This window comes from Deltaproteobacteria bacterium (assembly GCA_023382265.1).
Classification (GTDB): Bacteria; JAMCPX01; JAMCPX01; order JAMCPX01; family JAMCPX01; genus JAMCPX01.
Map to the genome: position 1 here is coordinate 115,344 of JAMCPX010000008.1, position 43,431 is coordinate 158,774.

The window sequence follows — 43,431 nt, forward strand, 5'->3', positions numbered from 1 at the left end:
CTCCTTGTTCTACGAGTAATTTTTTCTTTGTATCTGCACCCTCTCCATCAAAAGGCACGGAACCGGTGCCGTGCTGTAATGCAGGATCATCTACCATGTTCAAATGCTCCGGGAATACCTGCTGATTTAATTTACTTATAAGGCTGCTTGTCTTTTTGTAAACAGCGTCTCCAAGAAATGATCTTGAAAGCACGCTAATAAACTGGGACGTTACATAAGGGCTAAGGATCGTATCATAAAATCCCGTTAATAGCTGTATACCCCCAAGTGTGTATACGGCATTTGTTGAGCAGCGGCCTCCGATCAATGCAGGGTTTAGTTCTGAGAATGTATTTGCACTCTGAAAATCCCAGTTCATCTGTGATTCGTCTCCATCCTTTGCGTATACGGAAAGGCTTATCCCGAACCTTGTGATTTTTGCCCGCCTGCTTATACCGGCAGAATTGATAATACTTATAGTTTCGACAGCCTCTTCATAAGAGGGTTTTTCTACCTTTACTATGCGTTTATCGATATGGGCTGAGTCGATCATGTTTCTAATAAGTCCAAGCCTTGCGTCCGGAGAAATGTTATTTACAGCTTTATCGTAAAATGTACAATTCTCTTCCAATATGGTTTTGTCCTGTAAAAAAGAAAATTTTTGTTTTTCAAGTATGCTTCCTGTATAAACAGCCCTTTTTAATGCCTCTTCTATTGCGGCCTGGGAGAAATCAAAACTGAATGCAAACCCAAGCCTCTGATCCCTTAATGTTCTTAATGCAATACCATTCTCGTCAACGGTGTGCAGCCTTTCTATGGATTTATCATCCTCAAGTGAGATGGTCAGTTTTTTTGTATCCTGGATGTATGCCTCGTATCCATCAAGAGCCTGTTCTTTTGCAAGCCTTGATAATAAGGCTGACATGCTTTCAATATTATTTTTTTTCATTGGTTAACTCTAATATAAGTGCGATTTCATTGCAATCGGGAAACTGCGGACACTTGAGGCAATCACTCCATATCTTTTGAGGTAACAATGATTTATCAACAATTCTGAATCCAAGTTTTTCAAAGAATTCAGGTTTATAGGTGAGCGCAAATACCTGGTTTATATCGTAATCCTTTGCTTCTTCTATGGATGATATGGAGAGCTCAGAGCCTATGCCTTTTCTTGCATACTCGGGCCTTACCGCAAGGGATCGTATCTCTGCGAGTCCGTCCCAGAAAATATGAAGTGCGCATACTGCGATGATCTCATCCGTTTCAATCGTATATACATTATAATCGCGGATGTTTTCATATATCTCCAGCAGAGACCTCTGAAGCATTTCACCCTTTTTTGCATAAACTTCTATTATTCTCTGTATCTCTTTGGCATCACGAAGCCTTGCCTTCCTTATCAAGTTTGCTCCTTTATATGTTTTAAAAACTCTTTTGCCTGATTCCTTGACAGATCCGTTATCTTTGTTCCTGACAGCATTCTTGCAATCTCTTCTATCCTTTCGTTTTCTGCAAGAACTTTTGCAGCAACTTCCGTGCTCCCGCAAGCGGCATGCTTCTGAATATTTATATGGAAATCACCGAAACCTGCTATTTGGTAGAGGTGCGTGATACAGATCACCTGATGATATTTTGAAAGCTCTTTTAATTTTTTACCGACCACCTCTGCAATGCTTCCTCCTATGCCCGTATCAATCTCATCGAATACAAGCACCGGAACTTTTGAAGCGTTTGCAAGCACCCTTTTTATAGCAAGCATAGCCCTTGAAAGTTCTCCCCCTGATATGATCTCCGTTAAAAGTTTTAGTGCAAATCCGGGGTTTGCGGAGAAATAAAACCTCACAAGATCTGTACCGGTTGCCGTTATACGCCTGTCATTTATACTTATGGCATCTTTTACATCCGTGTTCTGTATGTTAATTTCAAATTTAGCATTCTTAATACCAAGAGTTATCAACTCTTTTTCAATCTTCTTGCTCAACTCTTTTGAAACCGATTTTCTTCCATCCGAGAGTTCCATAGACTTTTTGTAAATCTGCTCTTTCATATTTATTATATCCTGCTTTAAGCTGCTGATATACTCATCATTATGTTCGAGTTTATTAAGCTTCGTGTACATATTACCCGCATAATCCAATATGCCCTGAATAGTGTTTCCGTATTTCTTTTTAAGATTATCTATTAAAGATAGTCTCTGTTCAACATCGGCATGTCTTTGCTCATTAATCTCGACCTTTGACATATAGCTGTTTATGTCCTGCGCTATATCTTTTAATTCTGCTGCTACCGGTTCAAGCCTGATAAAAAATTCATTTAATACGGGATCAATAGATTTAATAGCTCCGATAGCTTTTATTGCCCTTACAATAATACCATGTGCCCCTGTCTCATCGTCATATATGAAATTATAAACAATGTTTAGCTCTGTTAGTATTTGTTGTGCATTTGTAAGCAGCTTATATTCATGCTCAAGCTCTTTATCTTCTCCTAATTTAAGCTTTGCCGAGTTGATCTCGGAAAACTGAAATCTCATTAATTCTTCCTGCCTTTTTACGTTATCGATATCCTGAATTAGCCTGTCATAATCATGCATTGCCGTTATCAAAGATGTGTAAAGATTTTTTACCTCGAAGGCTTTTTGTTCAAGACCCGCGTAAGCATCAAGAAGTGATACATGGTTCGCTTCATCAAGCAGGCTTTGATGCTCGTGCTGGCTATGAATATCAACAAGTAGTTTTGACAATTCCGCAAGTGTGGATAAAGTTGAGGCCGTGCCGTTTACATAAGCCCTGCTTCTGCCATGCGATGTTATTACCCTTTTTATCACAAGCTCAGAGCTTGATTCAAAACCATGTAATTCGAGAAACGACCGGATTTCTTTATTATCTTCAATATTAAATAGTCCTTCTACGATTGCTTCCGGCACGCCATCTCTTACAATAGTTTCATCCGTTCTCCCGCCAAGAAGAGCGAGCATTCCGTCAACCATGATGGATTTGCCTGCACCCGTTTCCCCGCTGATTATGCAGAATTGTCCATCAAAAGGTATCGTAACATCACTGAAAACAGCAAGGTTCTTAAGTCTTAGAGACTTAAGCATTCTACCGTTCTCCCCATTTAAGTTTTTCTCTCAATATGTCGAAATAGCTTCTGTATTGAGACTTTATCAGAGTGACATAATGGGCTGATTTTTTTATTACCAATTTATGCGACTTTTTGAATGCACCCGACACCTGGCCGTCAAGTGTTACAACTACATCCGTGTCATCCGTATCGAGTTCTATCTCTACTATTGAATCTGCAGAAAGAATAATGGGTCTGTTTGTAAGCGTATGCGGGGCTATCGGCGTTATAATAATGCTGTCCATTGTTGGATAAACGATCGGTCCTCCCGCTGCCATTGAGTAAGCAGTTGAACCTGTTGGCGTAGATATGATAAGTCCGTCCGCACGATATTTTGTTACATACCTGTTATCCACATTAATTTTGAGAGATACGATCCTTGCTATTGTGCTTTTTGTTATAACAGCATCATTGAGGACATAGTAGCTCATGACTTCTTTATCCTGCTCAACCACCCTTGCTGAGAGCCTCATACGTTTTTCGTACTCAGCCCTGCCCGACATAACGAGCTCTGTCGCACGATAAAGCTCATTCATTGTAATCTCTGTTAAAAATCCAAGACTTCCTATATTTACCCCTATAATCGGGATGTCCTGTGCTCCCATAAGTCTTATTGCAAGCAAAAATGTTCCGTCTCCGCCAAAGACCACAATGTTATCTGTGCCGGGAGGAATTCTGTTCTTGAAAGTCGGTATCCGGGTATTTATAGCCTGAGCCATGCTTTCCTCTATCACTATATCTATGCCAGTGTTGATCAGATAGTTTATATATTTCTCTATCTCATTATAAATGGCTACCGGTTTTTTACTTTTTATAATAATAGCAAACTTCATATTTACCTTTTTACTTAATGCATTTTCTGATAACATAAATCAAGCTTAATTTTAACTAAATATGATAACACAACCTCTTGCCAATAGGTTAAGGCCCAAAACTCTTGATGAACTGGTTGGTCAGGAACAAGTTCTTGGCCCAGGTAAACCCCTGCGTCAGACCCTTGATGCAGGGATATTACCTTCAATGATTGTCTGGGGGCCGCCCGGCTCAGGGAAAACATCTTTTATAAAGATCATAACATCCAGAAATGTCTATGAAACGATCTACATGACTGCCGTATCTATCGGCACAAAAGAAATAAATAGTGTCCTTAAAGAAACAAAGGCTTTGAATTTATCAAACAAAAGGCTTGTGCTTGTGATTGATGAGCTTCAGCATCTCAACAGATCCCAGCAGGAGCTCTTACTTCCTTACGTTGAAGACGGCAGTATTATATTCATTGGAATATCAACAGAAAACCCCTCTTTTGCACTGAACCGGGCTTTATTATCGAGAACGACGATCGTTATTTTTGCCCCTCTGCATGAGCAGGCACTTGGAAGTATTATTACACGTGCAATAAAAGATTTTGAAGGTATTGAGATCAGGATAGAGAATGATGCAATGGATTACATTGTTATAAGAAGCAATGGAGATGGAAGAAAAGCACTAAATGCAATTGAACTGCTTTCCGGCATTGCAATAAAGAAACCAGATAGAACAATAACCGTGGATGATGCAAAAAAACTTTCAGATGTATATTCATTGCCTTACGATCGAAAAGAGGACGAACATTATCATACAATATCTGCGTTTATAAAAAGCATGCGTGGCTCTGATCCGGATGCTGCTGTTTACTATCTTGCGAGAATGATAGAATCCGGAGAGGATCCGAGATTTATCTTAAGAAGGATGATCATTTTTGCATCAGAGGATATTGGCAATGCAGATCCACTAGCTCTAACAATTGCGGTATCTGCATTCCAGGCATTTGAGATTGTAGGTATGCCCGAAGGATTTATACCAACAGCCCACGCAGTAATATACCTTGCCGGCTCCCCGAAAAGCAATTCAACTTATAAGGCTTACATCAATGCAAAGGCCTCTATTAAAGAGCAAGGGTATGTTAAAATCCCAAAACATCTTATCAACCCCGTAAACGCGTTTGGTAGAGAACAGGGCTATGGAGATGGATACAAATATCCGCATGACTATGAAGGTGGATACGTGGAAGAACAGTATTTGCCGGATAAGCTTGTTGGTAATCATTTCTACATTCCAAAAGATATTGGTTTTGAAAAGATTATTAAGGCTCATCTTGAAAGGATAAAAAAGAGCAATAATAAACCGAAATAAAGCAGCGGCTGAGGCTGATTTTAGACCGGCGGCCGATTCTCGACCCGTACCCATTATTTGGGTAGATAGTTATGAAAGTTGGAGAAAAAACCCAAAAATAAATCTTTATATTCTCTGAATATCCATACTAATACAGGAGTGATAATTATCGTGCTTATAAGACTATAAAACACCATACGTCTTTTATTAGCACCAAGTGCCTGGAAAGCAAGTACGGTGGCAAACGTCCCTATTAGAAACGGGCCTATCACAACGGCGTAAAAAAGCCCTTTACCAGTTACAAATTTCGTAAGGGTCTTCCCCCTTTTCTTGTCAATGTATGTCTTTATTCGCGGGACACTCTCAAGCCTGTTGATCAGAAAAACCATTATAACCGCCACTAAAAAATTAGCCAGACCGACTACGACCGTTAACCAAACCGCAGGCAACCCAAACCCAATACCAAGCGGTATTGAGACCCCTCTGCCTGTAAGGGGATTAATCGTGGTAAAAACAACTGTCATCCATTTATCAAATATACTCATACTATGAGAAAATAAGTATAAATATGAAATTTGCAATCGTACCAATATCCTATGTCTGTTTTATGCGTACAAATTTGATTGCAAAAGCTGCAAGTAAATTTTATACTGCCGCCGATGGATAGAAAGCTCTTAAATGAATACGATAAGCCTGCGAAAGAGCATTATTACATACTTTTCTTGAGCTGGGCAGGCTGGGTGTTTGACTTTTATGATCTTACACTCTACACTTTTCTCCTTATACCAATAGGTAAAGAACTTCACCTGACCAACATGCATCTTTCTTATATACTCGGCATTTCATTAGCTGCTACGGCCATCGGCGGTATACTATTTGGAGTACTTGCCGATTATTTCGGCAGGCGCAGCGTTTTGCAATGGACTATCATTACTTACAGTATCGGTACATTCTTGAGCGGTCTTGCACCGGATTTTAATTTCTTGATATTATTTAGAATAATTACCGGTATCGGTGTTGGCGGAGAATGGGCAACGGGTCAAACTTATGTGGGGGAGACGTTCCCGCCTAATGTAAGGGGCAGATTTGGGGCATTCATGCAGACAGGTGCACCGGTAGGTGTAGCTCTTGCAGCACTTGTTGGAGGGTTCTTATCTCCATTGATAGGCTGGCGTGCCTCATTTATGATTTCTGTACTCCCCGCCGTGCTTGTTATCATAATAAGAAGAAAGCTGCCCGAATCTGACTTATGGGAAGAACGCAAACGTTTGATAAGTTTAAATCAAGTATCATCGCAGGTTATAAAAGAGGAGACCGGCAATAACTTTTTAGAGCTGTTTTCCAAAAAATATGTTGGCATGTTTATAAAGGCGCTCCTGCTCGGCATATTCCTTATGTCTGCTTACTGGTTTACGTACTCATGGTTACCCGGTTACCTTTATGAACAAAGACATTTTTCAATTACGAAATCGGGTTTGTGGATGATCATTACACAAACAGGCGGTTTTATAGGTTATGGCACTTTTGGCTTTGTAGCCGACAGGCTGGGTAGAAGACCCGCGTTTACAATATACGCATTTTTGATGGCAGCAGGACTTGTTATGATAACATTGATGTGGAGTTTTATTGCCAGTTATCCTTACATAATTCTTGTATTCATGTTTATGGTAGGTTTTGGTACTGGATTTTTTAGCGGCTATGGCCCGCTTATGTCGGAATTATTCCCTACAAAAATCCGGAACACAGCCATGGGAACTGCATTTAATCTTGCGCGGGGAATCCAGTTCTTCACACCAGTTATAATTGTTATTGTGTCAAGGTATTATGGGCTTGGCGGCGGGATATCTATTGCTGCACTTTTCGCCATACTCGTAGGATTATGGGTATGGGTATTCCCGGAGACGAAAGGTAAAAAACTTACAGCGTTAACCCAAAAAATGGAATAGGACACAATGTTTACCTTTCTACAAGCCTCTCCCAATGACGGGTCGTCTGCGGAACAGCACACAATACCTCCACAGGCCATTCATAAGTTCGCGGTCGTAATACCGGTCTATAATCATGAATCCAGGCTCAGGGCTGTCGTTGAAAGCGCCATGAGCCTCCGCCTGCCGGTCTATGTCATAGATGACGGCTCAACGGACGCAACTCCAGGCATCCTGAAATCCATCCCTGGTATAACGGTCATCAGTCATTCTACAAATCTCGGGAAAGGCGCAGCCCTCATGACCGGTTTCACGGAAGCTGCAAGGACGGCGGATTTCGCTATCACGATAGACGCAGATGGCCAGCATGACCCGGCAGACGCCGTTCATCTTATGGCCCCTTTGCAATCCGGTATCCATGCGATTGTTATCGGCAGGCGGGAAAACATGCTGAACGATACGAGAATAAAATGGACCAGCCGCTTTGGAAGAAAATTTTCGAACTTCTGGGTGCGTATGTCCGGAGGGCCCGTGCTGTCGGACACACAGAGCGGGTTCCGCATATATCCAATCCATGAAATACTGGGCATTAAGTCGGTGTCCAGACGGTTCCAATTTGAGGTGGAAATAGTTGTGCTTGCGCATTGGAAGAGCATACCGATCGTTGAGGTCCCGGTCAAAGTGCTGTATCCATCAAAACAAGACCGTATATCCCATTTCCGTCCCTTCGTTGATTTCTGGAGGAATGCAGGGACGTTTACCATGCTGATTGCCATGAGGATCCTTTTGCCGTTGAAGTTGAGGCGGAGGCTGATACAAAAATGAACGGGCAATCATCCTTGATCAGATGGAAGGCCGTTGTCGTGGTCATACTTGCGTTTACAGTTTTATATATAGCCGGGGTGCACGGCCTCACGATAGAAACCGATATAACAGCAAGCCTGCCCAAAAATGATCCGGTCATTGCGGATGCCCGGTACGTTATCACCCATTATCCTGTATTTGACCGTGTTTTCATCGACATTGGTGTGACCAAGCAACATACGGATGACGGGCTTCTTATGACCGCTGCAACATATATGCAGCAGGGGCTGCGTGCAAGCGGACTATTTAAAGAGGTGGGATTAGGCACATCGGTCGATGCCATGCCGCTCCTCTTGTCACATATAGTCTCCAACCTCCCGTCGATGTTTTCCCTGAAGGAACTGGAGACCTCGGTCCTCCCGTTATTGGGCAGCGCTTCGCTCCGATCTCTCATGGATCGAAACATGGATATCCTGCAGGGGCTTGAGGGTATGGGCCAGTCCGGTTTGATCGCCCGAGATCCCCTGGGACTCAGGAACATTGTACTGGCACGTATGGCATCACTCCTGCCTGTTCACGGTGCCACCATTAACAATAACTTTATTATGAGCAGGGACAGAAGGCACATCCTTATCATCGCAGAGCCAAAACAATCCTCGACAGATACTAACTTTGCATTGAAAATAAATGCACTTATAAACAAGCTGATCGCCGAAATAGATCAAAAAGCCGGAGGAGCACAACAACAAATCTCAATCACACCGATCGGCTCATACCGTGCGGCTATCGACAATGAAACCATTGCCAGAAGGGATACGATGCGTGCACTGCTCCTCTCTACGATTGGGATCGCACTGCTTCTTTTGATCAGTTTCCCCAGATGGTATATAGGACTTATGGCACTTGTCCCGGCCCTGGCCGGGACAAGTGCGGCACTCTTTGTTATGTCGCTCCTCAGGCATAATTTATCCATTCTTGCCATCGGCTTCGGCGGGGCCATTATCTCTATCAATGTTGATTACGGTATTGCATATCTTCTGTTTCTCGATCAGGCGCAAACAACCTCCGGAACCTACGCATCAAGGCAGTCGTTCTGGGTTGGGCTTGGAGCGTCTCTAACCACAGTGGGCTCGTTTCTTGCATTGAGTTTCAGCGGGTTTCCAATCCTTGCCGAGATAGGCTGGTTTACCGCCATGGGCACACTCTTTTCTTTTGCATTTGTCCATACGATATTCCCGCTGGTTTTCCGCAGGGTATCCCCTGCCAGGCACCGCGGCATTATGCCCATGGAAAAGATCACGAGCCGCCTGGTACTATCGAGTGGATGGACCGCGTTTATTGTGGCAGGTATCTTCGGACTGGTTATGGCATTTTTTGCCAGGCCCGCGGTAAAAGCCGATGTGGAGGCCATGAACACGGAGAGTGCGGCTACGCATATTGCGGAAAGTAATGTAAAGAAAACATGGGGAGACATACTATCGGACACCACGTACATCCTTATCCAGGGAAGTTCTGTTAAATCGCTGCAGGACCGTGCAGACAGGCTTGATACCTTTATCAGGGCTCGTATGGCATCCGGTGTTGTCCGCTCCGGGTTTTCGCCATTGTCTATTTTTCCCGGTGAGGCCCTGGCTCGGAAGAACGAGGCCGCGTGGAAAGCCTTCTGGACAACACAGCGGGTTCAATCCCTGCGCGGTAAAATCGCACATGTTTCAAAGCTTGTCGGTTTTTCCCATAATGCCTTTGAGCCGTTTTTTGAGAAACTCATGGTCCGCAGAGCTTATGATACAGCTATTCCCCGGCAACTTTACGGGATGCTCGGCATATCAAGGGGCTGGGACAACAATACATGGATGATGATAAGTGCCGTGCGGCCTGGACCGTACTATAATCCGGAGATATTCTATAAGAATCTTTCCGGAGCAGGCATAGGTAAAATGCTTGATGCCCATTGGTTCACCGTACGGTTATCAAATCTGCTTTTCACTATGTTCGTTAGAATGGGCATACTGTGCGGAGTAGGTCTTGTCGTGGTTCTGGTGTTTTATTTTATGGATTTTATACTGGTAATACTTGCATTGGTCCCGGTTGCATTTGCCCTGGTGAGTACCTTCGCGACATACCATTTTCTGCATCGACCCCTGGACATTCCGAGTCTGTTGCTGGTTGTGGTCGTGTTCGGTATGGGAAGCGATTATTCCATCTATTTCATCGGGGCATATCAGCGTTATTTTGATGAACACGACCCTGCCATGAGTCCCATACGTACCGCGGTCTTCCTCAATGCAGGTTCCACCATTACCGGCCTCGGCGTTCTGGCATTTGCAGGACAGGCCATGCTGAAGAGTGCTGGACTGAGCATGGTGCTCGGGCTTGGCTATGCCCTTATCGGAACAGTTACACTTCTGCCGCCGATACTGAGGGTTCTTTACGCACCAAGGAAAAAAGGAATTATGCCGGCGGTTGCAGCGGGCTCTCCTGAACATAGAGCAAGGGTATTGTCCTCGTATAGATACATGGAGACATACGTCAGGATGTTTGCCAGGTTCAAGATCAAGTTTGACCCGATGTTTTCACAGCTCGCGGATTTTGTCGGGCCCAAGGATAAGGTTATGGATCTCGGATGCGGGTACGGCGTTCCTTCTGCGTGGCTGATGCATCTTTACCCTTCCGTGTATTTGTTCGGTGTGGATCCGAATCAAGACCGTGTGCGGGTCGCGCGGAGAGCATTGGGTGATCGCGGGACCGCTGTCCATGGCGAGGCGCCTGATTTCCCGAAGCCTCCGCATGCATGCGATGCAGTCCTCATGCTCGACATAATCCATTATCTTTCCGATGAGGAATTTGCGCAAACACTTGCATCCTCGTCTTCCTGTCTTAAGCCCGGGGGATCCGTGGTGATCAGGGCGACAGTCCCTTCATCAAAACATGTGCCGTGGGAACGGTGGCTGGAGCAGAGCAGGCTCACACTCAGGGGGCAAAAATATTATTTCAGGACCAGCGAAAGTATCGTTCAGATTATCTCAAAGGCCGGTTTCACCCTGACATATTCCGGCGATTCTGCGAAGGGAAGAGAGGAGACCTGGTTCGTCTGCATGACAGTGGAGCACAGCCAAGAGCCGCTATGAAAGGTCTGTTCTACAGGTGCATATCTTTCCTGTCCCGTATCTTCGGGCTCTGGATCGTCTCAGCATCCGCATGGATAATTGTTACCGCCTACTTTATTCTTATGCCAGGAAGGACAGCCAACAGTGTCAGATTCTACCGTGCATTATATCCCGGGAGAAATGTCTTTTACCACGTATGGTGCGCATGGAGGCAGTATCACCATTTCTCAACGGTTTTTGTAGACAGGCTTATATTCGAGAAAGAGGAAGGGCTGAACTGGGTCGGTGAGGGATTGGACCATCTTTCCTCAGCAGCAAAAAGAGGTGAATACGGCATACTGCTCACGTCGCATTTTGGAAATTGGGAGGCAGCGGCACGCGGGCTCCAGACACTGGACTTTAAGATCCTTTTGTATATGGGGTCGCGGCAATATGAACAGATCGAGGCACAGATCAAAAAAGACCTCGCAGACCACGGGATCACCATCATAGCTGTACCCAAAGACGCCGGTACACAATTTGAAGGACTCGCAGGCCTGCGTTTCCTGAGGAACGACGGGTTTGTTGCCATGGCCGGAGACCTTTTATGGAATAATGAGGAAAAATCCATCAAGGTTAAATTTCTCGGCCATGATGTTTTCCTGCCGCAGGCACCGTATGTCTTTGCCCTTGTCCTTGAAGCACCTATCTTCGTGTTTTTTGTCATGCGGACCGGGAGGGCGAAGTACAGGATCGTTGCCCATCCGCCGATCTATGTAAAAGCTGGATCTCGGGAGCATCGCGAAGCAGCAATACAGAATGCGGCACAACAGTACGTATCGTTACTGGAACAGACCGTACGGCAGTACCCTGATCATTGGTACCACTTTACACCTATGTGGATTGATGGTACGGATAGTCAAAACATAGGTTAGAAAACCGTTCTTCCCGGCTTTAGTAGTTCGTCTGTAACGATTATTCCGGAACCGTCTACCCTGACTATAAAGAATGTATCTAAAACGACTATTTTTACATTTACCATTTAGCGTATGTTCTTTTGGAAGATTTGAAATATGATCTTGATCATCAAGATAACCTTCTCGTCCTGCAGAAACAAGCCCATGATCGTATTGATCAATGCATTGCCTTTTGTGGTTATGGAATCTCAATTCTTCATCCGTCAGTCCCACTCGATTTCACTCTTCCGTTAAACGGTTCCTACTGGACTTTTGCAGATGATAGTGCTATCATTACAATTCAAGGAGGTATTTGTATGAAATTAACGCCGCTTGATATACAGCAGCAGAGGTATAGGAAAACGTTTAGGGGCTATGATGTTAGAGAGGTTGATGCCTTCATGGAGCTTGTAAAGAATGAGATGGAAGAAGTCGTTACGGAAAACAATGACTTAACACAGAAGCTTAAAGAGAAAACGGACAGCCTGCAGGAGTACAAAGAGCGAGAGCAGACAATAAAAGAAACAATGCTTACCGCCCAGCAGCTTAAAAATGATATAAGTGCTAACGCACATAAAGAGGCCGAGATCATAATAGCAGAGGCAAAGATAAAGGCAGAAGAACTAATCAATAATGCACAGAACAGATATATGGAGATCATAAACGAATTAAAAGAGCTACGAAGGCAAAAAATTCAACTTGAAGCAAGTCTGAGGGCGATACTTGAAACGCATTTAAAGATGCTTGAGACCGAGGTCATAAAAGAGGAGCACGTCATAGATGAAAAAATTTCAATAATAGCAGGCAAATCCAAGATATCAAATGGCAAGCAGTCATAAAATATTGTGTGTGACTGTCAAACCATTATCTTCTAAAAGTGAGCTCATTCAAAAGGATAGAGAGCTAAAAGCATATCTTAAATCACCGCCTATTGACGGTAAGGCTAATGAAGAATTAATTTATCTGGTAAGTAAACAATTTAATGTAAAAAAAACGGATGTTAAAATTATAAGTGGGAAGACATCAAAGAAAAAACTCATACGCATTTTAACATAAAAGGAGCTTTTAAAAATGCCTATTTATGAATACAAATGTTTAAGGTGTGGTAAAACATTTGAAATAACGCAAAAGATCACTGCAAAACCAATTACAAAATGTCCGGAATGTGGCGGAGATGTGAAAAAGCTTATATCAAACTCCAGCTCTTTTATCTTAAAAGGTAGCGGATGGTATGCAACCGATTACGCGCGTAGAGATAATAAAGAGCCAAAGAAACCAATTGAAACTAAATCAAAGCCGGAGACCAAAAAGGCGAATACAGCCTGACATCTAAAAAAATATAAATTTCGTGGTTATTCTCTTTACCATATTGTTTGTTTTTTTATTTCCTTCAAATGCCTTCTGCTGGGGACCCATTACTCATATTGATTTTGCAGTGGAGGTTTTAAATCTTTCACAATATGTTGCGCCGAGAATTGCAGAACTTATAATGACATTTCCCTATGATTATCTTTACGGCAACATAGGGGCGGACATTGTTATAGGTAAAAATTTTACGGAGTATGAGTATCACTGTCATAACTGGCTTATAGGTTTTCAGGTACTGAAATCAGCCCGGAGTAATCATCAAAAGGCATTTGCTTATGGATATATAAGTCACCTTGCAGCAGATGTAATAGCGCATAACTATTTTGTCCCGAATAAGATCATTACGAGCTACAGGAAAAAGCTTTTACCTCATCCCTACTGGGAAATCAGGTTTGAAAAAATGATAGACGAATCCTCTGCAAACATTATTGGTAAAACATTTAAGCAAAGGCATGTAGATGATAACGACCTGCTAAAGGCAACACTTGAAAAAACGCTATTCTCATTTTCTACAAATAAAAGGCTGTTCAATGGATTGATGTTTATGACAAGAAAAAAGTTTTTACGAGGGATATTCCATAGTCTAACATCAGACAAAAAATGGGGCTTCACAAAAGAGGAATTCCGGGAGTATAAGCTTTATTCTTTGGATGCCGTTTTTGATGTACTTATAAACATAGATAAATCTATCTACACAAGATTTGATCCAACAGGCAATGAGTTAATAAATGCGAGTATTGGTATTCGCAAGCAATTAAACCGTTTGCATAAAAGAGGTATGCTTACAGATCCTCTAAAACAGGAATTAACAAAGACGATCATTCCGCACCTCCAGCCTGGTATATATTCCCTCCATGAAGCACATATAAAATAATGCCCCTTATCTTTACCGGAGATGTAATGTAAAAAATGCCGATCCTGCTTCGTGCACATTTGTTGCTGCTCTCGGTATTCGGCATGAAATGCCCCCTTTTTTTATGTTGCTTAGACAGATGCGTATTTCAATGTTGTCCGAACAGCACAAGATATGTTATACGCGGTATATGAGAATCTTTATCCAGCAGATTGTTAACGGCATTACAACAGGGAGCGTTTACGCGCTGATAGCTCTTGGTTATACGATGGTTTATGGGATCATAGAGCTCATAAATTTTGCCCATGGAGAAATATATATGATCGGCGCTTATGGCGGGCTGATAGCTTTAACAATACTCGGGGCTACGCATTCTTCAGGTGCAGGCATTATCGTTGTTTCTATTGCTTCCGGAATGCTCTTATCAATAGGATACGGATTGACTGTAGAAAAATTTGCTTACAAACCTTTGCGTGATGCCTCAAGGCTTTCATTACTTATTACCGCACTTGGTGCTTCCATATTTCTGCAGAACTTTGTTATGATAGGGCAGGGTTCTTCGGATAAGAGGTATCCGGTAATTAACATTCTTAATCCCGTATTTTCGGTACACGGCATTTCTATCAGTACAATGCAGATCATAATATTTGCTGTAGCAATTACTGTTATGATTGGTCTTGATCTCTTTATAAATAAGACAATGACAGGTTGGGCAATGAAAGCAGCTTCACAGGATCTAACGACCGCGCAGCTTGTTGGTATAAATACCGATAACATCATTTCCTTAACGTTTATTATAGGCTCAGGACTTGCAGGGGTGGGTGGTGTACTGATAGGTTTTTACTATGATATTGTGAATTTTTATATAGGCTATCTTATGGGTATGAAGGCTTTTACTGCTGCCGTGCTTGGTGGAATAGGTGATGTCCGAGGTGCGATGGTTGGAGGTATATTGCTCGGCTTGCTTGAGAGTCTTGGTGCTTCCTATGTCTCACCTAATTATAAAGACGCCTTTGCATTTATCGTGTTGATCATTATTTTACTTATAAAGCCTTCGGGTCTGTTCGGCAGGACAAGATGAGATTTTTTACAGAATTGCTAAAATCTTATGTAATCCCTGTTGTGTGGACTTTTGTTATTGCTATACCAATAATGGGTATACAAAGGGCAATCTTTGCCGGAGTCTTTATAATGATAGGTTTGCTCATATACAATTTCTTTAAAAAGAAAAGCCGTAACAACACGGATGCAGAAACGTTTTCGCAGATAAAAAAGAAACTTTCAGGCATTATAACTTACGGATATCCCGGCATATTGGCAGCAGTAATAATAATTCCGCTATTTTTAAATAGCTATGATATGGATATACTTACATCAGCATTATTATACTCAATGCTTGCACTTGGATTGAATTTGCTTGTTGGGGATATGGGCTTATTAAATCTCGGATATATAGCATTCTATGGTATAGGTGCTTATACTTACGCGATTCTCGCAACAAAGCTTGGTGTTGGTTTCTGGATCAGTATATGGGTAGGCGGCATAGCGTCTGCACTAATAGGCTTGATCATAGCTATTCCTACACTCAGGTTAAAGGGTGATTATTTTGCAATTGTCACACTCGGTTTTGGAGAGATCATCAGGATAATTCTTAACAACTGGAATAGTCTTACGAACGGTCCAAACGGTATAATGAATATTCCAAGACCTCTTTTGTTTAATTTATCATTTGATTCAGGATTAAACTTTTATTATCTGGTTCTTTGTTTCTTATTATTACAGGTTTATTTACTTTACAGAATAAAAAAATCAAGGTTCGGCAGATATTCTGTTGCTATTAGAGAGAATGAATCTGCATCAGAAATGATTGGATTAAATGCTTACAGTATTAAATTAATATTTTTTATGGTTAGTGCATTTTTTGGCGGGATTGCGGGAGTTTTGTTTGCTTCAAAGCTGAGATTTATATCTCCCGATAGCTTTACATTTATAGAATCGATTTATGTTCTTGCAATGGTTATACTGGGGGGCATGGGCAATATCCCTGGCGTTATAGTTGGGGCTTTTGCCCTTGTTGTTATCCCTGAATTATTGAGGAGCTTTGTCGTATACAGAATGCTCATTTTCGCACTGCTGCTTATAACAATAATGCTTTTCAGGCCGGAGGGGTTATTGGGTAAAAAGGGTTATGGGAGATAGAACCGTATTGAAAGTTGATGATGTAAGCCTGATGTTTGGAGGTTTAAAGGCTCTTGATCGTATAAGTTTAGAAATGGAGAAGGGAGAGGTGCTGTGTATAATAGGACCCAATGGAGCCGGGAAGACAACGTTGTTTAATTGTATAACAGGCTTCTTAAAGCCTTCGGCGGGCAGGATTATATACGATAACAGTATAGAGTTAACAGGTAAAAAACCCCATACAATAGCTTCTTACGGCCTATACAGGAGCTTTCAAAATCTTGCACTGTTCACACACCTTACGGTACTTGAGAATATCCTTATAGGGGGATTAAAGAGAAAGGACGTGTCTTATAATATTATTGACGCATTGTTTTATACCTCAAAGTTTAAAAACGGAGAATATTCATTAAAAAAAGAGAGCGTACAAATTTTAGAGTTTCTGGGTCTGGCAGATAAAAAGGATACCTATACAAGTGAGCTGCCTTATGGAAAAAGGAAACTGCTCGAACTTGCAAAGGGGCTTATAACAAAACCGAAATTGCTTCTGCTGGATGAGCCTGCTGCAGGGCTGAATACAACCGAAAAGGTTGAGCTGGTAAATGCAATAAAAAAGGTTGTAGCGCAAAAGATAGATGTAGTTATTATAGAGCACGATATGCGTTTTGTGTCTGATATCGCAAACTGGATTGTTGTTCTTGACTACGGTAAAAAGATTGCAGAGGGTTTACCTGAAGATGTAAAAAAGGATAGAGCAGTTATAGAGGCGTACATAGGTTCATAATGAAGATGGTTTGAACAGTGTGTATAATGTTAGCATAAGCCGGTTTAAAACCCGTTCCTGTTTCTCAACCCTGTATTCAATCTGCATATACATGAAATTGTACTTGACTTTCAGATTTATCCACTTACATTTCTCATTTTATTCATCAGAAGTGGTGTAATATGAAGCGGGTTTTTAAATGTATTATAACTATCTTACTTATTCTTCTTAAGTTTTTTCAACGCTGTAGCAGTTGTTAAAACAGCAGCATACAAAGTAACTTTGTGGGCACCTCCACCCGATTCTCTTTCGGGTTTGCAGGGGTATTGCAGCAATTGTCTTTATTGTACATGGGATTCTATATGCGCGAATAACAATTGGAGAGCACTTCTTACTGAAGGGGGATGCTCTTTTGATTGTAATTTTAATCTTTTAAGTTGTGCTATGTATGCTGATTATCATGGATGTCCTTCGACGTATTGTACGGGTGGTTACCCTTCTTAGGCATTACCTCCTTTTACCGGAAAAGAGTTTATAGAAACGGTGGCAAAAGAATTCGGGACAAGTCCGGGTTACCGGGTCCTTTCAAGGTGGATGGTAAGGATGGCGGGGCTGTTTCAAACGACCATGGCAGAGCTGTATGAGATGCACTATCAGAACGAGTTCGATTATCTTTTCGATTCTTCAAAATTCCAGAACGCATTCGGGGTTCAGCCCGTGTCTTACCTGCAGGGGATCAAAGAGACCATACAGTATTATCAGCAGAAAAAGAGGGACAGTTGTCCCTCTTCTATTATTATCTCCCTCCTGTCCATAGAGAAAGAATAAAAAAGGCGGGCTTGCGCCCGCCCCGATAGTCTTAATTCAGAATTTGTTTCTCAGTAATTTCCGCCGCCCTGGAACTGCGGGCATGTGCTGTCGGTAAAGTACGAGCACGGGAAGTACTGTGGACCTGTAGTTGTATTAACAATTTCATTGACTGTGGTACCACCATGCACAATTGTCAAGAATGTAGCCCCAAGGTTTTCGTTAAGCAGGCTTACAGACTCAACGGATTATTTTAAGACTTGACAATACAGTCTTTGTACAAATATTATTAATGTGTCATTGTAAAATAAATCATTATGAACATAAAAGACATTTCAAGGGATGGATTTAAGCTTAATCTTATAAAGGATAACGCATGGTTTATGGCCATGCTGGGATTAAGGGCTGTTGAAATAGACAGCATAAATAAGGAACTCGTATCGAATCTGGATATGCACCTTGAAGATAGCGGTGTAATTGATATACACGGCAATGTGCGTGTTGATATTAATATAAAGTGCGTAAGGTGTTTAAATTTATTTCATTACATTATTGATAAGCAATTTACCGTAATGCTTGAGCCTTACAGTAACAATTTTCAATCATACCATGAATTGAAAAAGGAAGAGCTTGATACGGAATTTTACACAAATCATGACTTTGAACCGGAGAATATCGTTTTTGAACAGGTTATGATAAGCTTATCCATGTATCCTTTATGTAAACCTGATTGTAAGGGATTATGCAGCATCTGCGGTACAAACTTAAATGAACACCAGGATCATGTATGCAAAAAGGCTGTAGAAGAGGATAATCCATTACGGATAAAATTACAAAGATTGAAATTAATAAAAGGAGCTAAATAATGGCACAGCCAAAAAGAAGACATTCAAAATCAAGACGGGACAAAAGAAGGGCAAATTACAAATTGGAAGCAACAGCTCTTGTTGCCTGTCCAAGGTGCAGTCAGTTGATGAAACCTCATCATGTATGCCCCACATGTGGTTATTATGACGGAAAAGAAATAGTAGAGGTAAAAGAAATTTAATAACTATGAAAGTTGCGTTTGATGCTTTTGGAACCGACGGCTCTCCAGATACTGAGATAAAAGCGGTTAATGAGGCAATAAAACAGGGTATCGAAGTAATACTCGTAGGAGATAAAGAAAAACTTGCATCCGTGGACTCACGGATAGAGATCGTTGATGCAAAAGAGATAATTACTATGGGTGAATCTCCCTCTCTGGTCATAAGGGGCAAGAAGGATGCTTCAATGCGTGTAGCAATAGAGCTGGTTGCAAAAGGAAGGGCTGATGCAGTGGTAAGCGCAGGGAATTCGGGGGCTATGATGGCATTATCCATGCTTATCTTAAAAAAATTACCGGGCGTTTACAGACCCGCAATAGCCGGTGTGATGCCGAGTTACAAAGGGCACACCGTATTTATAGACATGGGTGCGAATGTAGATTGTAAACCCGTTCACCTTGTTCAATTTGCTGTAATGGGCAGTGTTTATGCAGAAAAATTATTCAATATAACTAATCCAAACATTGGTTTGCTTAGCAATGGAGAGGAAGACAGCAAGGGGAATGAGTTAACCCATCAAACGCATGAATTGTTAAAGAAAACATCTTTAAACTACAAAGGTTACGTTGAAGGTAAAGATATATACACTGGGGATGTGGATGTTATTGTAGCAGATGGGTTTGTGGGGAATACGGTTTTAAAGGCGAGCGAAGGCGTTGCTGACATGATAACAAAAATGATAAAGGACAGCTATAAAGCATCTCCTATAAGCATACTCGGCTATCTGCTGTCCGTAGGGGCATTTAACAGACTGAAAAAACGCATTGATTATGCCGAGTACGGCGGAGCCCCTCTCATAGGCATAAACGGGCTGTCAATAATAAGCCACGGCCGTTCAAATGTAAAAGCACTTGTCAGCTCACTTGCATTATCAAAAAGATTTTATGAAACAAGGCTCAATTATGCAATAATAGAAGAACTCAATCGCAACACCGCATTACTTAACAATATAAATGAGGAGAACCTATGAAGATTGCATTCATTTTTCCCGGGCAAGGTTCTCAATATGTGGGAATGGGTAAATCACTTTATGATCATTTTGATATTATAAAAGATTACTATGATAAAGCAGATAAGACACTTGGATATAGCCTGAAAAATCTGATGTTCGAAGGACCTAAAGAAGAATTAACACTAACGTACAATGCGCAACCCGCAATACTTACGATGAGTATAGCGGTTCTTGAACTTGTAAAAAGCAAAATAGCTATAGAACCACTGGTGTGTATGGGGCACAGTGTTGGAGAGTACAGCGCCCTTGTAGCAGCAGGTGCCATAAGCTTTGAAGAGGCTGTTTACGCTGTAAGAAAAAGAGGTGAAGCTATGCAAGCGGCGGTAAAACCTGGTGAAGGAACAATGGCCGCTATTATAGGAGCTGACGAACTTGCGATAAAACAGTCTTTAACCCAGGCCCAGGCATCTGTAGGCGGGATTGCAGAGATAGCAAATTATAATAGCCCTGAACAGATAGTAATTGCGGGTAATGTTATCACTGTTGAAAAAGCTATGAGCCTATTACATGCAAAGGGTGCAAAACTGGTTAAAAAACTTGAAGTTAGCGCCCCGTTTCATTCAAGCCTTATGTCGCCTGCCGTACCTGTTATGGAAAAAGTATTACAGGATATTAGCTTTAAAAATACAAAATGTCCGGTCATCTTCAATGTTGATGCGCAGCCCCATTCATTAGCCGAGGATATGTACCCTTTGCTTTTAAAGCAGATTGCGAGTTCCGTAAGATGGACGGATACAATTTTATACGCAATAAAGCATGGTGTCGACACTTTTATTGAAATGGGACCAGGTAATGTCCTCACAATGCTTGTAAAACGTATCAACCAATCTGTAAAGTTTATTAATGTAAACGACGAAACGACACTTGAACGATTATACGCCGCCGTACAATAATATGGGATGGGATTTTTCAGATAAAATTGCGGTTGTTACCGGAGGAGCAAAGGGTATTGGTAGAGCGATAACAGAAAAATTATTGTCGTACAATACTACTGTAATAATTATTTATAATAATTCACAAGAGGATGCCGAGAATGTCTGTAAAGCTGCAGAAAATGCCGGAAGAAAAGCTTACGCAATCAGGTGTAATGTTACAAATCCTTCAGAGGTCAAAAACGCATTTGAATATATAGAAAAAACCTTTAAAAAACTCGATTTTCTTATAAACAATGCCGGTATCACAAAAGATAATCTATTAATAAGAATGAAGGATGAAGAATGGCTTGATGTCGTTTCTACAAACCTGAACGGCGTTTTTTATTGCACAAGATCAGCGGTTAAGCTTATGTTGAGAAAGAGATACGGCAGAATAATAAACATATCATCTATTGTTGGCATATCCGGTAATCCGGGTCAGTCAAATTATGCTGCAACAAAAGCCGGGATAATAGGCTTTACAAAGGCCGCAGCAAAAGAGATGGGCGGGAAAAATATACTTGTAAATGCTATTGCGCCTGGTTATATTGAAACAGATATGGTTTCTGTTATGCCTGAAGAGTTTAAAACCATGATACTCGGGAACATACCTCTGCACAGGTACGGGACACCTGAAGATGTTGCCGGCTTAGTATGTTTTCTATTATCGGATGATGCCGGTTATATAAATGGTGCTGTTGTAGATATAAACGGTGGTATACTTTAAGAAGTTTAATAAAGGAGGAAACAATTATGTCATTAGAAAAAGCGGTAAGAGAACTTATTGCTGATCGGCTGAAGCTCGATCTAGAACAGGTTCAGGTGAATGCAAGATTTATAGAGGATCTCGGGGCAGACTCTCTTGATATCGTCGAGATGATCATGCAGATGGAAGAGCTTTTTGGTGTAACGATCCCGGATGAGGATGCAGAGAAAATCAAAACTGTAAATGATGCTATTTCTTATCTAAAAGAAAAGGGAGTGAATGCTTAAAAGAAGGGTTGCTATTACAGGTATTGGTACTGTTAATCCGCTTGGTAATAGTACGAAAGAAAGCTGGTCAGAACTTATCCAGGGAAATGGGGGGATCAATATTGTATCAAGGTTTGATCCGGCAGAGTGCGAAGCAAAAATTGCCGGCGAGGTAAAAAATTTTAATCCTGAAAATTTTATTGAGAAAAGGGATATTAAAAAAATGTCTCTTTTTATTCAGTATGCAATAGCTTCTTCTTTAATGGCTTATGAAGACAGCGGTCTTACGAAAGATCATATTGATCCTGAAAGGCTCGGGGTAATTATTGGCAGCGGTATGGGTGGACTTGAAAGTATTGAGTTCTACCACCGGCTTCTATTGTCGGATGGCCCAAGAAAGGTTTCTCCATTCTTTATACCAATGACGATCGGCAATATGGCAACAGGTTACGTTGCGATAAAACTTGATGCAAGGGGCCCGAATTTATGTATTACAACTGCATGTACATCCGGTGCTCACTCTGTAGGAGAGGCGTTCAGGTATATACAGAATGGGCTTGCGGATGTGGTCTTTGCGGGTGGAGCGGAATCAACGATAACACCTCTTGCGTTCGCAGGGTTTACCAATATGAAGGCATTATCAACAAAAAATGATAATCCCGAAAAGGCTTCAATGCCGTTTGATAATGAACGCGATGGATTTATTCTGGCAGAGGGCGCAGGAATACTTGTGCTGGAGGAATATGAGCATGCAAGGTCGAGGAATGCAAGGATCTACGCAGAGATAATTGGATATGGAGCAAATGGAGATGCGTACCATATTACCGCGCCTTCTCCTGAAGGCAAAGGAGCAACCGATTGCATGAAGCTTGCAATAAGTAATGCCGGTATAAAGCCGGAAGAGATTGATTACATAAATGCTCACGGCACTTCTACAAAATACAATGACCTTTATGAGACAAAGGCAATTAAAACCGTATTCGGTGAGCATGCATATAAATTAGCTGTTAGTTCTACAAAAGGTGCTACCGGACATTTGCTCGGTGCAGCAGGCGGTGTTGAAGCCATATTTACGGTACTTGCAATTTATCATAAGATTGTCCCGCCTACAATAAACTACTCAACTCCAGATCCGGAATGTGACCTTAACTATGTCCCAAATAATGCAATAGAAAAGGAAATCAGATTTGCCCTTTCAAACTCTTTTGGTTTTGGCGGGACAAATGGTGTATTATTATTTAAGAGGGTAGAGGATTGAAGATTGCAATCGCATCAGACCATGCGGGATTTTCTTTAAAACAGGAGATTTTCAGGTTTTTAACAGAAAAACATATAGAGGTGAAGGATCTCGGTACATTCACAGAATCATCCGTTGATTATCCAGATTATGCATTAAAGGTAGCAGAATCTATTTTTGCAAACGAGGCGGAGAAAGGGATACTCATTTGTGGAACAGGCATTGGCATGTCCATTGCCGCAAACAAGTATCCCCATATTATTGCAGCGCTTGTTTACAGTACTTATACTGCTGAAATGGCGGCAAGGCATAACAATGCAAATGTAATCACGCTGGGTGGAAGAACAATGGATAAAAAGGATGCATTAAAATGCGTAGATATCTGGCTTAATACACCATTTGAACATGGCAGGCACGAAACCAGGATTAACAAGATCCTCAATAGTAAAACAAACAAGAAAGGAGATGGATCTTATGGAACACCTTAAACATACAGACGTAGATGTGTATAACGCCATTTTAAAGGAAATAAAGAGACAGCAAAATACACTTGAGCTTATCGCCTCTGAAAATATTGTAAGCAGAGCAGTGCTTGAGGCAATGGGTAGCGTTATGACAAACAAGTACGCAGAAGGCTATCCCGGGAAAAGATACTATGGGGGCTGCGAAAACATGGATACAGTAGAGCAGCTTGCAATAGACAGGGCAAAAGAGCTTTTCAAGGCGGACTATGTTAATGTTCAACCCCACTCAGGTGCACAGGCAAACATGTCTGTGTATTTTGCCTTTCTTAATCCCGGGGATACCATTATGGGTATGAACCTGGCGCACGGCGGACATCTTACTCATGGTAGTCCTGTAAACTTCTCGGGCAGGTTTTACAAGGTTATACCGTATGGGGTAAGAAAGGATACGAGAACAATCGATTACGATGAACTTGAAAAGCTTGCGATGGAGCACAGGCCAAAGATGCTCATCGCCGGTGCATCGGCATATCCAAGGACAATAGATTTCGAAAGATTCTCAAAGATAGCCAAGTTCTGCAATGCATATCTCATGGTTGATATGGCACACATCGCAGGACTTGTTGCAACGGGCCTACACCCGAGTCCTGTACCATGGTCTGATTTTGTTACAACTACTACCCATAAGACACTGAGAGGCCCTCGTGGAGGGGTTGTTATGTCTAAATCGGAGCACGAAAAACAGATCAGATCTCAGGTGTTCCCCGGCATGCAGGGCGGCCCGCTTATGCATGTCATTGCTGCAAAAGCAGTATCATTCAAAGAAGCGATGTCGGAAGGGTTTAAACAGTACCAGAAGCAGGTTGTTAAGAATGCAAAACTGTTTGCAGAAGAACTACTTAAAAGAGGCTATGATATTGTATCGGGAGGTACCGACACACATCTGTTTCTTGTTGATCTTACATCAAGAGGCATAACAGGCAAGGATGCTGAACATACGCTTGAGATAGCAGGTATTACGGTAAACAAGAATGCGGTACCTTATGACGAAAAACCGCCTGCAGTAACAAGCGGATTGAGAATCGGAACGCCTGCAATAACATCAAGGGGTATGAAGGAGCCTGAAATATTATTAATCGCAGAGTATATTGATGAGGCTTTAAAGAATAAAGATAACAATACAAGACTTGAGGAGATAAAACAAAGGGTTGTAAAATTGTGCGGTAATTTCCCGATATATGAAGATTTAGTCTAACAATTATGAAATGCCCGAAATGCGATTATCTTGATACTGCTGTTATAGATTCACGCATGACAAAAGACGGCTCTTCTATTAGAAGACGGAGAGAATGCCCGAAGTGTAATACACGGTTTACAACTTATGAAAGAATGGAGACTGCTGCGTCTCTTATGGTGATAAAAAAGGACAATAGAAGAGAGGTATTTGACAGGCAAAAGATCAAGCAGGGTATAATAAAGGCATGCGAGAAAAGACCTATAAGCATGGACACCATTGATAAGATTGTAGAAAGGATTGTAAAAAAGTATGAAGACGCTCCTGAAAAAGAGTTCGCCTCGACCCGTATAGGTGAAGATATAATGATGGAGCTTAAAGAGCTTGATAAGGTTGCTTATGTTAGGTTTGCTTCTGTGTACAGGGAGTTTAATGACATAAGTGAATTCATGGATGAATTGGAGAGTCTGTTGAAAACAAAGTTAAAGAAACCTGCCAACAAGAAGTAAAATACCCCTTTCTTGTTAAAAAACAATTCTATCCGGCTTTTGTATCTATTGCAAAGTTTGCGAGTTTGTCTGCCTCACGATTCAATTCTCTTGGTATATGTTTTACTGTTATACTATCAAAATTGACCATAAGCCCCAGGTATACCCTGAATAACTTTTTTAGGTTTGTATCCTTTACAGCGTAATCACCGTTTACCTGTGAGACAAGCAGCTGGGAGTCGGACAGAATCTTTACTTTTTTAATATGTAATTCTATAAGCTTTTCAAGTGCAAATAGAAGGGCATTATATTCAGCCACATTGTTTGTTGCATGGCCCAGATATTTACTGAAACGCATTGGCTCCTTTTCTACACCATAGACGACAACACCACATCCCGCGTCTCCAGGATTGCCCCTTGATGCTCCATCGATATATACTACTATCCCGCTATCCATTATCCAGCATTACCTGTTTTATTAATGCCTCCACCGAGAGTTCAATAACATCCTGTTTATACATTGTCATCTCATTCTTGTAACTCAATTCCATAAGCCATGCCTTTATCGCACCCTTATCCTTACCATCGTGTATTTGTTTCTGTATTTTCTCTTTTATAGAATAGGCTGTGTCTATGGATTCTCTTATACGATTTAATGCCTCGTTACCTTTAAAATAGGTTGTATGACCGAGTCCTATTATATCAGGCCGCATTGATTCTATAAGCTTTAATGATTGCACGTATTGCTTAAAGCCAAAAAAGAATAAAGGCATATTGCTGTTATCCGAATAGTAAAATCCCGCTGAATCAGATATGAGCATAGTACCTTCTGATTTTATGAATAAAGATAAAATGCCAGATGTGTGGCCGGGGGTTGCAATTGCCTTTATATCTTTATTAATGATCGTATCTCCATTATTGATCTCTGACGTTACCTTAAATCCTTCATCGGAGACATCAAAGGTTGTTTCTCCAAGCCCCCTGTACACATCAACAAAATGCCTGTCCTCTATCATGAAATTTTGTATTACCTGTTGTTTCAAAAGCCGTTCTTTTGTTTTGGTTGATGAAAGCACAAAAGCCCTGTTAAAATGCTTGGCCAAATGAGGTAAACCTGTTGTGTGATCTGCATGCTCGTGAGATATAACGATATATCCTATGTCTTCTTTTTTGATATTAAGTGCATTAATCTGATCAAAGATTTTTTTTGATGTAGCTGTTACACCTGCTTCAAAAATGATATAGGTATCATCTGCCTTTATAAGATAGGAAATAAACCTGCTATCCCCTAACGCATAAACCCAGTCGTTTAGTTTAAAAGGAAAACATTGTTTCATCAGGATATGTTTAAAAAGTATAGCAAAAATAGTCAAGAGTTAACTCAAAAAAAGTAGTAAAAAGTTTTAGGTACAATTTTCCATTTTCCTCGCAGCATGCTGCGAGGAGTAAATAGAGCGTGATACCTTTGTTAGCTGTCATTCATGCGAAAGTAGAAATCCAGTTCTTTTGCCTTGCTTTTCTGGATTCTCATTTACACATGAATGACAGGCAAGCAGTAAACTTGTAGGTTTCGGTCTTACGTTAACAAATAAAAGTTACAGCTATTTTTTATTCTTTATAGAATCCAATAACTTCTGTGCAAGCGGTTTGTCAAACATAGCCCAATCCGCTCGGAATGTGGGAGTTGTAAAAGTTAACACCTTATTAAGGATCTCTCTGGCTTGATCATATTTATCATCTTTTATATAAACCTTTCCCATTATGGCCATGGAGAGAGTAAAGTTTGGATCAACCTTTAAGGATCTGTTCAGGTAATCAAGTGCCTTTGAATCACTGCCTCCTGCTATCCACGGAAGTTCGTAGTACATCTCGCCGTAAGCCTCAAGTACATTGTAATTGTTTTTATCAAGTGCATAAGCCTTACCAAGATACTTCTTAAAATCCGGAAGCATGAATAATGAATTTATCACACCTTTATACTGGCTTATTCTTCCGATATTTGCAGCACACCAGAAATAACCCTGAGCGCCTTTTGGATTTAATGCTATTGCTTTCTTTGCAGCAGCCTCACCGGCTTGATAGTCCTTTAGTGTATTCGTATGGGTCAGCTTTGATTGATCCCCCAATGTTAAATAAGCCTTCGACAGCATGTTGTAGGCTTTGTACTGGATCTGAGGTGCATCGTTCTCCATTATGATCTGATTATACATGTCAATAGATTTCTGGATATTTGTTATATCCTTGTCATAATCATTGAATACCTTATTTGCATCTTCGAGTGTGAGTGCATAGGCGCTTACCGATAAAGCGAATGTTAGAGCCACAGTCAGAATTGTTAAAATCTTTAATTTAAACATATTTCCTCCTTTTATGTATTATTGATTTTATATATCCCAATACATTTGATTAATCAAGGATTCGTATTGTTACATAACAACAATCTATAAACCCCGCAATCTCTAATATACTATGATTTGTTTAAAAGATCTTTTACGGCTATACTAAAACCGGCTGGACCTATCGCGTTAATCTTTTGTACTGCTAACTTAAAATGGGTAAATGTATTATCGGGCTTTTTTACTGCATAAGGTATCATAACATTAGCAAGCATAGGCTCATCGTTTTTGCCTTCACCTATACCAACGGTTGTTAGATTATTATGTGTGTTTTTGTAAATAGAAATCAGTTTACTTACGCCTTCTCCCTTGTCGGTATTACCCATAAGATGATAAAACCTTGTACCAGCATAGACCTTTAGGCCATTGTCATATGCAACTTTTGTTATGCTTTCTATTACATCCTTTTTTTTTACAAGAAACGGTTCATCATACAACCTCTGTTTAGCCATGCCTGCAAGATACTCGCTAAGGTTCAGGTACTTTGCAACATCACGTACAGACATATCACCAAACCCCACAATATTATCGCCGGATTCTTTTTTCATCTCTGCAAAAACCTGTCTGATCTTCTTATAATCGGTTCCAAGTTCTATGGTTACATAGCCGCCAAATTCCTTATACTGTTTGTAGGGCTTGAGCGGTTTAAACTGTTTAAATTGTTCTACCGGTATATAAATTGCGCCCCCGTTTTCGACAATAAACGGATCAACGTTATTCGTTTGTTTTCTGAAGTACAAAACTTCTGTGTAGGATTTACTCGTACAAAAGATGAGGGGTATATCATACTTTTTCAGAAGTTCAATTCCGTTTGCAGAGGCTTTTGGAGAGTAAGTATTATAGTCAAGCAGTGTTCCGTCAAGATCGGTAAAAACGATCAAAAATCTTTTAGGCATTGTTTATACTATATCCCATGGTTTTGGTAAAAAAATACTATTATACTTGGCAAGCGCATATCTGTCTGTCATACCGGATATAAAATCGGTGATCCGTTTTTCAAGAGGATCCTTTATAACATAAAAACCCGCTTCTTTCTCAAACAGTGACGGATTATCTTTATAATAATAAAATAATTGTGTCAGTATGTGCTCGCATTTCTCTAACTCTTTATGCACAACATCACTCTCGTACACATGTTCGTATAAAAAGTCCCGGAGCATATTAAGTGAGTCCATGACATCATTCTCTATAGAGATCGTTTCATAGTCGATTGCCGATGTTGCAGAAATCACACTTTTTACCATTGAATCGATGCGTTTTGAATATGTGTTACCCAGTATTTTAACGGCTTTTCCAGGCAGATTGCTTTCTGTTATAACACCCGCCCTTATCGCATCATCTATATCGTGGTTTACATAGGCAATAATATCTGCAAGCCTTACAATTCTGCCTTCAAGCGTTACCGCGGTGCAGTCAGAAGAGCTTGACATAATCGGTCCCTTGCCTTTTGAATGTTTTGATATCCCATCCCTCACTTCAAACGATAGGTTTAGACCTTTACCGTTCCTTTCGAGGACATCGACCACCCTGAGACTTTGAATATAATGTTTAAACCCTTTAGGGTTTAACTTATTCAAAACGAGTTCGCCAGCATGACCAAATGGTGTATGTCCAAGATCGTGGCCTAGCCCTATTGCTTCGGTGAGTTCCTCATTAAGTCTTAATGACCTGGAGATCGTTCTTGCTATCTGGGTAACCTCAAGTGTATGTGTAAGCCTTGTTCTGTAGTGATCCCCTTTTGGCAGGAGCAGTACCTGCGTTTTATACATAAGCCTTCTGAACGACTTGCTGTGCAAAATGCGATCCCTGTCATGCTGGAATATGGGTCTTATGGCACATGGCTTTTCCCTCCTGACTCTGCCTTTTGAGTTTACACTAAGCATGGCCACTGGGTGCAGAGTTTGTTTTTCCTGCTGTTCTAACATTTCTCTGATAAGCATGTGTTTATAGTACCATCGTTTAATTATGAATGTAGAGGCAATTCATGAGCTGCCGCTACAACAAAACAACCCCGTTTTCTTTTCGCCGTGTGACTGCTCTAATAATATGGACGGCTGCATGGGTTTACCCATACAAATCGTGAACCAGTGCAATGACGTATACATATGCCTTATTTCACAGCAGGCGGTGGATGCGTTATTGCGATATTAAGATTAGCGGCAGAATCATTTTGATCAAGCATATCCCTTGTCAGGAAAAGGCTGCTGTTATTGTGGCAATTTGTACAGCTCGATATGCTGTCACCTCCATTTTGCGGGGTAATAAGCTGTATGTTATGGGGATACGTATTCTGCCATGTCGGCACAAGATCAAAACCCGGAAGAAGACCAAACCCGAAATAATCAAAAGTATCCCTTGTGATGGGGTAATGCCTTACGGTTGTATAGATATAGGATTCTGTTGTTATATCGTTAAGCCCGATCCTGAAATCCGTTTGTGTGAACTGTGCCGCACCTATATACTGATTTCCCGAGTACATGCTTATATAATCATACGTGTTTTTATAAGGTAGTGAGTGACATACGGTGCAATTGAGAGTTCCCATCTGTGGTATGTTGTGTTCTGTGATACCCGAAGTACCATTGGTAACATCGGTATGACACATACCGCATTGGGGCATCTCCTTTACCTGCCACATTGTTGTATAGGTTATACCATCACCGTGTATGCCGTTGCTGTGACAGTCCTTGCATTGAAAGCCGAGATTATAATGAACATCGGGCGGATTGCTTGATAGACCTTCAAATTCCTGTGCTTGTGTTGTGTGGCACTGATTACACGTGTCCTGCATTGATGCGACTGTAAATTCATGTCCTTCGATCAGTCCGCCGGTAATTGGTCTTTGCACATGACAACCGCCGCAAGATGCATGGCAGGTCTGACAGTCTACTTTGTTTGGAGTGTTTAAATTGTTATAGTATGAACAGGAGATTTTCTGTAAATAAGATTTCTCCCCGGCAAGGGTGTAATGCAAGCTGGTTGTATAGCTCTGGACAATCCCTGCATGGCAATTTGCGCATACCGTATTTGGATCAAGAGATGGATCGTTTACGATACCATTGTGTGCCTGAACCATTGAAGTGGTAGAAGAATCTCCTTTATGACAGTCCACGCATTGCATAACGTTATGCGGGGAATTCAAAAAAGCGGATGTAACAAGGAAATCGGCAGGATTTATGGAGGAAGCCGATGCCTGAAGCATCGAAGCACTTGTGTGGCATACTTTACAATTATTTATGTTGTTTACTTCACTTTTGCCGCACCCTGCAATCACCAGAGCTATAAACATAAGAACTAATAGCTTTTTCATCCCGTCCTCCTTTTGACGATATAAAAAATATCAAAAATAATAATGTATGCCTGCATTTATAGTATCAGCAGAAATGCCAAATGCTGTACCGTATCCATCGAGATATTTTACACCGAGATCGAGCTCGAGATTAAACCCGAGATTCGGAAGTCCCTGAAAGAAAAATTCTATACCGCCTAAAGCACCAAGGCTGAAACCCGTTTTCATCTCTACTCCTGTAGCTGTTGAAACCGGTTGATTAAAAACGTATAAACCAGCGCCTGTATACAAGTTCATATTGGCTTCTTCCATTACATTATACAGGAATTTACCTCCGAGCCCAAACGATGTCTGGCTGCTGCCGTTGTTTGGTGAAAAATTCAGAAAGGCAAAATCTCCCTGAATCCCCATGTCTTTGTTAAACCAGTACCTTGCAGATGCTGCATCAAGATGCTGGTTTATGCCTATCTGCGAATTAAAACCGGCACCAATTCTTTCACTGAGATCCTTTGCCCATAGCTTGGGAACAATACCTACACTCAGCAATCCCATTAAAACGAGTACTTTTATCTTCATAAACAGCTCCTTTATCATGTGTTTTTTGGATATTAACAAAATCTAATATATAAGCAAGCAAACTCTTCAAAAAAATGCATATAAATAAATGAAAGGAACTCGCCTCTGGTTTAAGAATTTTGAATCCGGTATCTATGTTCACCAAACTTCAGCAGTGCTTTTGATTTTAAAATGACAAAAACAAATATCTATTTGACTAACACCTGTATCACATATATCATGCTAACAATATGTTTTTAAAAAGGCTTAATTTTACATTTTTCATTACGTTATGCTTGTGCCTTTTGTCCTCCGTTTCAAAAGCAGATCAACCATCTATTGAATCACAAAAATATCCTGTAATTACAGCCACCACCCAAACTTCCACAACCGTGCATAGCTTCTCAGATTCTATTAACAGTATCTGGGAACAAAGAATTACTTCAACGGATTATGCGTCAATCGTTAAACGTATTAATAAGATAAAACTCGATAACGGGTTTACCAATCTTTATCCATACAGCCTTGCGCTTATTTATGAATCAAATGAAAAGGCATCAATGAAATTAGTGGACTACGCAGCATTGTTATCACCGTCTATGCCGGAGCCGTACTTGTTGTTGTCATACCATATTTTAACATCCAGACATCCGGAGTACGCCAATGCGTTAATGTATTTAATGAAAGGCATTAAGCTCTTTTTTGCCGATCCTTACAATCTTATGAGATTTATATCAAACAGGCTCATCAATATTACCTTCGCTATATTTTTTACATCCATTATTTTTAGCCTATTACTGTTGTTCAGGTATTATCCTCAAATACATAAAACCGTAAGAAGTATATTGCCCGGCATTGTTCCCAATTATGCCATAGTTGTCTTTGCCATAATAATAGGGCTGATACCATTATTATTCGGTTTGGGGCCTATATGGCTAATAATTTTATGGCTTTTTATGACACTCATTTATCAGAAACCTGCCGAACGTATTTTAAGCATTGGCTTTATAGCATTTCTTGCCATGTTTACCTATATCACGCTTATCGGAGTTGCTACTATTCTGGAACCCGTGGAACAGCCTTTGACAAGCATAATGGACATTTATTATGGGACATCTTTAAAAAGCGATATATACAAATTAAAATCTTATGCAGACAGTCATCCGGATGATCTATACAGTAACTTATACACAGGACTTTATCTTAAGAAGACAGGGGATTACGGCAGCGCCTTTACCTATTATAAAAGGCTTATAAACGATGGATATGAGAACTCACCTCTCCTGCTTATTAATATGGGCAATCTTGAATATGCAATGGGGAATAAGGAAATTGCAGAACAGGATTATAAAGATGCAATCAAAATTGATCCAGCTTCTTTTGAAGCACACTATAATCTGGGGCAGCTCTATCTGGCAAACGCAAATATTAAAGGAAGCAACGAACTTGATAAAGCAAAAATCCTTAATCCTTCATTGTTCGGTTACTTCGCATCTATCTATGATAAATCTAATGTAAATAGAATTTTTATAGATGCAATGCCATCAGCAAATAGTCTTGCATATCGGATGTTCAAAGACACATTAAACAATAAAACCGCCATATCTTTAACCTCATTAATTATAAGCAAGTTCATAACCTTTCCAGGCGCATCAGGGCTTCCATCTCTCGGTATATGGCTTTTGATTGTATACCTGCTTTTGATATTGTTATCTAAATATATGGATAGACCCTTAAGGTGCAGATCATGCGGCAAACTGTATAACGCGTTTAACAGGAATGACGAGTATAGGAAACTCATATGCAATGATTGTTTAAACTACCATGTAAAAAAAGACCTGAAGAATGATAAGAAAAAACTTGAGATCATTCAGAGAATAGTTAAGTGGAAAAAGTTGTTAAAAGAAATAGATATGTCTGCTTCTATCCTTATCCCAGGTGCTGGATACATATTAAGAGGCTTAACTTTAAGAGGTGTACTGATCCTATTTGTTTTTAGCTATCTTTTAATAGAATACATTACGTCGTTCGGATTGATCTCCAATATATTTCCTGTAAACATACCTTTTATCGTTATGTTAAAAACAATAACGCTGATCGCTGTTATACTTTTGTATTTATTAAATCTTCTGTTTTCATATTATGGTGAGGCAAAATGGTTTTGAAAGGCTCTCTCGGAACATTTGACATTATATCTGTTATCCAGATGCTAACATCCCAGCAGGCAACAGGGATATTACATGTAAAGGGCGTAAAAAAAGACCAGTATTTTGATGTATATCTGGATAATGGTATGTTTGTGAAGGCAATACCGATGCAAAAACCCTTTATAATCTACCTGGCAGAGAGACTGCAAAAAGCAGGTATATTAGATGCGGGACAGGTAAAGGTTTTAAGCAGAGAGGCAAAAAGAACCGGTTTATCAGAAACAGATATCCTGAAAAGGTTTCCCGTCACTGTCTCTGATATATTTAATTTAATAAGATCTGTTTCCAGTGAATCCCTGCACATAATGCATCATCTAAAAAAGGGTTCCTATGAATTTGAGCCTACCAAGATAGAATACGATCCATCCATTATAGAACCGATAAATGCCGAGTTTATTTTGATGGAATCCGCAAGGATCGTTGACGAGGTTACGCAGATCAAGTGGAATTATACAGATGACATGGTATTTAAAAGAACCCATCCTGAATCAAAAGAATATGAAATAAAAACACAGGATAACGCTGTTTTAAGCATTATAGATGGTAAAAAGACAGCTATAGAGATCTATTATATGAGCCTGCTCAGCAAAAATGAGGTATTGCTTATACTGACAAATCTGCTTCAAAACGGCATGGTAAGTATTTATCTAAAAGGGAAGGAATTTAAAGCCGCTAAACCTTCTATATTTTCAAAATTCGTTTTAGCTGCAAAAGCTGTGCTCACATTTATAATAAATGTCATTATTATACTTATGATACTTTATTATTCAAAGGTAAACCCATTCAGATCAAACGGGTATACTGTTAATATAACCTACTCCAACATATTGCAATATATAGGCAATTATCAAAAATTAAGGATAGAGAATGCAATTGATATGTATAAAATAGAATTCGGCAGGTATCCTGATTCCCTGGATGTGCTTTTAACCACCCATATATTAAAGGCAGATGATTTGACTTTCCCGTATGGCAGTGAATACTATTATAGCAAGGGTCATGATAATTATATTCTCCTCGAACCAAAATATACAGCAAGGTAAGGTGTTATCCAAACAGGTATGATAGCAAAAGAAGAAACACGAGTTTTTGAATCGAATGAGCTTGCCAAGGTTTTGTTTGGTGTTAATAACGAAAACCTTAAGGTTATAGAAAATAATTTTGGTATAAAACTCAATGTACGGGGTAATGTCCTTAATTACAGTGGTGAGACGGAAACTGTTAAATTGGTTAATGTATTATTGTCAGAGCTCTATAACGTAGTGGATAAAGGATACGCAGTAAGCCCACGCGATATTTCAAACGCAATTGCCATAAAAAAGGAAGATATTACCATAGACCTGAGTTCTATCTTTCTTGACGATGCGCTTATAAATCTTAAAAAGAAAAAGATCGTACCAAAGAGCTTAAACCAAAAATTCTATCTTGATGCTATAAAAAAATACGATATTGTTATAGCAATAGGGCCTGCCGGAACTGGGAAAACATATCTTGCAATGGCAATGGCACTTATTATGCTTTTACGTAAAGAGGTTGATAGAATCATACTTACAAGACCTGCGGTTGAGGCGGGAGAGAAGCTTGGTTTTTTGCCTGGGGATATAGCCGAAAAGGTATCCCCGTATTTGAGGCCGCTTTATGATGCGTTATACGATATGATGGATCAGGACCGCGTAAATGAATTGATATATAAAGGTGTTATTGAGGTGGCCCCGCTTGCTTTCATGAGAGGCAGAACCCTGAATGATGCGTTTATTGTACTTGACGAGGCTCAGAATACGACATCCGAACAGATGAAGATGTTTTTGACAAGGATCGGATTTAATTCCAAAGCCATTGTAACTGGTGATATAACACAAATAGATCTTCCAAAGGATAAGAACTCGGGACTTGTGGAAAGTATTAAGATACTTTCCGACATAGATGGCATTAAGTTTATCAGATTTTCAGAAGTTGATATTGTAAGGCACAGGCTTATTCAGGAAATAATCAAAGCTTATGAAAATTATGGACAAAAAAATAATACACATAAGATAGAATGAATCTCATTAATACGACTAAATCCCGATTGATCTCATTTTATTCGGCATCTTTAAAAAAGATGCATACCGTCTCAATTGTGAATACACATCCTGAGATCGTCAAAACGGTCTTCATAGCAATCATTAGCATAATCATCGGCATAATTGTAGCTCCTGTAACAAATATAAAGCCTATAAAAAGTTATCATATAGGGGACATAGCTAGACAGACAATCCATGCACCGGAGGATATACACGCTATTGATACCGTAGGAACAAAAAAGTATATAGAAAATTTAATCCGGTCCCTGCCTCCCGTTTATAGATATAACCCTTTTACAAAACAGCATGTTTTTTATATGCTCATAAAGGTTTTCCGTACCGGAAGATTCATGATTGCATCGCATAATACCCTGAACGAGATAACGGATAAAATAAACGGCTATTTAGAGAAATTCTCGGGCCAAACATTATCCCAGGGCACGATCTCCTTTCTATATAAAAGGAACTTTAGCAAATATTACGAAGATAATTTAATAAGCGTGATGCAGAAATTTTATGATAAATATAAAATAGTGGTTAAGCTCAATGACGTACAAAGCCATACAAGCACTGGTATACTATTAAATACAAGAGGTGTTGGTAAATCATATATACATGATTTAAACAATTTTGTAGATCAACAAAATGCAAAAAGCCCTTTGTTTGACTTGATTACCGTTACTTTCCCTCAATTGTCTATCAACGATTATATAGTACTTACAAACTTTGCAGAAAATTTTATTGTACCGGATGTTAGGTATGATGAAGAGGCAACAGCTGCAATAATCGCAAAGGCAAAGCAAGCTTCAAAACCCGTTCTAATACATATCAGAAAGGGAGAAACGATCATAAGAGAAGGTGAAGAAATCAATTCAAGTGTTTTTGCAAAATTAAAAGTTCTCACCGGTAATAGGATGGTTGTGTACTGGTATGCTTATGCATTACTGTACGCAATCATAACCTTTATATCCATTTTTGCAGTGGTTGAATTCTCTCAGAAAAACATACGGAAGTTCCGGGTAAGCTTAAAAGACAGCATGTTCCTTTCCATAGTGCTTTTGCTTACCATCATATTTGCAAGACTCTCAACCATGTTTGTTAATATCCATGAAATTGGTTCATTTATAATACCGTCCTCAGCCTATTATTACGCAGTACCAATAGCGTTTGGGGCGATGATCGTCAGACTTATACTTAATTCAGAGATAGCAATAGGTTTTAGCATAATAGCGGGTTTACTATCTTCTATCACGGTATCCGATGGTATGTTTATACCTCTATACTTTATAATAAGCGGTATAGTTGGTGCACATACACTTGCAAGATGCGAGCAGAGAACTTCCATAATTAAGGGCGGCGTAATTGTAGGTATTGTTGATATACTGCTTGTAACATCGTTTATGTTTATAAATGGAACCGACACATTGGATACATTTATTATAAATGGATCTATGGCGTTTTTGGCAGGCATCGTTTCCGCCATACTTGTTACAGGACTTACAGCAGTTTTTGAATCCATTTTTGGATACGCAACAGATATAAAATTACTTGAACTTGCAAACCTCGAGAATCCTTTATTAAAAGAACTTTTTGTTTCAGCGCCCGGAAGTTACTACCACAGTATGATGACAGCAACCCTTGCTGAAGCAGCAGCGTCATCCATTCATGCAAATCCATTACTTTCGAGAACGGGCTCATATTACCATGACATTGGAAAGATCAAGATGCCCGATTATTTCATAGAAAATCAGGCGAACATGGCAAACAAACACGATAAACTGCTCCCGAGCATGAGCAGTCTTATAATCATATCACACGTAAAGGAAGGTAGGGAGCTTGCAAAGGCATACAAAATTCCGGATAAGATCATCAATATTATCGAGCAGCATCATGGCACAAGCCTTGTTAAGTTCTTTTACGAAAAGGCAAAAGAGAAGAACGGTATAGATATAAAAGAAGAGGAATTCCATTATCATGGACCAAAACCCCAGATAAGAGAAACGGGTATTGTTATGCTTGCCGATGCTGTTGAGGCGGCGTCAAGAACTTTGAAAGAACCGAATCCAGCCCAGATAAAGGCGATGGTCGAAAAGATCGTGAATAATAAATTTATGGATGGCCAGCTTGATGAATGTACACTTACATTGCACGACATAAATGAGATTAAAAAGAGTTTCATAAAAATATTAGTAGCCATTTTCCACAAAAGGGTTGACTATCCTGGTTTTAAGTTCAATCAATTGTCCAACAAAACAAATGGATATTCAAATATCGTTCCATTACCGAAGAACAGATAAGCCTTTTAAGGTTGTAAGAACTTCCTTAAAGCGGTTTGCTCTAAATATAAAAACATCTTCAAGAATATATGTCGCTCTGGTAAGCGATAAAACAATACAAAAACTCAATGCAGAGTTCCTAAAAAAGGATAAACCTACTAATGTCATGTCTTTTGAAATGAATCAAATAGAGCCTGAAAGCGGTCTGCTCGTTACCGGAGAGATCATCATATCGGTTGACACAGCAAGAAAAGAGGCTTTAAACGCAGGCATACCACTTGAGCAGAGGCTGATCGAGCTTTTTGTTCACGGTTACGTCCATCTGCTTGGTCTTGATCATACAAAAGGTAGAGCAGAGGCACTAAAGATGAAAAAGAAAGAACAATATTTTTTACAAATGTTTGATTAAGATAACATTATGCCATGGATTCTATCGATCATTTCCGGCTTATTGATTGGATTTAGCTTTCCGAGGTACGGTGTTTCCATATTTGCGTGGTTTGCATTTGTACCGCTTTTATTGGCTTTAAGAAATTCTACAAACGGTAAAAGCTATGTTTACGGATTTTTGACCGGCATTATTGCCAACATTATTATTCTTTACTGGGTTGTCGTTGCAATGAATAAATACGGCGGCATAAACATTGTCGTTAGCATTATTGCACTGATCCTGCTTTCAATAATCATGAGCGGATTATATTACGGAACTTTTACATTTATTATAAACTTGTTCGGAAATGCGTCTATTGTTGGTGAGTTCATTTATGTCCCTGTTTTATGGGTTTTACTTGAATATATAAAAACATTCCTTTTTTCCGGGTTCCCATGGGAGCTGCTTGGTTACTCTCAATACCGTGATTTGGCACTTATTCAGGTTTCAAGATTTACAGCCGTGTACGGCGTATCATTCATTATAATGCTCTTTAATACCCTGCTCTACGAGATCATCGTATGGTGGTATGATATTGAGAGAATAAGAACAGCAAAATACCCGTGGATATTTCTTAAGGTTATTGCTGTATTTTTGCTGACAACCATAAGCCTTGTTTATGGAGAGATAAAAATGAATAGTATAAATAATGCCATAAAAAAAACCAAAACCACACTAAATGTGAGCCTTATACAGGGCAATATCGATCAGAGTATCAAGTGGAACCGATCTTATCAAAGCAGCACAATGGCTGAGTACTTTTCGTTAACCGATCGGGCTATTAAATTATCACATACCGACCTCGTTATATGGCCTGAAACAGCAACACCATTTTTCTTCCAGTCCACGTCTGATTATGGCGCAGCGATGAGTGATTTTGTTAAAACCAATCACGTGTATCTTTTATTCGGCAGCCCTGCTTATAAATTTACCAATAAAGGGGTTGAATATTTTAACAGCGCATTTTTGATGTCACCGTCTGGCAACATACTCGGCAGGTATAATAAAAGGCACCTCGTACCTTTCGGAGAGTATCTGCCGTTGAAGCATGTTTTCTTTTTTTTAAAAAAGCTAACATCAATGCTGGGCGACTTCACGCCTGGGAAAAGCAACCAATTGCTGCATTATGATAATGTAAAAGCAGGCATACTGATCTGTTATGAAATCATTTTTCCACAGTTATCTCAACAAGACTCAAGAGATGGGGCAAATCTACTTGTTACAATAACCGATGATGCATGGTTTGGAGATACTTCTGCGCCTTATCAACATTTATCCATGGCAGTATTCAGGGCTGTTGAGAATGACAGGTTTGTTGTAAGAGCCGCCAATACCGGCATATCCGCTGTAATATCCCCAACAGGGAAAATATTGGAACAGACGAAACTGTTTGTGCCTGGATTTATAAATTATAGGGTAGCTTTGATTAACACGAAAACATTTTACACATTGAACGGGGATCTGTTTGTTTTAATATGCGCCGTGATTTTTATAGTTTTCGCGGTTGTTTATGCATATAAGTTCATGTTTATAAAAAAGGGATAAAAGGCATGTTTATTGCATGGTGCTTTGTCTGTTGTCGTTATGGAGCATGACCATAGTTTTTTGGCTTTTCACCGCGCAGCAGCCTGGTAAACATGGACATTTGTAACGGGTGAAGGCGGAAACAGCCCCGTATATCTATACGCCCTTGACTACGATGGAAAGGGGTGATTAACAAAGATAGAATTAAGTTCTGCGAATCCCAGGTTTACGGTTCCGCCAGGGAAATGTTTTGCTGCCGAAGTAGAAAAGCAAGACTCATTTTTTCCGGGGACCTGCTATTGCGGGCCGCCTTGCTGTGTAATAGCTTTCTAACGTGGTAAAATATAAGGAGAAGTAACAGTGAATGCCGAAAAGAGTAAAAGGGTTTGTCCTGTTGAAAGGGCTGGTGGACTTGATAACTGGATAAGAAGATTACTGCAAAACCCGAAAAAAATACTAAGACCATACATCGAGAAAGGAATGACAGCCCTTGATATGGGCTGCGGACCAGGCTTTTTTACGACAGAATTATCTAAAATGATCGGTGGTTCAGGTAAGGTTATTGCCGTTGATTTACAAGAAGGGATGCTTGAGAAGCTAAGACAAAAGATTAAAGGAACAGTATTAGAACAAAGAATTGAATTACATAAGTGTTCAAATGATATTATCGGTGTTACGGAAAAGGTGGATTTTGTTTTAGCATTCTACATGGTCCATGAGGTGCCGGATCAGGATAAGCTATTCGGAGAACTGCTATCGATCTTAAAACCAAAAGCAAAGATACTGGTCATTGAACCTTCGTTTCATGTTTCAAAAGAGTCATTCGAAAACATGATAGATAAAGTAAAAAGTATCGGATTGGAGGTTATCGGAAGACCCAAAGTATCTTTTAGCAGGGCAGTATTGCTAACAAACAAGGACAAAAAATGATTATGATAACATGCTTGGTGTCTCGTCTTACTTGTCATTGATAGGAGCGAAGCCAAAGGCGCCGTGACAAAACAATCCTTCTTTCAACCTATCCGATTTTACAGGGGGCAGGGGAGATTTATTCCACCATTCCTCCTAATTTCAATTCTATAGGGAAGAATTCGGTAAATTGGTAAGGTAAAAACTGGTCGCAGAGCCATATTATTACCCTATATATAAACTACAAAATACCGTGTACAATGTCCACGTTTATCTGCCCTACGAAATAGGTTGTACTGTTTTTCCCCTTTTGACAGAGTATTAACAATTGTGGTACGGTTATTGTATGGCAAAATCTTTGATCATGAAATCCAGAGGTTTTGCATCGGAGAAGGGGTTCATCCTAATACTTAGTACGTTAATTATCGGTTCTTTTTCTCTACCTTCAGCCATGGCAGACGATCTGCACCAACTTTATGGAGTAAATCATAATGGGTTATATATTGGAGGAGGAGGTGGCTTAGAAATCCCTACTGGACCGGACGAAGATGGTTTTTCAACAGGAATTGGTGGGGCATTTATGATTGGCTATCAGTTTATTAAGAATCTTGCAGTTGAAATTGGAATAAATCAGGGACTAGGGCTATATAATAACAACGGCATATCGGGCACATGGAGTTTTGCCGACATATTTTGCTTTGATATAAAACCTATAATACCCCTTTCATCAGGTAGTAATTTGCATTTCATTGTAGGCATCGCATATGCGGGAGATCTCTTTGGCAATTCCGTTACAGCAACAAACTCAAGCGCCATTGCTCAATTGGGTCCGGGTACAGGAATTGATCTTGGTATTGGATATGAGCATTATATAACTAATAGTAGTTGGTCGCTGGGAGTAGAAATTATTTATCATCATGTGACTTCTGAACAGGCAGCAGATAATTCTGGTTATTCATACATTCTACCTTATCCTGAAAATGCAAGTGCTACTTCTATAAACTTTACGTTCATACATCATTTTTAAATGGGAATGACTTTTTCTTGTTACCGGGATTAAACTGCCCTGAGTATAATCAGGGACAGATACCAGTTTCGTTATACATTTACAATAACGAACTTATATAATATCGGCAGTGCATACATAGAATAGCAAGTGTTGTTAAAAATTATCCATACCATGTAGCTCAGCGAGGAAGCTATCGACAGCATATTTTTGAAGAGAAAGAAGAATTCATTGATGGAGTTTGTGGAACTGAGCAAGGCAGTCGTGACTGCGCTGGAAAAGAAAGTATAACTAGGGCTGTACGTTAATGAGCGTGTCCTCCCTGTTTGTATGGACTGGAAGCCACATCGGCTTTATATTATATCTATGTTCACGACTTCTGTTTCGAAAAGAAAGGGGCTCACAAGTATACCTCTTGTTGTCTTAAGTCTGGTGCTGCTCGCAGGATGGACGCAGCATCCCGGTAAGAACGCCGGCTTTATCATGGGGGAAAAGATCAGTTACGTAAAATTTCAGACCGAGTATAAAAAGGGCTCGGGGTTAATACCCGGTAAAAAATATACCCTGTACGCCTGTATCGACGGCACCGTACAATTGCCCTTTTATAAGGGCATACTGTCGCAGAGTTATTACTACGGCAGCTCATGTTATTCTCCTGATGAATTGTATATCAGCGGTGATGATTTCTATAGCGTGCAAAAAAGGATAGAGTTTAAAAATATGAAGGGCATGTATTGGGTTACGGTTTACGTTGATATTGACGGAGGTATCGTCGTGGTTGATTTTAAAAAATGAAACATGTGTACCATTCCTTTAATTCCTTATCTGTTCCCCATTCCCGTGGTAGCAGAGAGGGTATTTTGAGATCGTCATTCCCGCCCCGCATTCGGCTGGGTAAACTCCGGCTGTAATCCGGTTTCAGAGATGAAAGTTAGAAAGTTTCGGAGTTGTAGAGTATCGAGTTGATAGGTATTTCTCTGCAACTGCTGTGCTGTGTCTCTTCCAGTATACTATTCATATTTCAAGGGCTACCCCTATGCTCCCAAGCTAAAACACCATCCGTCGAAAGAGAAGAATGTAGCCATCTATTTGCTCAAGAGGTATAGCAATCTGAGCAATGCAGAGATCGTGGAACATTTTGGATTAAGCTATTCATCAGTGAGCAAGGCCGCCGGCAGTTTGGAAAAGCAAATGTATGAAGATAAAGGATTGCAAAAGGAAATCAATGGTATCTTTTCACATTTCAAGGTCTGATAATCATATAAAGTGCACCTCCTGAGCATACCAGGGACATCTGTTTTCTGATATGCTCATAGATAAAAAGACACAAACCAGTTTGCCACAGGAGGTGTCTTAATAATCACAGGAGGTGCTTTG

Annotated in this window: 45 protein-coding genes (1 of these 45 cut by a window edge); 33 read left to right on the forward strand and 12 right to left on the reverse strand. The window is 40.2% G+C overall.

From position 1 onward, the window contains the following. The 4 genes in view from M1381_01860 to M1381_01875 are tightly spaced (at most 1 nt apart) and all read right to left on the reverse strand, a layout consistent with a single transcriptional unit that may run on beyond the window. Positions 1–928, reverse strand: partial view of a TldD/PmbA family protein gene (locus M1381_01860; GenBank protein MCL4477833.1) — the 5' portion only. Its footprint begins 422 nt before the window's first position; only the first 928 of its 1,350 coding nucleotides appear in the window; it begins with the start codon at positions 926–928; the stop codon falls past the left edge of the window. Next, the gene (locus M1381_01865; GenBank protein MCL4477834.1) at positions 915–1,382 is read right to left on the reverse strand and encodes an N-acetyltransferase; all 468 of its coding nucleotides are present in this window, start codon (positions 1,380–1,382) and stop codon (positions 915–917) included. Before M1381_01865 ends, M1381_01860 begins: the two co-directional genes overlap by 14 nt. Continuing rightward, positions 1,379–3,079 (reverse strand): DNA repair protein RecN, encoded by a 1,701-nt coding sequence (recN, locus tag M1381_01870; protein MCL4477835.1) that lies wholly within the window; start codon positions 3,077–3,079, stop codon positions 1,379–1,381. Before recN ends, M1381_01865 begins: the two co-directional genes overlap by 4 nt. Before the next feature lies 1 nt (position 3,080). Then, complete coding sequence (locus M1381_01875; protein ID MCL4477836.1) at positions 3,081–3,935, reverse strand: NAD(+)/NADH kinase; 855 nt, start codon at positions 3,933–3,935, stop codon at positions 3,081–3,083. Between the two features lie 61 nt (positions 3,936–3,996). Here M1381_01875 and M1381_01880 point away from each other — a divergent pair, with 61 nt between their 5' ends. Next, on the forward strand, positions 3,997–5,274 hold the full coding sequence (locus tag M1381_01880; protein MCL4477837.1) for a replication-associated recombination protein A: 1,278 nt from the start codon (positions 3,997–3,999) through the stop codon (positions 5,272–5,274). 53 nt (positions 5,275–5,327) lie between these two features. On the opposite strand, the gene M1381_01885 is transcribed toward M1381_01880, so the two are convergent. Further along, entirely contained in the window at positions 5,328–5,798 is a 471-nt protein-coding gene (locus tag M1381_01885) for a hypothetical protein (protein ID MCL4477838.1), read from the reverse strand. Positions 5,799–5,912: 114 nt separating this feature from the next. On the opposite strand from M1381_01885, the gene M1381_01890 reads away from it, so the two are divergent. The 22 genes from M1381_01890 to nrdR all read left to right on the forward strand — a co-directional run bounded on the left by M1381_01890 (position 5,913) and on the right by nrdR (position 25,420). Then, complete coding sequence (locus tag M1381_01890; protein ID MCL4477839.1) at positions 5,913–7,199, forward strand: MFS transporter; 1,287 nt, start codon at positions 5,913–5,915, stop codon at positions 7,197–7,199. A gap of 99 nt (positions 7,200–7,298) precedes the next feature. Continuing rightward, positions 7,299–8,003, forward strand: coding sequence for a glycosyltransferase family 2 protein (locus M1381_01895; protein ID MCL4477840.1), 705 nt, complete (start codon positions 7,299–7,301; stop codon positions 8,001–8,003). Then, entirely contained in the window at positions 8,000–11,110 is a 3,111-nt protein-coding gene (locus M1381_01900; GenBank protein ID MCL4477841.1) for a methyltransferase domain-containing protein, read from the forward strand. The genes M1381_01895 and M1381_01900 overlap by 4 nt, the downstream gene beginning before the upstream one ends. Continuing rightward, positions 11,107–12,003, forward strand: a complete 897-nt coding sequence (locus M1381_01905) for a lysophospholipid acyltransferase family protein (protein ID MCL4477842.1) — start codon at positions 11,107–11,109, stop codon at positions 12,001–12,003. Before M1381_01900 ends, M1381_01905 begins: the two co-directional genes overlap by 4 nt. Positions 12,004–12,341: 338 nt before the next feature. Further along, a complete protein-coding gene (locus M1381_01910; GenBank protein ID MCL4477843.1) occupies positions 12,342–12,863 on the forward strand; it encodes a DivIVA domain-containing protein in 522 nt (173 codons plus the stop codon). Beyond that, positions 12,847–13,080 carry a DUF167 domain-containing protein gene (locus tag M1381_01915; protein MCL4477844.1) on the forward strand — a complete coding sequence of 78 codons (234 nt, stop codon included), beginning with the start codon at positions 12,847–12,849 and terminating at the stop codon, positions 13,078–13,080. The genes M1381_01910 and M1381_01915 overlap by 17 nt, the downstream gene beginning before the upstream one ends. Positions 13,081–13,095: 15 nt before the next feature. After that, positions 13,096–13,350, forward strand: coding sequence for a zinc ribbon domain-containing protein (locus M1381_01920; GenBank protein MCL4477845.1), 255 nt, complete (start codon positions 13,096–13,098; stop codon positions 13,348–13,350). Between the two features lie 22 nt (positions 13,351–13,372). Further along, the gene (locus M1381_01925) at positions 13,373–14,266 is read left to right on the forward strand and encodes a zinc dependent phospholipase C family protein (GenBank protein ID MCL4477846.1); all 894 of its coding nucleotides are present in this window, start codon (positions 13,373–13,375) and stop codon (positions 14,264–14,266) included. 169 nt (positions 14,267–14,435) lie between these two features. Then, a complete protein-coding gene (locus M1381_01930) occupies positions 14,436–15,326 on the forward strand; it encodes a branched-chain amino acid ABC transporter permease (protein MCL4477847.1) in 891 nt (296 codons plus the stop codon). After that, positions 15,323–16,444, forward strand: a complete 1,122-nt coding sequence (locus tag M1381_01935; GenBank protein ID MCL4477848.1) for a branched-chain amino acid ABC transporter permease — start codon at positions 15,323–15,325, stop codon at positions 16,442–16,444. Before M1381_01930 ends, M1381_01935 begins: the two co-directional genes overlap by 4 nt. After that, on the forward strand, positions 16,434–17,207 hold the full coding sequence (locus M1381_01940) for an ABC transporter ATP-binding protein (protein MCL4477849.1): 774 nt from the start codon (positions 16,434–16,436) through the stop codon (positions 17,205–17,207). Before M1381_01935 ends, M1381_01940 begins: the two co-directional genes overlap by 11 nt. Before the next feature lie 582 nt (positions 17,208–17,789). Then, complete coding sequence (locus tag M1381_01945; GenBank protein MCL4477850.1) at positions 17,790–18,014, forward strand: hypothetical protein; 225 nt, start codon at positions 17,790–17,792, stop codon at positions 18,012–18,014. A gap of 296 nt (positions 18,015–18,310) precedes the next feature. Further along, positions 18,311–18,859, forward strand: coding sequence for a DUF177 domain-containing protein (locus M1381_01950; GenBank protein ID MCL4477851.1), 549 nt, complete (start codon positions 18,311–18,313; stop codon positions 18,857–18,859). Beyond that, positions 18,859–19,041: a 50S ribosomal protein L32 gene (rpmF, locus tag M1381_01955; protein ID MCL4477852.1), complete on the forward strand. Its 183-nt coding sequence runs from the start codon at positions 18,859–18,861 to the stop codon at positions 19,039–19,041. Before M1381_01950 ends, rpmF begins: the two co-directional genes overlap by 1 nt. A 5-nt stretch (positions 19,042–19,046) precedes the next feature. Further along, positions 19,047–20,048, forward strand: a complete 1,002-nt coding sequence (gene plsX, locus M1381_01960) for a phosphate acyltransferase PlsX (protein MCL4477853.1) — start codon at positions 19,047–19,049, stop codon at positions 20,046–20,048. After that, positions 20,045–20,983: an ACP S-malonyltransferase gene (gene fabD / locus M1381_01965; GenBank protein MCL4477854.1), complete on the forward strand. Its 939-nt coding sequence runs from the start codon at positions 20,045–20,047 to the stop codon at positions 20,981–20,983. The genes plsX and fabD overlap by 4 nt, the downstream gene beginning before the upstream one ends. Continuing rightward, the gene (fabG, locus tag M1381_01970; GenBank protein ID MCL4477855.1) at positions 20,955–21,731 is read left to right on the forward strand and encodes a 3-oxoacyl-[acyl-carrier-protein] reductase; all 777 of its coding nucleotides are present in this window, start codon (positions 20,955–20,957) and stop codon (positions 21,729–21,731) included. Before fabD ends, fabG begins: the two co-directional genes overlap by 29 nt. A gap of 23 nt (positions 21,732–21,754) precedes the next feature. After that, complete coding sequence (gene acpP, locus M1381_01975) at positions 21,755–21,997, forward strand: acyl carrier protein (protein MCL4477856.1); 243 nt, start codon at positions 21,755–21,757, stop codon at positions 21,995–21,997. Then, positions 21,990–23,234 (forward strand): beta-ketoacyl-ACP synthase II, encoded by a 1,245-nt coding sequence (fabF, locus tag M1381_01980; protein MCL4477857.1) that lies wholly within the window; start codon positions 21,990–21,992, stop codon positions 23,232–23,234. The genes acpP and fabF overlap by 8 nt, the downstream gene beginning before the upstream one ends. After that, entirely contained in the window at positions 23,231–23,701 is a 471-nt protein-coding gene (rpiB, locus tag M1381_01985) for a ribose 5-phosphate isomerase B (GenBank protein ID MCL4477858.1), read from the forward strand. Before fabF ends, rpiB begins: the two co-directional genes overlap by 4 nt. Further along, positions 23,688–24,932 carry a serine hydroxymethyltransferase gene (locus tag M1381_01990; GenBank protein ID MCL4477859.1) on the forward strand — a complete coding sequence of 415 codons (1,245 nt, stop codon included), beginning with the start codon at positions 23,688–23,690 and terminating at the stop codon, positions 24,930–24,932. Before rpiB ends, M1381_01990 begins: the two co-directional genes overlap by 14 nt. 5 nt (positions 24,933–24,937) lie before the next feature. Next, positions 24,938–25,420, forward strand: coding sequence for a transcriptional regulator NrdR (nrdR, locus tag M1381_01995; protein ID MCL4477860.1), 483 nt, complete (start codon positions 24,938–24,940; stop codon positions 25,418–25,420). A gap of 28 nt (positions 25,421–25,448) precedes the next feature. Here nrdR and M1381_02000 read toward each other — a convergent pair whose 3' ends face one another. The 7 genes from M1381_02000 to M1381_02030 form a co-directional block, all read right to left on the reverse strand. Further along, positions 25,449–25,856, reverse strand: coding sequence for a ribonuclease HI family protein (locus M1381_02000; protein ID MCL4477861.1), 408 nt, complete (start codon positions 25,854–25,856; stop codon positions 25,449–25,451). After that, on the reverse strand, positions 25,849–26,736 hold the full coding sequence (locus M1381_02005; protein ID MCL4477862.1) for an MBL fold metallo-hydrolase: 888 nt from the start codon (positions 26,734–26,736) through the stop codon (positions 25,849–25,851). The genes M1381_02000 and M1381_02005 overlap by 8 nt, the downstream gene beginning before the upstream one ends. Before the next feature lie 264 nt (positions 26,737–27,000). Then, on the reverse strand, positions 27,001–27,756 hold the full coding sequence (locus M1381_02010) for a hypothetical protein (GenBank protein ID MCL4477863.1): 756 nt from the start codon (positions 27,754–27,756) through the stop codon (positions 27,001–27,003). Positions 27,757–27,866: 110 nt separating this feature from the next. After that, positions 27,867–28,691 carry an HAD-IIB family hydrolase gene (locus M1381_02015; GenBank protein MCL4477864.1) on the reverse strand — a complete coding sequence of 275 codons (825 nt, stop codon included), beginning with the start codon at positions 28,689–28,691 and terminating at the stop codon, positions 27,867–27,869. Positions 28,692–28,694: 3 nt separating this feature from the next. After that, positions 28,695–29,735, reverse strand: a complete 1,041-nt coding sequence (locus M1381_02020; GenBank protein MCL4477865.1) for a deoxyguanosinetriphosphate triphosphohydrolase — start codon at positions 29,733–29,735, stop codon at positions 28,695–28,697. Between the two features lie 170 nt (positions 29,736–29,905). After that, a complete protein-coding gene (locus M1381_02025; protein ID MCL4477866.1) occupies positions 29,906–31,105 on the reverse strand; it encodes a cytochrome c3 family protein in 1,200 nt (399 codons plus the stop codon). A gap of 30 nt (positions 31,106–31,135) precedes the next feature. Then, positions 31,136–31,660 (reverse strand): hypothetical protein, encoded by a 525-nt coding sequence (locus M1381_02030; protein ID MCL4477867.1) that lies wholly within the window; start codon positions 31,658–31,660, stop codon positions 31,136–31,138. A 230-nt stretch (positions 31,661–31,890) separates the two neighbouring features. On the opposite strand from M1381_02030, the gene M1381_02035 reads away from it, so the two are divergent. The 10 genes from M1381_02035 (at position 31,891) to M1381_02080 (ending at position 43,308) form a co-directional block, all read left to right on the forward strand. Continuing rightward, positions 31,891–33,804, forward strand: coding sequence for a tetratricopeptide repeat protein (locus M1381_02035; GenBank protein MCL4477868.1), 1,914 nt, complete (start codon positions 31,891–31,893; stop codon positions 33,802–33,804). Continuing rightward, positions 33,795–34,889, forward strand: a complete 1,095-nt coding sequence (locus tag M1381_02040) for a DUF4388 domain-containing protein (GenBank protein MCL4477869.1) — start codon at positions 33,795–33,797, stop codon at positions 34,887–34,889. The genes M1381_02035 and M1381_02040 overlap by 10 nt, the downstream gene beginning before the upstream one ends. Before the next feature lie 18 nt (positions 34,890–34,907). Then, on the forward strand, positions 34,908–35,888 hold the full coding sequence (locus tag M1381_02045) for a PhoH family protein (GenBank protein ID MCL4477870.1): 981 nt from the start codon (positions 34,908–34,910) through the stop codon (positions 35,886–35,888). Beyond that, on the forward strand, positions 35,885–38,206 hold the full coding sequence (locus M1381_02050; protein MCL4477871.1) for an HDIG domain-containing protein: 2,322 nt from the start codon (positions 35,885–35,887) through the stop codon (positions 38,204–38,206). Before M1381_02045 ends, M1381_02050 begins: the two co-directional genes overlap by 4 nt. After that, positions 38,166–38,594, forward strand: a complete 429-nt coding sequence (gene ybeY, locus M1381_02055; protein MCL4477872.1) for an rRNA maturation RNase YbeY — start codon at positions 38,166–38,168, stop codon at positions 38,592–38,594. The genes M1381_02050 and ybeY overlap by 41 nt, the downstream gene beginning before the upstream one ends. A 9-nt stretch (positions 38,595–38,603) precedes the next feature. After that, entirely contained in the window at positions 38,604–40,160 is a 1,557-nt protein-coding gene (lnt, locus tag M1381_02060; GenBank protein MCL4477873.1) for an apolipoprotein N-acyltransferase, read from the forward strand. A gap of 339 nt (positions 40,161–40,499) precedes the next feature. Beyond that, positions 40,500–41,069 (forward strand): class I SAM-dependent methyltransferase, encoded by a 570-nt coding sequence (locus M1381_02065; GenBank protein MCL4477874.1) that lies wholly within the window; start codon positions 40,500–40,502, stop codon positions 41,067–41,069. Positions 41,070–41,394: 325 nt separating this feature from the next. Further along, entirely contained in the window at positions 41,395–42,075 is a 681-nt protein-coding gene (locus tag M1381_02070) for a hypothetical protein (protein MCL4477875.1), read from the forward strand. Positions 42,076–42,420: 345 nt separating this feature from the next. After that, on the forward strand, positions 42,421–42,849 hold the full coding sequence (locus M1381_02075) for a hypothetical protein (protein ID MCL4477876.1): 429 nt from the start codon (positions 42,421–42,423) through the stop codon (positions 42,847–42,849). Positions 42,850–43,047: 198 nt separating this feature from the next. Then, on the forward strand, positions 43,048–43,308 hold the full coding sequence (locus tag M1381_02080; GenBank protein MCL4477877.1) for a hypothetical protein: 261 nt from the start codon (positions 43,048–43,050) through the stop codon (positions 43,306–43,308). The last annotated feature ends 123 nt before the right edge of the window (positions 43,309–43,431 follow it).

Coding starts and splice junctions, on each gene's coding strand:
- recN (MCL4477835.1), bottom strand. CDS start 3,079: ATGCTTAAGTCTCTAAGACTTAAGAACCTTGCTGTTTTCAGTGATGTT.
- M1381_01875 (MCL4477836.1), bottom strand. CDS start 3,935: ATGAAGTTTGCTATTATTATAAAAAGTAAAAAACCGGTAGCCATTTAT.
- M1381_01880 (MCL4477837.1), top strand. CDS start 3,997: ATGATAACACAACCTCTTGCCAATAGGTTAAGGCCCAAAACTCTTGAT.
- M1381_01885 (MCL4477838.1), bottom strand. CDS start 5,798: ATGAGTATATTTGATAAATGGATGACAGTTGTTTTTACCACGATTAAT.
- M1381_01890 (MCL4477839.1), top strand. CDS start 5,913: ATGGATAGAAAGCTCTTAAATGAATACGATAAGCCTGCGAAAGAGCAT.
- M1381_01900 (MCL4477841.1), top strand. CDS start 8,000: ATGAACGGGCAATCATCCTTGATCAGATGGAAGGCCGTTGTCGTGGTC.
- M1381_01905 (MCL4477842.1), top strand. CDS start 11,107: ATGAAAGGTCTGTTCTACAGGTGCATATCTTTCCTGTCCCGTATCTTC.
- M1381_01910 (MCL4477843.1), top strand. CDS start 12,342: ATGAAATTAACGCCGCTTGATATACAGCAGCAGAGGTATAGGAAAACG.
- M1381_01915 (MCL4477844.1), top strand. CDS start 12,847: ATGGCAAGCAGTCATAAAATATTGTGTGTGACTGTCAAACCATTATCT.
- M1381_01920 (MCL4477845.1), top strand. CDS start 13,096: ATGCCTATTTATGAATACAAATGTTTAAGGTGTGGTAAAACATTTGAA.
- M1381_01930 (MCL4477847.1), top strand. CDS start 14,436: ATGAGAATCTTTATCCAGCAGATTGTTAACGGCATTACAACAGGGAGC.
- M1381_01935 (MCL4477848.1), top strand. CDS start 15,323: ATGAGATTTTTTACAGAATTGCTAAAATCTTATGTAATCCCTGTTGTG.
- M1381_01940 (MCL4477849.1), top strand. CDS start 16,434: ATGGGAGATAGAACCGTATTGAAAGTTGATGATGTAAGCCTGATGTTT.
- M1381_01945 (MCL4477850.1), top strand. CDS start 17,790: ATGGCGGGGCTGTTTCAAACGACCATGGCAGAGCTGTATGAGATGCAC.
- M1381_01950 (MCL4477851.1), top strand. CDS start 18,311: ATGAACATAAAAGACATTTCAAGGGATGGATTTAAGCTTAATCTTATA.
- rpmF (MCL4477852.1), top strand. CDS start 18,859: ATGGCACAGCCAAAAAGAAGACATTCAAAATCAAGACGGGACAAAAGA.
- plsX (MCL4477853.1), top strand. CDS start 19,047: ATGAAAGTTGCGTTTGATGCTTTTGGAACCGACGGCTCTCCAGATACT.
- fabD (MCL4477854.1), top strand. CDS start 20,045: ATGAAGATTGCATTCATTTTTCCCGGGCAAGGTTCTCAATATGTGGGA.
- fabF (MCL4477857.1), top strand. CDS start 21,990: ATGCTTAAAAGAAGGGTTGCTATTACAGGTATTGGTACTGTTAATCCG.
- M1381_01990 (MCL4477859.1), top strand. CDS start 23,688: ATGGAACACCTTAAACATACAGACGTAGATGTGTATAACGCCATTTTA.
- nrdR (MCL4477860.1), top strand. CDS start 24,938: ATGAAATGCCCGAAATGCGATTATCTTGATACTGCTGTTATAGATTCA.
- M1381_02000 (MCL4477861.1), bottom strand. CDS start 25,856: ATGGATAGCGGGATAGTAGTATATATCGATGGAGCATCAAGGGGCAAT.
- M1381_02005 (MCL4477862.1), bottom strand. CDS start 26,736: ATGAAACAATGTTTTCCTTTTAAACTAAACGACTGGGTTTATGCGTTA.
- M1381_02010 (MCL4477863.1), bottom strand. CDS start 27,756: ATGTTTAAATTAAAGATTTTAACAATTCTGACTGTGGCTCTAACATTC.
- M1381_02015 (MCL4477864.1), bottom strand. CDS start 28,691: ATGCCTAAAAGATTTTTGATCGTTTTTACCGATCTTGACGGAACACTG.
- M1381_02020 (MCL4477865.1), bottom strand. CDS start 29,735: ATGCTTATCAGAGAAATGTTAGAACAGCAGGAAAAACAAACTCTGCAC.
- M1381_02025 (MCL4477866.1), bottom strand. CDS start 31,105: ATGAAAAAGCTATTAGTTCTTATGTTTATAGCTCTGGTGATTGCAGGG.
- M1381_02030 (MCL4477867.1), bottom strand. CDS start 31,660: ATGAAGATAAAAGTACTCGTTTTAATGGGATTGCTGAGTGTAGGTATT.
- M1381_02035 (MCL4477868.1), top strand. CDS start 31,891: ATGTTTTTAAAAAGGCTTAATTTTACATTTTTCATTACGTTATGCTTG.
- M1381_02040 (MCL4477869.1), top strand. CDS start 33,795: ATGGTTTTGAAAGGCTCTCTCGGAACATTTGACATTATATCTGTTATC.
- M1381_02045 (MCL4477870.1), top strand. CDS start 34,908: ATGATAGCAAAAGAAGAAACACGAGTTTTTGAATCGAATGAGCTTGCC.
- M1381_02050 (MCL4477871.1), top strand. CDS start 35,885: ATGAATCTCATTAATACGACTAAATCCCGATTGATCTCATTTTATTCG.
- ybeY (MCL4477872.1), top strand. CDS start 38,166: ATGGATATTCAAATATCGTTCCATTACCGAAGAACAGATAAGCCTTTT.
- lnt (MCL4477873.1), top strand. CDS start 38,604: ATGCCATGGATTCTATCGATCATTTCCGGCTTATTGATTGGATTTAGC.
- M1381_02070 (MCL4477875.1), top strand. CDS start 41,395: ATGGCAAAATCTTTGATCATGAAATCCAGAGGTTTTGCATCGGAGAAG.
- M1381_02075 (MCL4477876.1), top strand. CDS start 42,421: ATGTTCACGACTTCTGTTTCGAAAAGAAAGGGGCTCACAAGTATACCT.